The sequence below is a fragment of the Bradyrhizobium sp. CAR08 genome (assembly GCF_052871955.1).
This window is the reverse complement of record NZ_JBIXJX010000023.1, coordinates 1-54,892: the sequence shown is the minus strand read 5'-3', so window position 1 is coordinate 54,892 and position 54,892 is coordinate 1. Positions and strand designations below refer to the sequence as shown.

Annotated in this window: 53 protein-coding genes and 1 pseudogene (1 of these 54 cut by a window edge); 28 read left to right on the top strand and 26 right to left on the bottom strand. The window is 63.7% G+C overall.

What is annotated here, in order from left to right:
- The 6 genes from ACIPUD_RS33835 to ACIPUD_RS33810 all read left to right on the top strand — a co-directional run.
- Positions 1-214: the 3' end of a hypothetical protein gene (locus ACIPUD_RS33835; RefSeq protein WP_446482370.1), read on the top strand. The gene continues 236 nt to the left of window position 1, outside the view; only the last 214 of its 450 coding nucleotides appear in the window; its start codon lies beyond the left edge, outside the window; it ends in the stop codon at positions 212-214.
- A gap of 2 nt (positions 215-216) precedes the next feature.
- The gene (locus ACIPUD_RS33830; protein WP_446482369.1) at positions 217-945 is read left to right on the top strand and encodes an SOS response-associated peptidase; all 729 of its coding nucleotides are present in this window, start codon (positions 217-219) and stop codon (positions 943-945) included.
- Between the two features lie 127 nt (positions 946-1,072).
- Complete coding sequence (locus tag ACIPUD_RS33825; protein ID WP_446482368.1) at positions 1,073-1,336, top strand: hypothetical protein; 264 nt, start codon at positions 1,073-1,075, stop codon at positions 1,334-1,336.
- 249 nt (positions 1,337-1,585) lie between these two features.
- Complete coding sequence (locus tag ACIPUD_RS33820; protein WP_354207389.1) at positions 1,586-1,993, top strand: hypothetical protein; 408 nt, start codon at positions 1,586-1,588, stop codon at positions 1,991-1,993.
- Between the two features lie 49 nt (positions 1,994-2,042).
- Positions 2,043-2,447 carry a hypothetical protein gene (locus tag ACIPUD_RS33815; protein ID WP_446482367.1) on the top strand — a complete coding sequence of 135 codons (405 nt, stop codon included), beginning with the start codon at positions 2,043-2,045 and terminating at the stop codon, positions 2,445-2,447.
- A gap of 43 nt (positions 2,448-2,490) precedes the next feature.
- Positions 2,491-4,149 (top strand): recombinase family protein, encoded by a 1,659-nt coding sequence (locus ACIPUD_RS33810; protein WP_446482366.1) that lies wholly within the window; start codon positions 2,491-2,493, stop codon positions 4,147-4,149.
- Positions 4,150-4,512: 363 nt separating this feature from the next.
- Here ACIPUD_RS33810 and ACIPUD_RS33805 read toward each other — a convergent pair whose 3' ends face one another.
- Positions 4,513-5,250: an outer membrane protein gene (locus ACIPUD_RS33805; protein ID WP_446482365.1), complete on the bottom strand. Its 738-nt coding sequence runs from the start codon at positions 5,248-5,250 to the stop codon at positions 4,513-4,515.
- 698 nt (positions 5,251-5,948) lie between these two features.
- On the opposite strand from ACIPUD_RS33805, the gene ACIPUD_RS33800 reads away from it, so the two are divergent.
- The 5 genes from ACIPUD_RS33800 to recQ all read left to right on the top strand — a co-directional run bounded on the left by ACIPUD_RS33800 (position 5,949) and on the right by recQ (position 13,052).
- Entirely contained in the window at positions 5,949-7,523 is a 1,575-nt protein-coding gene (locus ACIPUD_RS33800) for an amidase family protein (protein ID WP_204512809.1), read from the top strand.
- 379 nt (positions 7,524-7,902) lie between these two features.
- The gene (locus ACIPUD_RS33795; RefSeq protein ID WP_085348411.1) at positions 7,903-9,204 is read left to right on the top strand and encodes an O-acetylhomoserine aminocarboxypropyltransferase/cysteine synthase family protein; all 1,302 of its coding nucleotides are present in this window, start codon (positions 7,903-7,905) and stop codon (positions 9,202-9,204) included.
- A gap of 12 nt (positions 9,205-9,216) precedes the next feature.
- Positions 9,217-10,218 (top strand): homoserine O-succinyltransferase MetA, encoded by a 1,002-nt coding sequence (gene metA / locus ACIPUD_RS33790; protein WP_018452864.1) that lies wholly within the window; start codon positions 9,217-9,219, stop codon positions 10,216-10,218.
- Positions 10,219-10,321: 103 nt separating this feature from the next.
- Positions 10,322-11,065 (top strand): polysaccharide deacetylase family protein, encoded by a 744-nt coding sequence (locus ACIPUD_RS33785; protein ID WP_026232410.1) that lies wholly within the window; start codon positions 10,322-10,324, stop codon positions 11,063-11,065.
- A gap of 121 nt (positions 11,066-11,186) precedes the next feature.
- Positions 11,187-13,052, top strand: coding sequence for a DNA helicase RecQ (recQ, locus tag ACIPUD_RS33780; RefSeq protein WP_446482364.1), 1,866 nt, complete (start codon positions 11,187-11,189; stop codon positions 13,050-13,052).
- Between the two features lie 202 nt (positions 13,053-13,254).
- On the opposite strand, the gene ACIPUD_RS33775 is transcribed toward recQ, so the two are convergent.
- Complete coding sequence (locus ACIPUD_RS33775) at positions 13,255-14,268, bottom strand: 1-aminocyclopropane-1-carboxylate deaminase (protein ID WP_085348408.1); 1,014 nt, start codon at positions 14,266-14,268, stop codon at positions 13,255-13,257.
- 163 nt (positions 14,269-14,431) lie between these two features.
- On the opposite strand from ACIPUD_RS33775, the gene ACIPUD_RS33770 reads away from it, so the two are divergent.
- From ACIPUD_RS33770 to ACIPUD_RS33755, 4 genes are all read left to right on the top strand, one after another.
- Positions 14,432-14,896, top strand: a complete 465-nt coding sequence (locus ACIPUD_RS33770) for an Lrp/AsnC family transcriptional regulator (RefSeq protein ID WP_446482363.1) — start codon at positions 14,432-14,434, stop codon at positions 14,894-14,896.
- A gap of 45 nt (positions 14,897-14,941) precedes the next feature.
- Positions 14,942-16,102 (top strand): PLP-dependent cysteine synthase family protein, encoded by a 1,161-nt coding sequence (locus ACIPUD_RS33765; protein ID WP_446482402.1) that lies wholly within the window; start codon positions 14,942-14,944, stop codon positions 16,100-16,102.
- Between the two features lie 111 nt (positions 16,103-16,213).
- Positions 16,214-16,774 carry a carboxymuconolactone decarboxylase family protein gene (locus ACIPUD_RS33760; protein WP_027568030.1) on the top strand — a complete coding sequence of 187 codons (561 nt, stop codon included), beginning with the start codon at positions 16,214-16,216 and terminating at the stop codon, positions 16,772-16,774.
- Between the two features lie 111 nt (positions 16,775-16,885).
- A complete protein-coding gene (locus ACIPUD_RS33755) occupies positions 16,886-17,131 on the top strand; it encodes a hypothetical protein (RefSeq protein WP_018452876.1) in 246 nt (81 codons plus the stop codon).
- A 48-nt stretch (positions 17,132-17,179) separates the two neighbouring features.
- Here the strand turns inward: ACIPUD_RS33755 and ACIPUD_RS33750 are convergent, their stop codons facing one another.
- Positions 17,180-18,115, bottom strand: coding sequence for an alpha/beta hydrolase (locus tag ACIPUD_RS33750; protein ID WP_085357847.1), 936 nt, complete (start codon positions 18,113-18,115; stop codon positions 17,180-17,182).
- A gap of 117 nt (positions 18,116-18,232) precedes the next feature.
- Here ACIPUD_RS33750 and ACIPUD_RS33745 point away from each other — a divergent pair.
- Positions 18,233-19,120 (top strand): annotated as a pseudogene (locus tag ACIPUD_RS33745) (branched-chain amino acid aminotransferase).
- A gap of 69 nt (positions 19,121-19,189) precedes the next feature.
- Here ACIPUD_RS33745 and phaR read toward each other — a convergent pair.
- Positions 19,190-19,786: a polyhydroxyalkanoate synthesis repressor PhaR gene (phaR, locus tag ACIPUD_RS33740; RefSeq protein ID WP_377828756.1), complete on the bottom strand. Its 597-nt coding sequence runs from the start codon at positions 19,784-19,786 to the stop codon at positions 19,190-19,192.
- Between the two features lie 303 nt (positions 19,787-20,089).
- Here phaR and ACIPUD_RS33735 point away from each other — a divergent pair, with 303 nt between their 5' ends.
- The 3 genes from ACIPUD_RS33735 (at position 20,090) to yddG (ending at position 23,231) form a co-directional block, all read left to right on the top strand.
- Complete coding sequence (locus ACIPUD_RS33735) at positions 20,090-21,268, top strand: acetyl-CoA C-acetyltransferase (protein WP_018452880.1); 1,179 nt, start codon at positions 20,090-20,092, stop codon at positions 21,266-21,268.
- 240 nt (positions 21,269-21,508) lie between these two features.
- Positions 21,509-22,234 carry an acetoacetyl-CoA reductase gene (gene phbB, locus ACIPUD_RS33730; RefSeq protein ID WP_085348404.1) on the top strand — a complete coding sequence of 242 codons (726 nt, stop codon included), beginning with the start codon at positions 21,509-21,511 and terminating at the stop codon, positions 22,232-22,234.
- Positions 22,235-22,361: 127 nt separating this feature from the next.
- A complete protein-coding gene (yddG, locus tag ACIPUD_RS33725) occupies positions 22,362-23,231 on the top strand; it encodes an aromatic amino acid exporter YddG (protein WP_018452882.1) in 870 nt (289 codons plus the stop codon).
- 34 nt (positions 23,232-23,265) lie between these two features.
- On the opposite strand, the gene ACIPUD_RS33720 is transcribed toward yddG, so the two are convergent.
- Positions 23,266-23,688: a cupin domain-containing protein gene (locus ACIPUD_RS33720; protein WP_018452883.1), complete on the bottom strand. Its 423-nt coding sequence runs from the start codon at positions 23,686-23,688 to the stop codon at positions 23,266-23,268.
- Positions 23,689-23,711: 23 nt separating this feature from the next.
- The gene (gene gloB / locus ACIPUD_RS33715; protein WP_247473702.1) at positions 23,712-24,479 is read right to left on the bottom strand and encodes a hydroxyacylglutathione hydrolase; all 768 of its coding nucleotides are present in this window, start codon (positions 24,477-24,479) and stop codon (positions 23,712-23,714) included.
- Positions 24,480-24,588: 109 nt separating this feature from the next.
- On the opposite strand from gloB, the gene ACIPUD_RS33710 reads away from it, so the two are divergent.
- Entirely contained in the window at positions 24,589-25,335 is a 747-nt protein-coding gene (locus ACIPUD_RS33710) for a class I SAM-dependent methyltransferase (protein ID WP_007599158.1), read from the top strand.
- Positions 25,336-25,406: 71 nt separating this feature from the next.
- Here ACIPUD_RS33710 and ACIPUD_RS33705 read toward each other — a convergent pair whose 3' ends face one another.
- Both ACIPUD_RS33705 and prmC read right to left on the bottom strand, forming a co-directional pair.
- A complete protein-coding gene (locus ACIPUD_RS33705; RefSeq protein ID WP_018452885.1) occupies positions 25,407-26,201 on the bottom strand; it encodes a DUF4167 domain-containing protein in 795 nt (264 codons plus the stop codon).
- Positions 26,202-26,663: 462 nt separating this feature from the next.
- Positions 26,664-27,560, bottom strand: a complete 897-nt coding sequence (gene prmC / locus ACIPUD_RS33700) for a peptide chain release factor N(5)-glutamine methyltransferase (protein ID WP_085348402.1) — start codon at positions 27,558-27,560, stop codon at positions 26,664-26,666.
- Positions 27,561-27,649: 89 nt separating this feature from the next.
- Between prmC and ACIPUD_RS33695 the strand changes: the two genes are divergently transcribed.
- The gene (locus ACIPUD_RS33695) at positions 27,650-28,069 is read left to right on the top strand and encodes an HIT family protein (protein ID WP_247407319.1); all 420 of its coding nucleotides are present in this window, start codon (positions 27,650-27,652) and stop codon (positions 28,067-28,069) included.
- Here ACIPUD_RS33695 and ACIPUD_RS33690 read toward each other — a convergent pair.
- The 4 genes from ACIPUD_RS33690 to ACIPUD_RS33675 all read right to left on the bottom strand — a co-directional run bounded on the left by ACIPUD_RS33690 (position 28,066) and on the right by ACIPUD_RS33675 (position 32,929).
- On the bottom strand, positions 28,066-28,764 hold the full coding sequence (locus tag ACIPUD_RS33690; protein ID WP_018452888.1) for an ABC transporter ATP-binding protein: 699 nt from the start codon (positions 28,762-28,764) through the stop codon (positions 28,066-28,068). The two genes, ACIPUD_RS33695 and ACIPUD_RS33690, sit on opposite strands and share 4 nt — an antisense overlap.
- Positions 28,761-30,608 (bottom strand): branched-chain amino acid ABC transporter ATP-binding protein/permease, encoded by a 1,848-nt coding sequence (locus tag ACIPUD_RS33685; RefSeq protein ID WP_446482362.1) that lies wholly within the window; start codon positions 30,606-30,608, stop codon positions 28,761-28,763. The genes ACIPUD_RS33690 and ACIPUD_RS33685 overlap by 4 nt, the downstream gene beginning before the upstream one ends.
- Before the next feature lie 11 nt (positions 30,609-30,619).
- Entirely contained in the window at positions 30,620-31,495 is an 876-nt protein-coding gene (locus tag ACIPUD_RS33680) for a branched-chain amino acid ABC transporter permease (protein ID WP_085348400.1), read from the bottom strand.
- A 99-nt stretch (positions 31,496-31,594) separates the two neighbouring features.
- Positions 31,595-32,929 carry a substrate-binding protein gene (locus ACIPUD_RS33675; protein WP_446482361.1) on the bottom strand — a complete coding sequence of 445 codons (1,335 nt, stop codon included), beginning with the start codon at positions 32,927-32,929 and terminating at the stop codon, positions 31,595-31,597.
- 251 nt (positions 32,930-33,180) lie between these two features.
- Here ACIPUD_RS33675 and ACIPUD_RS33670 point away from each other — a divergent pair, with 251 nt between their 5' ends.
- Together ACIPUD_RS33670 and ACIPUD_RS33665 are read left to right on the top strand one after the other, a co-directional pair.
- Positions 33,181-33,795 (top strand): hypothetical protein, encoded by a 615-nt coding sequence (locus tag ACIPUD_RS33670; protein WP_446482360.1) that lies wholly within the window; start codon positions 33,181-33,183, stop codon positions 33,793-33,795.
- Between the two features lie 112 nt (positions 33,796-33,907).
- Positions 33,908-34,378, top strand: coding sequence for a MarR family winged helix-turn-helix transcriptional regulator (locus ACIPUD_RS33665; RefSeq protein ID WP_026232413.1), 471 nt, complete (start codon positions 33,908-33,910; stop codon positions 34,376-34,378).
- Positions 34,379-34,411: 33 nt separating this feature from the next.
- Here ACIPUD_RS33665 and prfA read toward each other — a convergent pair whose 3' ends face one another.
- The 3 genes from prfA to ACIPUD_RS33650 form a co-directional block, all read right to left on the bottom strand.
- Positions 34,412-35,497, bottom strand: a complete 1,086-nt coding sequence (gene prfA / locus ACIPUD_RS33660) for a peptide chain release factor 1 (protein WP_085348398.1) — start codon at positions 35,495-35,497, stop codon at positions 34,412-34,414.
- A 56-nt stretch (positions 35,498-35,553) separates the two neighbouring features.
- On the bottom strand, positions 35,554-37,821 hold the full coding sequence (ptsP, locus tag ACIPUD_RS33655; RefSeq protein WP_026232414.1) for a phosphoenolpyruvate--protein phosphotransferase: 2,268 nt from the start codon (positions 37,819-37,821) through the stop codon (positions 35,554-35,556).
- A gap of 269 nt (positions 37,822-38,090) precedes the next feature.
- The gene (locus ACIPUD_RS33650) at positions 38,091-39,347 is read right to left on the bottom strand and encodes an aspartate kinase (RefSeq protein ID WP_204512797.1); all 1,257 of its coding nucleotides are present in this window, start codon (positions 39,345-39,347) and stop codon (positions 38,091-38,093) included.
- Positions 39,348-39,497: 150 nt separating this feature from the next.
- Between ACIPUD_RS33650 and ACIPUD_RS33645 the strand changes: the two genes are divergently transcribed.
- The 3 genes from ACIPUD_RS33645 to ACIPUD_RS33635 all read left to right on the top strand — a co-directional run bounded on the left by ACIPUD_RS33645 (position 39,498) and on the right by ACIPUD_RS33635 (position 41,905).
- Positions 39,498-39,965 carry a PH domain-containing protein gene (locus tag ACIPUD_RS33645; protein ID WP_018452897.1) on the top strand — a complete coding sequence of 156 codons (468 nt, stop codon included), beginning with the start codon at positions 39,498-39,500 and terminating at the stop codon, positions 39,963-39,965.
- 14 nt (positions 39,966-39,979) lie between these two features.
- A complete protein-coding gene (ubiG, locus tag ACIPUD_RS33640; protein WP_204512796.1) occupies positions 39,980-40,753 on the top strand; it encodes a bifunctional 2-polyprenyl-6-hydroxyphenol methylase/3-demethylubiquinol 3-O-methyltransferase UbiG in 774 nt (257 codons plus the stop codon).
- A 252-nt stretch (positions 40,754-41,005) separates the two neighbouring features.
- Positions 41,006-41,905: an EamA family transporter gene (locus tag ACIPUD_RS33635; protein ID WP_018452899.1), complete on the top strand. Its 900-nt coding sequence runs from the start codon at positions 41,006-41,008 to the stop codon at positions 41,903-41,905.
- Here the strand turns inward: ACIPUD_RS33635 and ACIPUD_RS33630 are convergent.
- The 5 genes from ACIPUD_RS33630 to ACIPUD_RS33610 form a co-directional block, all read right to left on the bottom strand.
- Complete coding sequence (locus ACIPUD_RS33630; protein ID WP_446482359.1) at positions 41,902-42,387, bottom strand: DUF1178 family protein; 486 nt, start codon at positions 42,385-42,387, stop codon at positions 41,902-41,904. The genes ACIPUD_RS33635 and ACIPUD_RS33630 overlap by 4 nt on opposite strands.
- Complete coding sequence (locus ACIPUD_RS33625) at positions 42,384-43,262, bottom strand: carbon-nitrogen hydrolase family protein (protein ID WP_446482358.1); 879 nt, start codon at positions 43,260-43,262, stop codon at positions 42,384-42,386. Before ACIPUD_RS33625 ends, ACIPUD_RS33630 begins: the two co-directional genes overlap by 4 nt.
- A complete protein-coding gene (gene grxC, locus ACIPUD_RS33620) occupies positions 43,259-43,534 on the bottom strand; it encodes a glutaredoxin 3 (protein ID WP_085348370.1) in 276 nt (91 codons plus the stop codon). The genes ACIPUD_RS33625 and grxC overlap by 4 nt, the downstream gene beginning before the upstream one ends.
- A 47-nt stretch (positions 43,535-43,581) precedes the next feature.
- A complete protein-coding gene (locus tag ACIPUD_RS33615) occupies positions 43,582-44,379 on the bottom strand; it encodes a ComF family protein (RefSeq protein ID WP_085357819.1) in 798 nt (265 codons plus the stop codon).
- A gap of 65 nt (positions 44,380-44,444) precedes the next feature.
- Positions 44,445-44,759 (bottom strand): NIPSNAP family protein, encoded by a 315-nt coding sequence (locus ACIPUD_RS33610; RefSeq protein ID WP_007599187.1) that lies wholly within the window; start codon positions 44,757-44,759, stop codon positions 44,445-44,447.
- Positions 44,760-44,874: 115 nt separating this feature from the next.
- On the opposite strand from ACIPUD_RS33610, the gene ACIPUD_RS33605 reads away from it, so the two are divergent.
- Entirely contained in the window at positions 44,875-45,744 is an 870-nt protein-coding gene (locus tag ACIPUD_RS33605) for a methyltransferase domain-containing protein (protein WP_085357817.1), read from the top strand.
- Between the two features lie 158 nt (positions 45,745-45,902).
- On the opposite strand, the gene ACIPUD_RS33600 is transcribed toward ACIPUD_RS33605, so the two are convergent.
- From ACIPUD_RS33600 to ACIPUD_RS33575, 6 genes are all read right to left on the bottom strand, one after another.
- Positions 45,903-46,313, bottom strand: a complete 411-nt coding sequence (locus tag ACIPUD_RS33600; RefSeq protein WP_446482357.1) for a (deoxy)nucleoside triphosphate pyrophosphohydrolase — start codon at positions 46,311-46,313, stop codon at positions 45,903-45,905.
- A gap of 56 nt (positions 46,314-46,369) precedes the next feature.
- A complete protein-coding gene (locus tag ACIPUD_RS33595) occupies positions 46,370-46,912 on the bottom strand; it encodes a TadE/TadG family type IV pilus assembly protein (RefSeq protein ID WP_245288361.1) in 543 nt (180 codons plus the stop codon).
- Between the two features lie 5 nt (positions 46,913-46,917).
- A complete protein-coding gene (locus ACIPUD_RS33590) occupies positions 46,918-47,478 on the bottom strand; it encodes a TadE/TadG family type IV pilus assembly protein (protein WP_018452907.1) in 561 nt (186 codons plus the stop codon).
- 11 nt (positions 47,479-47,489) lie between these two features.
- Positions 47,490-49,052 (bottom strand): TadE/TadG family type IV pilus assembly protein, encoded by a 1,563-nt coding sequence (locus ACIPUD_RS33585; RefSeq protein WP_245288362.1) that lies wholly within the window; start codon positions 49,050-49,052, stop codon positions 47,490-47,492.
- 296 nt (positions 49,053-49,348) lie between these two features.
- Complete coding sequence (argJ, locus tag ACIPUD_RS33580) at positions 49,349-50,590, bottom strand: bifunctional glutamate N-acetyltransferase/amino-acid acetyltransferase ArgJ (RefSeq protein ID WP_026232418.1); 1,242 nt, start codon at positions 50,588-50,590, stop codon at positions 49,349-49,351.
- Positions 50,591-50,692: 102 nt separating this feature from the next.
- The gene (locus tag ACIPUD_RS33575) at positions 50,693-51,625 is read right to left on the bottom strand and encodes a peptidylprolyl isomerase (RefSeq protein ID WP_018452911.1); all 933 of its coding nucleotides are present in this window, start codon (positions 51,623-51,625) and stop codon (positions 50,693-50,695) included.
- 361 nt (positions 51,626-51,986) lie between these two features.
- On the opposite strand from ACIPUD_RS33575, the gene secA reads away from it, so the two are divergent.
- On the top strand, positions 51,987-54,827 hold the full coding sequence (gene secA / locus ACIPUD_RS33570; RefSeq protein ID WP_085394759.1) for a preprotein translocase subunit SecA: 2,841 nt from the start codon (positions 51,987-51,989) through the stop codon (positions 54,825-54,827).
- Positions 54,828-54,892: the final 65 nt, after the last annotated feature.

The following is a 54,892-nucleotide window of genomic DNA, read 5'->3' as shown; positions in this document are numbered from 1 at the left end:
GAATGGCGGCTACTCATCGCTTGAGATCCAATGTTCGCGCTGCAAGACTAAGAGGGATGTCGACCTAGCCATGCTGCGGCATCCGCCAATCACATTGGTCCACGACCTCGCGAGCCGGCTTCGCTGCAGCAACTGTGCTAAGGCCGGCCGACGTCCGGCCGCCACCCTCCTGCAGCTGAGACCCGGTCCTCGCCAGGCACCTCCGGAGACCTGAACGTGTGCAATCTCTACTCGATGACGAAGAACGTGGACGCGATTCGTCACCTGTTCGGGGCGCTCAACAGCAGCGTCGGAAACTTGCCCAGCATGCCGGGCATCTTCCCGGACTACCCAGCCCCTATCGTCCGTAATGCTTCGGGTGGACGAGAGATCGTCATGGCTCGCTGGGGCATGCCATCGTCGCAGAAGGCACTCCTGGACGCGACGAAGAAGCGCGCTGAGAAACTGGAAGCCAAGGGCAAGACGGTGGATTTCAAGGACCTGCTCCGGATGGAGCCGGACAGCGGCACAACCAACATCCGGAACGCCACGAGCGCACATTGGAAGCGGTGGCTCGGGCCCCACAATCGCTGCTTAGTCCCTCTGACGTCGTTTTCCGAGTACGACACGATTGAGGGCAAGAAGGTGCCGGTGTGGTTCGCCCTGGACGAGTCTCGGCCCCTTATCGCTTTTGCGGGCATCTGGACGAACTGGACATCGGTGCGGAAGGTCAGGGAAGGCGAAGTAAACGCCGATGTTTTCGGTTTCCTGACCTGTGAGCCGAATGCCGAGGTGAAACGCGTCCATCCAAAAGCAATGCCCGTCATCCTGACAACTACTGAGGAATACGACGTCTGGCTCCGTGCCCCCTGGGACGAGGCTAAGGCGCTGCAGCGGCCGCTTCCGGACGGGGCGCTCAAGATCTTTGCCACCGGAGAAAAGGAAGACCCAGCGCCCAGCACGTAGTTTCTGCACAGGCCTGCGGAACAGGTTGGACAGGGCCGCGCCCTGATGATTCGGAATCCCTGCTACGTGCTAACCGCAGGGAACGTGGGCGGGACGGAGGGATTCGTCCGGGCAGGAGCGATCTCTTATGCTGATCACTAAGGAAAGACGTCCGGCGATCCGGACGCTGCGCGGCTGGGCAATCTTGCTGCTACAGGAGGCCGGCGCCATCCGTGAGTGCGAGGAGCATGGGTGGATGCAAGAACGTGCCGACCCACACGCTCGCGACCGAGCACTGGAAATGGGGAGAGAGGATCCGCCCACCGGCCTGTCTCCAGACCAAGCCGTGGCGCAGATCCGGGAAGTCCTGGACTCAATAGGTGACACCTGCCCGGATTGCCGGGCGACCTAGGCTGTCACGCCCGCGTCAGCTGCTCAAAATATCAGGTGATTGATCTCCCCCAGTCCAGATGGGCGCGTTTCGTGCGGCGGGCTATTCGTGAACTGCCAGGAAGCACCTCATTTACTCCCAGCCGTTGGGAGGGCGCGTTATCTCGGGCGCGAGACCCGAAAACCCTTGAAGGTCATTCTTGGAAACTAGCGCCAGCCCTTGATCTCGCGCGACAGTTGCGTTTGGATAGGCCGCTCGGGGGAGAAAGAAATGCGGTCGCTGGGAATTGCTTTGCTCTGTGTGGGACTCGGAGGATGTTACGCAACAGGCGCAGATGTTCGTGCCAAACTGGGCCAAGACTACGTGGGAAAAAACGTAGATGCTCTGGTCGTTCGTTGGGGGCCACCCGCCAGTACTTTCAAGATGAACAGCGGCGAAATCGCCCATAGCTGGCAGCTGGCGAGTGGGAGCTCATTTTCGGTCTCTCGTGACGGTCGAGACAGCGCATCGGGAAGTTCGCAGGGATACGCTTGCAAGGTCAACGTCGTTGCATCGCCGAGCGGCACGATCAAAAGTCTCGACACTGAAGACAAGGACAATAGTCTTTATTACGGACCCATTCCTACTGGCGTCCAGCTTGGCAGCGTTTGTGCAGAGCAACTTGGAATGAAGCAGTAGAGGCTGGTGTCTTCGCTGCCCTACTCGATGACAGGCTGATGGCCGCTGTATGCGTTCCACATCGCGGTTCGTTCTCATCGCTCTGTTTGCGCTCGTCACGCCAGCCACTGCGGCAATCGAGCATATGGCCGACTCCCTGCATGTGGGCCGTGCCTCCGGCGACCGTGATCAGTGGCAACGGATCGATTTCCGCTCCTCGGGACAGCCCCGGCCAAACGCAGCACAGATCAAAGTCGCCATCCGCACTAAGGGCCTTAGCATGCAGGGCCTGATCCGAATTCCGGGTGCCCCAGCATCGAACTTCGACACCGGCAACGGTTTGACCGTCGTTGACCTAATAAACGTCGGCCGCCCTAGCAGCGGCTATGCTGACATTGTCGCGCTCGAAATATTGTTCACCCAAACAACCCCGGGACAATTCTACGAGGTGTTTGCGGTCGGTGATGGCGACTAAGCCAAATAGATCTGCTAAAATGCAGGCCCGGGGACGCCCGCTGATGGCTAACTCGCTCGTCATACGCAAGGGAACAAACCTAGAGAAGCGCAGCCGAGCCCTTCGCGCGGCGCAATACCTGCGAATGTCGACCGAACTTCAACGCTATTCTCTGCAGAACCAGGCTGCTGCCATAGCCGCGTATGCCCAGCAACAAAACCTCACGATCGTTCGTGACTATATCGACGAAGGTCGTAGCGGCTTAAGAATCAAAGGCCGGGCGGGTCTTATCGAACTGATTAAGGACGTCGAATCTGGGGACGCGGATTTCGATCACGTCCTCGTTTACGACGTCAGCCGGTGGGGCCGTTTTCAGGATGTCGACGAAAGCGCGCACTACGAATTTGTCTGCAAGCAGAAAGGTGTCCAGATCGCCTATTGCGCCGAGCAATTTGACAACAACGGGAGCCTTCTGTCGAGCATTGTCAAAAACATAAAGCGAGTGATGGCGGCCGAGTACAGCCGAGAGCTCTCGGTCAAGGTTCATGCCGGGCTATGCAGGTTGACCAGCCTTGGATATCGCGCGGGGGCGCCTATCACTTACGGTCTTCGGAGAGAGCTGGTTGACGAAAGTCATCGATCGAAAGGGCGACTGGGCAAGGGAGAACACAAATCTCTCAAAACGGACCGGGTGCGCGTCCGAGCCGGGTCCGACGAAGAAGCCGAGATTATACGATTGATCTTTCGTCAGTTTGCGGTCGAAGGAAAGTCGGATGCGGCGATCGCCCGAGGCCTCAATCGTGCGCAGGTCGGCAACCAGCACGGGCGACCGTGGAGCTACCGGATGGTGCACACGATTCTCAAGAACGAGAATTACATCGGGAAAGTCGTATATAACCGCACCTCGAAGCAGCTCGGGCAGAAGCTCAAGCGAAACCCTCCCGACCAGTGGGTCCGCGGTGGCGCAACTATAAAGCCCATCGTTGATGAAGAACAGTTTGCGCGTGCCCAGCGCATCATGGCCGATCGCTACATTAGAATCTCCGAAGACGAGATGTTGAAACGGCTGCGCACGACACTTGCGCGCAAGGGACGGCTGACCACGCGGATTATCAACTCCGCGCCCGGGCTTCCTTGTTCAGACGCTTACGTCGATCACTTCGGTTCACTTCGGAAGGCCTACGCGCGCATCGGCTATTCTGCGTCCCGCGATTGCAACTGGATCGACTGCCATGATCTCTGGTCCGGAGTTCTGGAGCAACACAAGGCCCAGGCAATTGAGGCACTCAGAAGCGAGGACGGAATATGCATCAGCTCCGATGAGGCCGGGGTCGGACTGAAGATAAACGGTCTCAACCTGTCCTTTCTTGTTGCTCGACAGAGCACGAAGCCCAAGCTGGAGTACGTGGATCACTGGAGAGTCTACACCCGGCCGGTTCCTCTCGGATTGTTGGCGGTGCTGCGGTTGGACAGCGCCAATCGAGCCATTCGAGACTATGTGCTGCTTCCTCTCGCTAAAAAGTGCGACGGTCATTATCTCAGGGTCTCGGATATTGCTTTAGCCCGCCTCCACGCGCTCCAGTTCGAGAGGTTTGACGAGCTCATTGATTTCGTCAGAAAGAGGTTGGTAGCCAGCCGCGCCGCGTCAGCCACGACAAACCCGCCGAACAAACGAGTGAAATCAAGCCGGCCCAAAACCAAGAACGGCCGCGCGCGGCGTTGATGGACCGCAGATAGAGAAACGCTCCGAGGAGTGTTCCGTAGTTCCTTCTAAAGTCTCCGTTGAGCTTGGCGATCTTGGATAGCTCCGAAGACGTTTCATATCCGTCGGCCACGATGCTGGCTCCTATGTCAACTACCAGCACCTTATGAACCACTGTTTTGCCCGACGGAGCAAGTCAAATTTCTGTTTTTCGAAAAATGGGGGCTTCTGATTGGTTGAGGGGCGTTGCTCTTACGCCCGGGTAAAGCGGGCGTCAGTGGTCAACAGAAACGCAAAGAAGCCGGCGCAAGGCCGGCTTCTGCGTATTCTAGTGCTGAAAGAAAGCGAAGCTCAATACCTCGCGGCGGCCGGGCCACCGAAGCGTTAGTTGAGGCGCGCCGTGACCACGTCGACGTCTTGGCTGATGCGATCAATCCGGAGGAGGGTCCCCGCCGGAATGAGCAGACCTGTCGACGACATCGTTACATCGCGGTCACCCATGAACATGTGGTTGTACTCCACGCCGACCGACCAGTTCGGCGCGAAGCCGTACTCCAAACCAACGCCGACGGTGCCGCCCCACCGGGTTTCGGTAGCCGAATCGAAGGCCACGTCGCCGGGAATGGTTCGACCTGTGTACTTGTCGCGGGTGACGGCCGCGCCGCCCTTCACATAAAGCAGCGCATTGTTCCAAGAATAGCCGACTTGTCCGGTGAAGAGGCCGAAAGCGTCGATCTTGGATTGGTTCCGGGCGATGATGAAGGTGCTGGAGTTCGATCCGTTAAAGTCTGCCCAGTTTCCCTGTGCTTCGAGCCCGAAAACATAAGGTCCGGTCTGCCAACGGTAGCCGATTTGACCGCCGACTGTGCCGCCAGATGCATCGTGGCAGCCTTCAGCACCGCCGGGAACAACCGCAAATACACCGAACTGGGTCATATCCCAGCACTTGCGGCTCGTACCCCAACCGCCGTTTGCGCCAATGTAAAAGCCGCTCCAGTCATACATCGCAACCGCCATCGGAGGCGCCTTGGTGTACGGACGGGCCGCCAGATCGGCTGCGCTTGCCGGAGCTGACAAACCCAGAGCGAGTGTGCCGGCCGCAGCCACTAGAAGCCTTTTCATACGCGTGTCTCCCCAGGAAAATGAGTTCAATGAATCGGTGCGTTCGCCCACCTGCCGATTGCAAGCTACGGCATTCGCTCTTCGGTTGCTGTAGTTGGCTTGCGACACCGGCTTCCAAAAAGGGTCAGAAATCTTGTACTTGCCAGCAATTGCGGGAACCAATCCGCTTGGGTGCATACCGAGTGGTCTAGTGCAACGCCGCGTGTGACCCTAAACGGGCTCTGGATGTGCGCCTGGCGGTTCACGATCGGTTCTGAGGTTGCTCAATTCCTCTCATGCAAGCAGGGCGCTGGCCTGTTACCTCACCTCCGTGCGGGCTATCGGTCCAATGCTTGAAGCTCCTGGCCCATCGGCCAGTGCGACTAAGGTCGAAAGCAGCCGGTACCAGCAATACCAACGGGTGGAGAAGGTTCGAGCCCAGTTCCTCTCCCTCCGCCATCAGCCCCGTGTCCGCTCCAATTGCCGCTGTCCAAATGGCGGCGTCAAAACCCGGTCGCGATGCGGCAACCTGGCCGCAGTTTATTCCATCATTCAACAACCAGTACATGCGTCGTGGGAAAAGCCCCAAAGGTGCATGAGCGTCTCTCGCGCGCCTTCGGCCGCCACAACGCGTCGTGAAGTCGCGCCATGCAGAAACGCGCCTGTACACGGTGGCGTGACCTCCATAACTTCCGCGGCGCAATGTGAGGAGATGCGACGTGGCGAAGAAGACGGCGACCAGGAAGAAATCTGCTGCGAAGAAAGCAGCGAAGACCTCCAGCAAGACAAGCGCCGTTCGCAAGGGCAAGGTCGCGAAGGCTGCAACCAAGCCGGTCAAGAAGGCCGCCGCGCGAAAATTGTCCGCACCGCGCCGCCCCAAGGGCCCGGCCTGGCAATGGTCGGCGGTCGAGACCGCAGCCGCAATCCGCTCCGGCGCCATCTCGGCGGTCGAGACCGTCGAGGCGCATCTCGAGCGGATGCGGGCCGTCAATCCGCGACTGAACGCGGTTGTCGTCGATCTCTCTGAGGAGGCGCTGGCCGCGGCGCATGCGGCCGACAAGCGGCGCGCGAAGGGCGGCGAGCTCGGCCTTCTGCACGGCGTACCGATCACGATCAAGGAGAACGTCGACTACGAGGGCCGTCCGAACTTCAATGGCGTCCCCGCCAACAAGGACCTCATCGCGCCGTCGGATTCGCCGGTGGTGCGCAACCTGAAGAAGGCTGGCGCGATCATCATCGGCCTCACCAACACGCCGGAATTCTCCTTCCGCGGCTTCACCGACAATCCCCTGCACGGGCTGACGCTCAATCCCTGGGATCCCAATATCACCTGCGGCGGCTCCTCGGGCGGTGCGGGTTCGGCGGTCGCCGCCGGCATAGGCACCATCGCGCACGGCAACGACATCGGCGGCTCGCTGCGCTGGCCGGCGCATTGCAACGGCGTTGCGACCATCAAGCCGACGCAGGGACGTATTCCGGCCTTCAACGCAAGCGCAACCGCCGAGCGGCCGATGCTGGCGCATCTGATGTCGGCGCAGGGGCCGCTCGCCCGCCACGTCGCCGACGTCAGGCTCGCGCTGGAGGTGATGAGCCAGCGCGATCCGCGCGATCCCTGGTGGGTACCGGCGCCGCTGGTCGGGCCGAAGCCGAAGGGGCCGATCAAGGTCGCGCTCGCCAGGATTCCTGAAGACATGGACGTCGATCCGCACGTCGCGGCGGCGTTGCGTCAGGCCGCCGATCACCTGGAGCGTTCCGGCTATCGCGTCAGCGAGGTCGATGTGCCCGACATCGACGGCGTCTGGCAGACCTGGTGCGACATCATCACCAACGAGACGATGGTGATGCAGGAGGCCGGCATGCTGAAGGTGACGTCGGAAGACTTCCACAAGGCGTGGGGCGGCATGAAAGCCAAGGCCAACGTGCTCGACCTCAAGGCCTGGATGCAGGCGACCGCCGCGCGCAACGGCCACATTCGCGCCTGGCAATTGTTCTTCGAGGAGTATCCGGTGGTGCTGGCACCGACCACGGTGAAGCCGACGCCTAGCCCGCGCGAGGACACTGTCAGCCCCGAGCGCGTGCGCGAGATTTTCTGGGGCGAGATCCGCTTCATCTCCGCGATCAACGTGCTGGGCCTGCCGGGCGCCGTGGTGCCGGTGACGCTGCACGATGGCCAGCCGATCGGCGTGCAGCTCATTGCCGGGCGCTATCGCGAGGATCTCGCGCTCGATGCAGCGGCCGCGATCGAGAAGCGCGCCGGCGTGCTCGCCCATCGGCTGTGGGAACAGATGGACTGATAGGGCAGCGAAGTTGTTTCCCTCTCCCCTTGTGGGAGAGGGTGGCTCGCCGCGCAGCGGCGAGACGGGTGAGGGGTCTCTCTCCGCTAACGCAAGCTTGGCCGTATGGATAGAGACCCCTCATCCGGCGCTTCGCGCCACCTTCTCCCACAAGGGGAGAAGGGAGTGCAGCGTGTTCGCTGCCGCCAACCGCAAAACTTCATTAATCCAATTTGACTTGAATTTTAGCCAATTCCCCAACAACCGTTAGGGTTACTTCCTCGATCTCTAGACGAATTATTGTCCGCTTTACCACCCGCCTCTAACAGAGGGACGGCGGACAACGCACATGCCTCATACAGGCCAATAAGTGCGGCCCGCTCCACGCGGAGGTGGCACGATGCGCAACGAGACGATCGCTATTCACGCCGGCTACGAGCCCGAAGCCACCACGCACGCGGTTGCCGTGCCGATCTACCAGACCGCGGCCTACGCCTTCGACAGCGCCGATCACGGCGCGGCGCTCTTCAATCTCGAGACCGAAGGCTATCGCTACAGCCGCATCGCCAATCCGACCAGCGCGGTGCTGGAAAAGCGTATCGCGGAGCTCGAGGGCGGCGTCGGCGCGCTTGCGGTCGCGACCGGGCAGGCCGCGCTGCATTTCGCCTTCGTCAACGTCGCCGATCACGGCGGCAACATCGTTTCCGTGCCGCAGCTCTATGGCACCACGCATACGCTGCTCTCGCACATCCTGCCGCGGCAGGGCATCACCGGCCGCTTCGCCGAGAGCGACAAGCCCGAGGCAATCGAAAGGCTGATCGACGAGAACACCCGCGCCGTGTTCGCCGAAACCATCGGCAATCCCGCCGGCAATGTCTGCGACATCGAAGCACTGGCGAAGGTCGCCCACGCCCACGGCGTGCCGCTGATCGTCGACAATACCGTTGCAACGCCCATCCTGCTCAAGCCGTTCGATTACGGCGCCGACATCGCCGTGCATTCGCTGACCAAGTTTCTGGGCGGTCACGGCACCACGCTCGGCGGCGCCATCGTCGACTCCGGAAATTTCCCCTGGGCCAAGCACGCCGACCGCTTCCCCGGTTACAACAAGCCGGATGCCTCCTATCACGGCCTCGTCTATGCCGAGCGCTTCGGCCGCACAGCCTATATCGAGCGCGCGCGCAGCATCTATCAGCGCACCATGGGTTCGGTGCTGTCGCCGTTCAACGCCTTCCTGCTGCTCCAGGGCATCGAAACCGTCGCGCTGCGCATGGAGCGCCACTGCGAAAACGCCCGCAAGGTCGCCGAATTCCTGCGCAAGGATCCGCGCGTGGCCTGGGTCAACTACACCGGCTTCCCGGACAGTCCCTATTATCCGCTGGTGCAGAAATATCTCGACGGCAACGCCTCGTCGCTGTTCACCTTCGGCATCAAGGGCGGCATGGAAGCCGGCAAGTCCTTCTACGATGCGCTGAAGCTGATCACGCGCCTCGTCAATATCGGCGATGCCAAGTCGCTGGCCTGCCATCCGGCCTCGACCACGCACCGGCAGATGTCGGCGGAGCAGCAGCGGGTCGCCGGCGTTTTGCCGGAAACGATCCGCTTGTCGATCGGCATCGAGCATTGCCAGGACATCATCGAGGACCTCGATCAGGCACTGGAAAAGGCCTGCCCGTCCGCGCGCCTCCAGGCCGCGGAGTAGGCGGCTGCGCCGATGACGATCCTGATCGACAGGGATCAAGCTATATCGAGCCCGGCGCTGGTGCCGGGAGCGGGCGATCTGGCGCGCGAGCCCGGCGGCACCGAGCTCACGATCGGGTTGATCAACAACATGCCGGATCCGGCGCTGAAGGCGACCGAGCGGCAATTCATGAAGCTGCTGCAAGCCGCAGCAGGTCCGCGCCGCATCCGCTTTCACTGCTTCTCGCTGCCTTCGGTGAAGCGCTCGCCGGAAGCGAGATGGCATGTCGAGAGCGAATACTCGGAACTCACCGAGCTCAGACGCCACAGGTTCGACGGCCTGATCGTGACCGGCGCCGAGCCGATCGCGCCTGAGCTCGACCAGGAACCGTATTGGCGCGATCTCACCGAGCTGATCGACTGGGCCAAGGTCAACACGCGCTCGACGATCTGGTCGTGCCTCGCTGCGCATGCCGCGGTGCTGCATCTCGACCGCATCGAACGGCGGCCGCTGCCGGCCAAATGTCACGGCATTTTCGACTGCGAAGCCGTGACCAGGGATCCGCTGACGCGGGCCGCGCCCGCTCCCCTCAAGGTCTCGCATTCGCGTCTCAACGAGATCGCCGAGAGCGACCTCGTTGAGGCCGGCTACCAGGTGCTGACGCGTTCGGCAAAGGCCGGCGTCGATACCTTCGTCCGCCAATATGCCAGCCGATTCGTGTTCTTCCAGGGCCATCCGGAATATGACGCGCTGTCGCTTCAGCGTGAATATCTGCGCGACATCGGCCGTTATCTCGCGCGTGAGCGCGACAATTATCCGCATCTGCCCGTGAGCTATTTTGACGCTTCGACCGAAGAGAAGCTGGTCCGCTTCGAGAAACAGGCAAGGCACCAGCGCCACCCCGCGCTCAGCAACGAGCTGCCCGCGCTGAATTTGCGTGCCGATATTGCCGCGGGCAGCGCCGCGGCGGCATTGTTCCGGAACTGGCTGCAATATCTCGGCGCGGGGACCGACGCGTCGGTGCTTGCACGTTAGGTCGGGACGACGGCATCGACGTTAGGACTAACGAAGTGTGTAGCTTGCCTCGAGCGGCGCACGAATGCTTCAGTGACGGCGGGGCAGACAGGAAATGCGAGTCGTGTGGTCGGCACTCCAGGGACGCGTGAGCAATCGGCTGGCCCGGCACTTTCGTGCCGCGCCGCACCGTCTGCCCGCGCATGCGCCCATGGTGAGCTTCACCTTCGACGATGCCCCCGATAGCGCCGCAGGCGAGGGCGCCGAGCTTCTGGAGCAGCATGGCGGCCGCGGTACCTTCTATCTCGCGGGCAGCCTGGTCGATCGTCCCTCGGACCATTGGCACGGCCTGTCGAACGACGCGATCGTGCGGCTTCACCGGGCCGGGCACGAGATTGCGTGCCACACCTTCTCGCACCAGAGTGCGGTCAATCTCGACGAGACCGCCATGGCCCGCGAGATCGAGCGAAACCGCAGCCATTTTCGCGGCATCGATTCCTCGATCACGCTCGAAAATTTTGCTTACCCCTATGGCATCGCGTCGGTGTGGCGCAAGCCGCAGCTCGCCAAGACCTTCCGCTCGGCGCGCGGCATCCTTCCCGGCGTCAATCGCGACGTCATCGATCTCCAGTTCCTGCGGGCCTCGCCCCTGGTCGATCGCGAGATCAATACGACGGGTGTCGATGGCTATTTCGACGAGGCGGTCGAGAGCGGCGGATGGCTGATCTTCTACGGTCATGACGTCGCCAACGCGCCGAGCCCGTATGGCTGCACGCCGGACCTGATGCGCCATGCGCTGCAGGCCGCCGCGAGGCGCGACATGCCGATCGTGACGGTCGCGGAAGCGCTGCGGAGGATCGGGGCGTAAGAAAGTTTTCTTCCCACGAAGGGTGGAAGGCGGCGTCCTGCGGAGCAAACAGCCTTGCCACGCCTGCGCGGTCATGCGACTGGCCTTGTGACGAATCTCACGGCCTCACCCCGACATGCCCATGTCCTCTCCTTCCACCGCTCCGCTGCCTGCGCCGGCCCAGGGCCGCGATGTGCTGTCGGTGCTGCGTTCGGTGTTCGGCCTGCCCGGGTTCCGCGGCGCGCAGGGCGAGATCATCCGGCACGTCACCGGCGGCGGCAATTGCCTGGTGTTGATGCCGACCGGCGGCGGCAAGTCGCTGTGCTATCAATTGCCGGCGCTGCTGCGCGAAGGCTGCGGTGTCGTGGTGTCGCCCTTGATTGCGCTGATGCGCGACCAGGTCGCCGCCATGCTCGAAGCCGGGGTCAACGCGGCCGCGCTGAACTCGTCGCTGACCCCGCAGGAAGCCTCCGACATCGAGCGGCGCCTGATCGTGGGTGATCTCGACCTGCTCTATGTCGCGCCGGAACGGCTGCTGACGCCGCGCTGCCTGGCGCTGCTGGCGCGGGCGAAGGTGGCGCTGTTCGCGATCGACGAGGCGCATTGCGTCTCGCAATGGGGCCATGATTTCCGCCCCGAATATGTCGGCCTGTCGATCATCGCCGAGCGCTTTCCCGACGTGCCGCGCATCGCGCTGACCGCGACTGCCGACGAATTGACCCGCAAGGAGATCGTCGAGCGGCTTCAGCTTGCAGACAGTCCGCACTTCGTCTCCAGCTTCGACCGTCCCAACATCCGTTACGAGATCGTCGACAAGCGCAACGCGGTGTCGCAGCTCAAGGATTTCATCCGGGAGCGTCACGCAGGTGATGCGGGCGTCGTTTATTGTCTCTCCCGCAAACGGGTCGAGGAGGTCGCCGCGGCGCTCGACGACGCCGGCATTGCCGCATTGCCCTATCACGCCGGGCTCGACAGCAGCGTGCGCTCGCGCAACCAGGACCGCTTCCTCAACGAGGACGGCATCGTCATCGTCGCGACCATTGCCTTCGGCATGGGCATCGACAAGCCGGACGTGCGCTTCGTCGCGCATCTCGATCTACCCAAGAGCATCGAGGCCTATTACCAGGAGACAGGACGCGCCGGCCGCGACGGCAAGCCGTCGGCGGCCTGGATGGCCTACGGTCTCTCGGACATCGTGCAGCAGCGCCGCATGATCGACGAGTCGAGCGGCTCCGACGAATTCAAGCGGGTCTCGATTGGCAAGCTCGATGCGCTCGTTGGCCTCGCCGAAACGCCGCACTGCCGGCGCCGGCGGCTGCTCGCCTATTTCGGCGAGATCGTGATGGGCGAGGGCTGCGGCAATTGCGACAATTGCCTGACGCCGCCGAAAATGCGCGACGGCAGGGTGCTGGCGCAAAAACTGCTATCCTGTGCCTATCGCACCGGGCAGCGTTTCGGCGCGATGCACCTCATCGACGTGCTGATCGGACGCCTGACCGAGAAGGTGACGCAGTTCGGTCACGACAAGCTCACCGTTTTCGGCATCGGACGCGAGCTCAACGAGAAGCAGTGGCGTACGGTGCTGCGGCAGCTCGTGGCGATGGGACATTTGCTGAGTGACAGCGAATCGTTCGGCGCGCTGAAGCTGACGGATTCGTCGCGCGGCGTGCTGCGGGGCGAAACGGAAGTGTGGCTGCGCGAAGAGGCGCCCGGCGTCCGGATCCGTTCGAGCCGCGCCAAGTCCCGCCGCAGTGATCTGGCCCCGGCAGCCGACGCGCCGCAGGGCGATGTCGATCCTGAATTGCGCGCGCGGCTACGAGCGTGGCGCTCGGACATTGCCCGCGCACGTGGCGTGCCGGCCTACGTCGTGCTGCATGACGCCACCATCGACGGCATCGTTCGCGCATGGCCGACCACGCTGGACGAACTGCGCAATGTGCCCGGCATCGGAGACAAGAAGCTCGAGCATTACGGCAACGAGCTGCTGCAGATTGTCAGGACGCGGTAGGGCGCAGGCACACCTCCGCCGTCATCCCGGACAAGCGCAGCGAAGCGGAGCGCCGATCCGGGATCCATAGCCACGGGCCGTAGGAAAAGGCACGCTGACTGCCTCAGCGTGTTTCAACAATTGGCAGTCGGGGTAATCGGTCCTGGCTTTCGCCAGGACGACACTCGTCGGGAGGTGCGCGCCGCCTCACATCACCGACGCGCTAGCCGTTCCGGAACGCATATCCATAGCCGTTCAGCGCCGGCGCGCCGCCGAGATGGGCGTAGAGGATCTTTGCGCCCTTCTCGAAATAGCCCTTCTGCGTGAGATCGATCAGGCCCTGCATCGACTTGCCCTCGTAGACGGGGTCGGTGATCATGGCTTCGAGACGCGCGGTGAGGCGGATTGCCTCCTTGGTTTCTTCCGACGGCACGCCGTAGGCGGGATAAGCATAATCCTCGATCAGCACGACGTCGTCGGCGACGAGATCCTTGCCGAGCTCGACGAGCTTGGCCGTGTTCTGTGCGATCGAGAGCACCTGCGCCTTGGTCTGCGCCGGGGTGAAGGAGGCGTCGATGCCGATCACCTTTCGCGCGCGGCCATCGGCGGCGAAGCCGACCAGCATGCCGGCATGGGTCGAGCCGGTGACGGTGCAGACCACGATGTAGTCGAACTTGAAGCCGAGTTCGGCTTCCTGCTTGCGCACTTCCTCGGCGAAGCCGACATAGCCGAGGCCGCCGAATTTGTGCACGGAGGCGCCGGCGGGAATCGCATAGGGCTTGCCGCCCGCCGCCTTCACCTCCTCGATCGCGTCCTCCCAGCTCTTGCGGATGCCGATGTCGAAGCCGTCGTCGACCAGGCGCACGTCGGCGCCCATGATGCGCGACAGCATGATGTTGCCGACGCGGTCATAGACGGCGTCCTCGTGCGGCACCCAGGCCTCCTGCACCAGGCGGCACTTCATGCCGATCTTGGCCGCGACGGCCGCGATCATGCGGGTGTGGTTGGACTGCACGCCACCGATCGAGACCAGCGTGTCGGCGTTCGAGGCGATCGCGTCGGGGATGATGTATTCGAGCTTGCGCAGCTTGTTGCCGCCATAAGCGAGGCCGGAATTGCAGTCCTCGCGCTTGGCATAGACCTCGACATTGCCGCCGAGATGCTTTGACAGCCGCTCCAGCTTCTCGATGGGCGTCGGACCGAAGGTCAGCGGATAGCGCGCGAATTTTTCGAGCATCGTCAGGTCATCCCGATTGGCGTTAATGTCTGATAAAACGCTAGCATCGCTGCGTAAAAAGGTGCTTTCAAATACTGCGGCTCTGTTGCGCATGTTCTTGCAGAAAGTGCCATATAGCGTAGTCTTCCTTTCGCCGAAAACCCTAATTTCGGAAGCTTCTTCCATGACCGTTCGTCTTGACCGTATCGACCTTAAGATGTTGCGATTGCTGCAAAATAACGGCCGGCTCAGCAACGCCGAGCTGGCCGAAACCGTCGCCATCAGTCCCGCCACCTGTCATCGCCGCACCCAACGCCTGTTCGAGCACGGCTTCATCGCCGCCGTGCGCGCCATGGTTGCGCCGAAGAAGGTCGCAAAGGGCACGCTGGTGATGGTCGGGGTCGTGCTCGACCGTTCGACGCCGGAGAGCTTTGCGATCTTCGAGCAGGCGATCACCAGGCTGAAATTCGTGCTCGACTGTCACCTCGTCGCCGGCGACTTCGACTATTTCCTCAAGATCCGCGTCGGCGACATGGAGGACTTCAACCGTATCCACGGCGAGCAACTGATCGCGCTGCCCGGCGTGCGCCAGACCCGCACCTTCTTCGTGATGAAGGAAGTCGTCGACAACGCGCCGCTGGAGTTTTGAGCGGAAGCTATTGATGCGCGTTCCGCATCATGGGAGATTCAGATGATGCAGACATTCCCCTTCCGCCACCTCAATCCGGCGGGGCCGGCCTATCGGCGCGGCTGGGTCGACGAAGCCGTGGCCGCGATCGAGGCCGACCAGTGCCGCACGGCCGACACGCATCTGATCCGGCTGATCGTGCCGGCGCTCGCTGGCATCGACATCTATCTGAAAGATGAGTCGACGCATCCGACCGGCAGCCTGAAGCACCGGCTCGCGCGCTCGCTCTTCCTTTACGCGCTCTGCAACGGCCACATCCGCGAACGCACGCCTGTCGTCGAGGCCTCGTCGGGATCGACCGCAGTGTCGGAAGCCTATTTCGCGCAGATGATCGGTGTGCCCTTCTATGCCGTGATGCCGCGCACGACCTCGGCGGAGAAGATCGCCGCGATCGAGCATTACGGCGGTAACTGCCATCTGATCGACGACGGCCGCGCGCTGTATGCGGAGGCCGGCGCGCTGGCCGCACGGCTGGGCGGCCACTACATGGACCAGTTCACCTTCGCCGAGCGCGCCACCGACTGGCGCGGCAACAACAACATAGCCGAATCCATCTTCACGCAATTGCAGGGCGAGCCGCGCCCGCTGCTGGACTGGATTGTGATGGGCGCGGGCACCGGCGGCACCTCGGCTACCATTGGACGCTACTTGCGTTATCGCCAATATCCGACGCGGCTGTGCGTCGCCGATGTCGAGCATTCCGCTTTCTTCGACTGCTTCAGCTCGCAGGACCGCTCCCATGTTTGCGACCGCCCCTCGCTGATCGAAGGTGTCGGGCGGCCGCGCTGCGAGCCGTCCTTCGTGCCGGGCGTGGTCGACCGCATGATGAAGATCCCGGATGCGGCGACGATCGCGGCGATGAACGTGCTGTCGCGCCGGCTGCGCCGCGCGGTGGGGGGCTCTACGGGCACCAATTTCCTGGCGCTGTGCCGGCTCGCCTCGGACATGCGAAAGGTGAATCAGACGGGGTCGCTGGTGACGCTGATCTGCGATTCCGGCGAGCGCTACCGGCAGACCTATTATGAGCCCGCCTGGCTGAAAGCGCGCGGACTCGATCCAGCGCCGTTCGAGGCGGCCTTGTCGTCCTTCCTCGATACAGCGCACCCACTGGCACTTGAGTTCGAAGACGTAACGAATCCGCAGAACTTGCTAAATCCTGAGGCCTGATAGCTGGCGCTTCCCTGCCATTTGCAAGATTGCACGGCCGTCACGGCAACTTCACTTGCCTTGCGCGTGCGTGCGGGCGAGCTTCGCGGCTTCTTAACGAGGAGACCTGCCGTGCGCCTTCCCATTCTCGATCCGAAAGACCTGAGTGCCGAACAGAAGCCGCTCTATGACGACATGCGAGCGGGCATCAAGGACCACTTCAAGGGCTTTGTGAACATGCGCGACGACGGCGCGCTGCTCGGGCCCTGGAATCCATGGATCCGCGAGCCGCGCTTCGGCAAGCCTGTGTGGGAGCTGGTCAAGGCGATCGCGGCGAACCCGCTGCTGCCGGCTCCGGTGCGTGAGGTCGCGATCCTCGTCACCGGTTCGCATTTCCGCTCCGGCTACGAGCTCTATGCGCATGTGCTGGTCGCCGAGCAGCGCGGCCTCTCCGACGAGAAGCTCGCGACCATCGTCGCCGGACAGCGGCCGGTCGATCTCACCAAGCAGGAAGCCGTCGCCTACGACGTGGCGTCCGCATTGGTCAGCGGCGGCGTGCTGCCGGAACTGACTTATCGGGCCGCGGTCAAGGAATTCGGCGAGCACGGTGCGGCCGAACTGTCCTATCTCGTCGGCGTTTACTGCATGGTGTCGGTCACGCTGAACACGTTCGACGTGCCGGTGCCGGACTGACCACACTGCCCCAGCTGCTGGACTGGACGGAAGCGTCACGGTACCCTGCCGCCGCCATGGCGATGCATTCGCCGGTCACGATCGAAGTGCAATGAAGAGGGAACGACAGCCATGGACACGTCACGCCGCATCCTGCTCGCCGGACTGGCGGGACTCGCCGTTGCGCCGACCGCCGCTGGAGCCGCGCCCTCGACCGCGGCCGATGATGTGACGGTCGCCGAAGAGCGCTTTGCGCGCATGATCGCAGCTGCGCATGCGCCCGAAATCACCTGCGCGCGACAGGCCGAGCGTTATGCGGATGCGCATTGGCCAAACTACGTCGCGGCGGCGCGTTCCGTCATCGGGGCAAGAGCGTGAGGCATTCTCTTTCCTCTCCCGTTGCGGGAGACGGCAAGACGAGGTGCTTCACGTCCCCACCGCCCGCCTGACCTGCTCACCGATCTGCGACAGCACGAGCTGCGCCTGCGGCAGAATTGCGCCCATGGCTTGGAAATTGTGGACCATGCCCTCGTGGCAGACGTGCTCGACCGTGACGCCCGCAGCGAGCAGCTTGCGCGCATAGGCATTGCCCTCGTCGCGCATCGGGTCGTACTCGGCGGTGTGGATGATGGCGGTCGGCAGGCCCGCAAGCCGTGTCGCGCGCAAGGGCGAGATGCGGGGATCGGCAGTATCCAGGGCCTCGGGCAGATAGTCGGCGAGATCGGCTTCGATCGTGACGCGGTCGATCAGGTGGCCTTCGGCGAACGCCTTGCGCGAAGGCGAGGCCTCCTCGAAATCCAGCACCGGGCAGATCAGGCATTGCGCGACGATGGAAAGACCAGCTGTCTGCGCCGCCTCCTGACACACGATCGCAGCGAGCGTTGCACCGGCGGAATCGCCGCCGAGCACCAGACGCCCGGCGTCGATGCCGAGCGATGCGGCCTCGCGCGCCACCCATTCGGTGGCAGCAATCGCATCGTCCACGGCGGCGGGGAATTTGTGCTCTGGCGCCAGCCGGTAATCGACCGAGACGAGGCGGCAACCGGTCGCATGTGCCAACGCCGCCGCGATGCGGTCATGCGTGGCGATGCTGCCGGCAACGAGCCCGCCGCCGTGAAAGAACACGAAGCCGGGCGCGCGATCATCGGCGCCTGCGGGTGAATAGAGACGATAGGGCAGCGCGCCGCCGGGACCAGGCAGCACGCCGTCGGACGTCGTCACGTCAGGCGCATCGGCGCGCGCAAACTGCATCAGCTTTGCCAATGATTGCCGCCGTGCTTCCACGCTCGGCCGGCTCCGTGCCTGCGGCGCAGCCGCAGCCATCATGGTCAACAAGCGCTTTGCGAGCGGATCGAGCGGCATGGTGCTTCCTTTCCCCTCACGGGAGGGTAACTCACCATTTTCCCGCAGGGAATCATTTAGAAATTGCGCCCAATAGTGGCGCTATAATGCGGCACCACGCCAAGGGAGAGGCCGGTCATGGCCGAGATCAAAAAGCCCATCGAATATTCGCCGAGCTGGACCTTCTTCGAGGGCAAATGGCACGACGGCAATGTGCCGATCATGGGTCCGCGCACGCATGCGGCCTGGCTCGGCTCGGTCGTGTTTGACGGCGCGCGGGCGTTCGAAGGCGTCGCGCCTGATCTCGACCGCCACGTCGCCCGCGCCAATCAATCCGCGATCAACTTTGGCCTGAAGCCGCTGGTCGATACCGGAACCTGGATGACACTCGCAAACGAGGGCATCGCACGCTTCGCGCCGGATGCCGAGCTCTACGTCCGTCCGATGTACTGGGCGCGGAACGGCTCGGGCGGCGGCGTGCTGTTCGATCCCGAGACCACCGATTGGTGCCTGTGCATCTACGAGGCGCCGATGCCAAAGCCGGTCGGCAACGCGATCACGCTGTCGCCGTTCCGCAGGCCCACCGCCGAATGCGCCCCGGTCGAGGCCAAGGCCGCCTGTCTCTATCCGAACAATTCGCGCGCGCTTGCCGAGGCCGCCTCGCGCGGCTTCTAGAACGCGCTGATGCTCGACATGCTCGGCAACGTCGCGGAGTTCGGCAATTCCAACGTGTTCATGGCCAAGGACGGCGTGGTCTACACGCCGGTGCCGAACGGCACCTTTCTCAATGGTATCACCCGGCAGCGCGTCGTCAGCCTGCTTCGCGCCGACGGCGTCACCGTGGTCGAGAAGACGCTGCGTTACGCCGACTTCCTCGCCGCCGACGAGATCTTTTCGACCGGCAATTTCGCAAAAGTCGCGCCGGTGATCCGCATCGACGATCGCGAGCTGCAGCCGGGCCCGCTCTACACGCGCGCGCGCAAGCTCTATTGGGACTTTGCCCACGCAGTGAAGCTGGCGGCGTAGCTTCCCCACCTTCGCCGGTACGACGGCGGAGTTGTGGCAGCAAGGCGCGTTAGCGCGTGGCAGGAACCCCTACTCGTCCTTCTTCGACATCCGCTCGAGGCGTTCCTGCATGTCCTTCATCTGCTGGCGCAGATCGTCGATATTGCTGTCCTTTGGGGCTTCGGCGGTCGGCTCGGGCGCCGGCTCCGCAGAGCCCGCGGGGCGGGCTGCGCCGGGCGCGAAAGGCTTGAACATCGAGAAGGTTTGCTGGAACAACTCCATGTTGCGGCGGACCTGTTCCTCCAGCGGCGCAAACGGGGTTCCGGACAGCGAGGTGGCGATCTGCTTGCGGAACTTCTCCTGCTCCTGAGTGAGCGAGGCGATGGCCTGCTCCAGATATTTCGGCACCACCATCTGCATGCTGTCGCCGTAGAAGCGGATCAGCTGGCGCAGGAAGGTGGTCGGGAGCAGGTTCTGGCCGGCCTTGTTCTCCTGCTCGAAGATGATCTGGGCAAGCACGGAGCGGGTGATGTCGTCGCCAGTCTTGGCGTCGTAAACCAGGAAATCTTCGCCATCCTTGACCATGGCGGCGAGGTCTTCCAGCGTCACGTAAGTGCTCGTCCCGGTGTTATAGAGCCGGCGGTTCGCGTATTTCTTGATCGTGGTGGGTTGGTCTGATTTCGCCATGGGCTCTCACTTGCAAGCGCGGAGAACGGGAACCTGACGGGCTATGCCGCAGGGCGGGAAGAGTACGCAACGCAACAAAATAAGCATTTTCAAAGGGGTCACGCTACCGTTTTGTGCGCCACGGTTAATCGGGCAGCAAAAACGTGCTTGCGAAAGCGCCAAGAACGCTATTTTGAATGCGCTGCGGGATGAATTCGGCCACCGGCCGATTGACATGCCTCAACGACGTTAACAGGATGCCGTCCGAGACTGGCGAGCCGTTTCCCCAGCCCCGTCTGCCCCCATTCAACCCAGGAGATGCCCATGTCAGACGATGTCGTCATCGTCAGCGCCGCCCGCACCCCGGTCGGAAGCTTCAACGGAGCGTTCGCAACCCTTCCCGCCCATGATCTTGGCGCCATTGCCATCAAGGCCGCGCTGGAGCGCGGCGGCATCGAGCCCGGCCGGGTCTCCGAAGTCATCATGGGCCAGATCCTGACCGCCGCCCAGGGCCAGAACCCCGCCCGCCAGGCTTCGATCAATGCCGGCATTCCGGTCGAGAGCCCGGCCTGGGGCGTCAACCAGCTCTGCGGCTCGGGCCTGCGCACCGTTGCGCTCGGCTATCAGGCGCTGCTCAACGGCGATTCCGAGATCGTAGTCGCCGGCGGCCAGGAATCCATGAGCATGGCTCCGCACGCCCAGTATCTGCGCGGCGGCGTCAAGATGGGGGCAGTCGAATTCATCGACACCATGATCAAGGACGGCCTGTGGGACGCCTTCAACGGTTATCACATGGGCAACACCGCCGAGAACGTCGCGCGGCAGTGGCAGATCACCCGCGCCCAGCAGGACGAGTTTGCGGTGGCCTCGCAGCAGAAGGCCGAGGCCGCGCAGAAGGCCGGTAAATTCAACGACGAAATCGTTCCCGTCACCATCAAGGGACGCAAGGGCGATGTCGTCGTCAGCGCCGACGAATATCCGCGCCATGGCGCAACGGTCGACGCGATGGCGAAGCTTCGTCCCGCCTTCGAGAAGGACGGCACGGTCACCGCGGGCTCGGCGTCCGGCATCAACGACGGCGCTGCTGCCGTGGTGCTGATGACCGCCAAGCAGGCCGCCAAGGAAGGCAAGAAGCCGCTCGCGCGCATCGTGTCCTGGGCGCAGGCGGGCGTCGATCCGAAGATCATGGGCTCGGGCCCGATCCCGGCCTCGCGTGCCGCGCTGAAGAAGGCCGGCTGGAATGTCGGCGATCTCGACCTGATCGAGGCCAACGAAGCCTTCGCGGCGCAGGCCTGTGCCGTCAACAAGGATCTCGGCTGGGATACTTCCAAGGTCAACGTCAACGGCGGTGCGATCGCGATCGGCCATCCGGTCGGTGCCTCCGGCGCCCGCGTGCTGGTGACGCTGCTCCACGAGATGCAGAAGCGCGATTCGAAGAAGGGCCTCGCCACGCTGTGCATCGGTGGCGGCATGGGTATCGCGATGTGTGTGGCGCGCGACTGAGATAGTTGACGCGTCATTTGCGCGTGCGCTGCACACGTGACTGAGTGCGTTGCACGCGATTAAAAAGGCAGCGGTTGCAAATCAAATATTCTTCGCAACCGTACAAGCCTCGACTAAAGAGAAACGCCCGGCTCGACGCCGGGCGTTTTGTTCTTGATGTCCGTCAAACGTCCCCCATAATCCGCACTTAAAAACGATCACTCAGAAACGTCCGAAGAGTCCAAGGGAAGGAAATACGATATGGCACGTGTTGCATTGGTGACGGGTGGTACGCGGGGCATCGGAGCTGCGATCAGCAAAGCGCTGAAGGCGGCCGGCTACAAGGTTGCGGCGAGTTATGCCGGCAACGACGCGGCGGCGGAGAAGTTCAAGGCCGAGACCGGCATCGCCGTCTACAAATGGGACGTCAGCAGTTTCGATGCCTGCGCCGAGGGTGTGAAGAAGGTCGAGGCCGAGGTCGGCCCGATCGACGTGCTCGTCAACAATGCCGGCATCACCCGCGACACCGCCTTCCACAAGATGACGCTCGATCAGTGGAACGCCGTCATCAATACCAATCTCGGTTCGCTGTTCAACATGACGCGTCCCATCATTGAAGGCATGCGTGCGCGCAAGTTCGGCCGCATCATTTCGATCTCGTCGATCAACGGTCAAAAGGGACAGTTTGGCCAGGTCAACTATTCCGCGGCGAAGGCCGGTGACATCGGCTTCACCAAGGCACTCGCGCTCGAGAACGCCAAGGGCGGCATCACCGTCAACGCGATCTGCCCCGGCTACATCAACACCGAAATGGTGCAGGCAGTGCCAAAGGACGTCCTGGAAAAGAACGTGATCCCGCAGATCCCGGTTAACCGGCTCGGCGAACCGGAAGAGATCGCACGTGCGGTCGTGTTCCTGGCGGCGGACGAGGCCGGCTTCATGACCGGCTCGACGCTGACCATCAATGGCGGCCAATATCAGGCCTGATGGCGCCCATTCTCTTGGCGCAACGTCGCTGAGGCAAAATATGTAGCTTCAGTCGCGACAAGGCGATAGTGAAGACGAAAATGCCCGGCCTTGTGCCGGGCATAAACGTCCTCAGAGCCTTTGATCGATGACTCCCCGCACCGCAACGCTGATCGGATTGACCGCGATCCTGATGTGGTCGCTGCTGTCAGTGATGACGGTGGCGACCGGAAAGATCCCGGCATTCCAGCTGGCCGCGATGACGTTCGCGATCGGCGGGCTCGTCGGCCTGCTCACCTGGATCGGCCGCGGCGCAGCGGCCAAAAGCCTGCGTCAGCCGCTGGTCGTGTGGATCGTCGGTGTCGGCGGACTGTTCGGCTATCACGCGCTGTATTTCCTCGCGCTGCGCTTTGCGCCACCGGCTGAAGCCGGCCTGCTGAATTATCTGTGGCCGCTCCTGATCGTGCTGTTCTCGTCGTTTCTGCCGGGCGAGCGGCTTGCCGTGCATCACGTCGTTGGCGCCCTGCTCGGCCTCGTCGGCACCGTGCTGCTGTTCGCCGGTAACACCTCGGGCTTCACGCAGGGACAATTGCCGGGTTTGGCCGCGGCCTTCATCGCAGCGTTCGTGTGGGCGATCTATTCGGTGTTGTCGCGGCGACTGAAGGCGGTGCCGACCGATGCGGTCGCGGGATTCTGTCTCGCCACCGCGGTGCTCGCCGCGCTGATGCATGGACTGCTTGAAACCACGGTGTGGCCGGACACGACGCTGCAATGGCTCTCCGTCATCGCGCTCGGCATCGGTCCCGTCGGTGCTGCGTTCTACGCCTGGGACATCGGCATGAAGCGTGGCGACATCCGCGTGCTCGGCGCCGCCTCCTATGCGACGCCGCTGCTCTCGACCGGCTTCCTCATCGCCGCTGGCTTTGCCAATGCCAGCGCCAACATCACCATCGCCGCGATCCTGATCGCCGGTGGCGGCCTGATTGCGGCGAAGGACATGTTGCTGCGGAAGCGGTAGCATCATTGCCGGCGCAAGCCGAAGCGACAGGGCCTTAGGGCTCCCAGCCCTTCGGCGCGAGCTCGAACTTCGCGAACTCGAAGGCGGGCGCCACGGTGCAGCCGACCAGGGTCCACTCGCCGGTGGTCTCTGCCGTCTGCCACGCATCGGCCGGCACGATCGCCTGTGGCCGCTCGCCGTTCAACAGGTCCGTACCGAGCCGTACCTCGTGCTGGGAGCAGCCTTCGTGCGCTATCCGCAGGGTCAGTGGGCTGCCGGCGTAATAGTGCCAGCTCTCGACAGCATCGATGCGATGCCAGTGCGAACGCTCGCCGCGCGCCAGCAGAAAATAGATCAGGGTCGAGCGCGCGCGGCCGTTGGCGTCGGTGGTCTGGTCGCGAAACGTCTCTCGGTAATGCCCGCCTTCGGGATGCGGGCGGAGTTCGAGGCGCGCGATGATCTCGGCTGCGGTCGGCATCGATTCCCGTCAGGATCTGTTCTTCAAGACTTGTTCTTGCGCTCGCGCAGCTCGCCGAACACCGCGGTGGCATCCGCGCCCTTCATGTGCAGCCTGGCTGCGATCGAGGGTTCGTCGGCGCGCAGGAACACGTTTGTCCGCTTCTCGTCACCAAGCAGCGCGGGAATGGTCGGCTTGTTCTCGGCCCGCAGCCTCGCCACCTCCGCCGCGCGCGCCTGCAGCGCCGCATTGTCGGGGTCGACGGTCAGCGCGAACTTGACGTTGGAGGCCGTGTATTCATGGCCGCAATAGAGCTTGAAGTCGTCGGGCAGGGCACGCAGCTTCAGAAGCGAATCCCACATCATCGGATAGGTGCCCTCGAACACGCGGCCGCAGCCGATCGAGAACAGCGTGTCGGCGGCGAACAGCGCTTTGTCGGTGTCGAACACATAGGAGATGTGGTCGAGCGTGTGGCCGGGCGTCTCCAGTACGCGCCCCAGCAAGCTGCCGACCCTGACGATTTCGGCATTGGCGACGCGCAGGTCGACGTCTGCGATCTCCGTCGTCTTGTCATGCGGCGCGACGACGCGGCAATTGTATTTCTGCTTGAGTTCGGCGACCCCGCCGACATGATCGCCATGATGATGGGTGATCAGAATGTCGGTGAGCTGCCACCCCTCGCGCTCGAGCGCCCTCACGATGGGGCCGGCCTCCGGCGCGTCGATCGACGCCGTCGCCTTGGTTTCCACATCGTGGATGAGGTAACCGAAATTGTCGTTTAAACAGGTGAAAGTACGAATTTCGGCGGCCATGTCATCTCCGATCGCGCTCAGCTCCGTCAGACAAATATGGCGTTAACGTTGCGCAGGCAATGCAATATTCCGCGCGCGGGGGCCGCCTCGTGCATGTTACATTGCGATCATGACCATTGATGTCGTCGACCTCCGCGAGTTCTACTCCCGTCGCCTCGGGATTGTGGCGCGGCAAATGATCAATCGCGGCATTCGGGAGCGCTGGCCGCGCGTCGATGGCCAGCGGGTGCTCGGCTTCGGCTATCCCACGCCCTATCTCGGGTTGTTCCGCGAGGACGCGGAGCGCTGCATCGCCTTCATGCCCTCGGCCCAGGGCGTCCTGAAATGGCCCACCGGACGGCCGGCGCTTGCCTCGCTGGTGGACGAGTTCTCGCTGCCGCTTCCCGACGCCGCGGTCGATCGCATCCTGCTGGTCCACGCACTGGAAATGTCGGACGATCCGGCCGCGCTGCTGCGCGAGGCATGGCGCGTGCTGTCGCCGTCCGGTCGCGTGATTGCGGTCATCCCGAACCGGCGCGGGGTGTGGACCCGCACCGACAGCACGCCGTTCGGTCACGGCCGGCCCTATTCGCGTTCGCAGATCACGGACCTGTTGCGCCAGACCTGGTTCACCCCGACCGCCTGGGGCGAGGCGCTGTTCATGCCGCCCTATGCCGGGGGCTGGGTGCTGAAATCCGCACAGATGTGGGAGCGGGCCGGCGCGGCGCTGTCGCTGCCCTTCGCCGGCGTGCACATCGTCGAGGCGACCAAGCAGGTCTACCGCGCGATCCCCGCCAAGCGCGAGCGGGCGCGGCTCATTCCATCACTGGCGAAGCCGGTGCTGGTACCATCCTCGACGACGGCGACGCGCGGCTAAAAACAAATCGTCCCGGACATGCCGGGACGATTCGGGTCAGGACATCTGGCGCAAGATGTCCGGCGAAAGGCTTACTCGCCGGGAGCCACTTCGTCGCTTGAGGCGGCCGGAGCGGCTTCGCGCTCGGGGCGCGGGCCATTCGGGCGGCGGCGCCGCCGCGGAAAGCGCTCGCCACCACCACCTTCGAAGCCGGCCTGGCCGGGCGCGCCACCGCTCACCTGCGGCTGCGGGCCGGTGATGAAGGAAGGCAAACGATCGACGCTGACGGCGTCGGCGACGACGGGCTGAGGCTGGTTCAGCGGTAGCGGTTGCGGCTGGGGCTGATATTGCGGCTGCGGACGATGGTCGCGTTCGCGATGCTCGCGCGGCTGCTGGTTGTCGCGCTGATAAGCATGGTTGTCGCGGGGCTGATGATCGCGCGGCTGATGATCGCGCGGGCCGTCGCGGTCGCGGGTGAAGGGCGGCGGTGGCGGCTGTGGGACAAAACCCGGTTCCTGGCCGAAATTCGAGAAATTCTCGCCGTCGTCCTCGCCGTCGTCACCGCTGTTGTTGCTGATGGGCTCGTCGCCGCGCGGTTGCTGGTTCTGCCGGAACTGTTCCTGAGCCGTCGCGATCAGACGAAAATAATGCTCGGCATGCTGGTAGTAGTTCTCGGCCGCAACGGGGTCTCCGGAGGAGCGCGCGTCGCGCGCGAGCTGGAGATACTTTTCAGCAATATGCGAAGCCGTGCCGCGGATCTTGATGTCAGGTCCGTTGGACTCGTAGACCCGGGTCATCGGGTTCTGGCCGCGCCGGTTATTATTGTTGTTATTGTTATTATTATTGTTGCGGTTGCGCATCCGCTGCTTGTTCTGACCGTTTCTCATGTCCTGCCTTTAATTCCAGCCCTAAAGGTTGCACGCATTACTGATTGCCGAGAGTGACCTGATGACAGCGGTTCACATCGCTTGCGCGCAACCGCACGCAAGAGCGGATTGATCCCTGCCGATGTTCGTCGACCGTCGCGTTCAACAAAAGACGCGTTCCCCACCGCCAGCATCCATCGCCAGCGAACCCATTCATATCGCCTGCCGAAACAAGCCCTGCTTTGTTGCGTAAGTCTTCAAGCGCAATATCAGGCTTTCGTTCACGTTGCGGTCGGTAAGCAGCGCAGCTCAAATGGCCATCGCGCTCAACAGGACCTGCGGCTTGGAACCATTATCAGTAAGCTCTCGCCCGAGAGCCCGGCTTTCACCCGTAGGTCTACGGGGCCGGCACCGATGTGTTGATAGGAAGGTAGTCGTTCCCAAGGGATATTCCAAGAGGTTTTTTGCAGCCCAATCCGGCTTTTATGGGGGCATTTTCCGGGCCGAAACCGCCCGTGGGATGCCCGCCAGATCGGCCTTGGGCGGCCTGTCCACGACCAACGCGGCAGCCGTCATCAAGGTTTCAATATTGCGGGCCTGGCCCTGTCCGGCCTCGACGATCAGTGCTCCGCCGGGAGCGAGACGTTCAGTCGCCTGCGGGATCAGGGCGCGATAGGCGTCGTAACCGTCATTGCCGCCGTCGAGCGCCAGGTGCGGATCGTGCTCGCGCACCTCGATGCTCAATTTCGGAATTTCGGCCGACGGGATATAGGGCGGATTCGACACGACGAGGTCGAACGGGCCGCGGAGCGCCGCTGCGTAGGAGCAGCCGACGAAGCTGGCGCGGTCGGCGAGGCCAAGAGCCGCGGCGTTGTCTCTGGCGGTCTTGAGCGCGGTCAGACTGAGATCGGTGCCGACGCCGACGGCGCCGGGAATTTCGTGCAGCAGCGCGAGCAGGATGGCGCCGGATCCGGTGCCGATATCGGCGATGCACGGGCGCCGTCCCGAATTCGTAAGCCCATGAAAGATCTCGAGCGCCAGTTCGACCACGGTCTCGGTATCCGGCCGCGGGACCAGCGTCGCCTCGGATAGCTGGAACGGCAGGCCCCAGAATTCCCGAGCGCCGAGAATGCGGGCGACGGGCTCATGCGCGAGCCGGCGCTGCGCATACGCTTCCAGCCGCGCAGCCTCTTCAGGCGCGAGTTGTCGGCCCGCCTGCGTCACCATGCCGGTCAGATCAAGCCTCAGCGCAGCTCCGACGAGCAGGCGCGCATCGAGGGCGGGCTGCTCGATGCCGGCCGATTGCAGCCGTGCCGCAAGCACGCGCCGCGCACTCTCGATGCTGTGTCCGGGATCGAAATCTGTCGCCAATGGAACCATCCTGCCTAGCATCGTGGATAGATCGGCTGGCTTGCTTGCGTCAATGAAAAGGAGCGCGTCAGATCGCGCCTCGCAACCAAGGAGGGTCCATGACGCCCTACGACGATCAGAACGTCTTCGCAAAGATCCTGCGTGGCGAGATCCCCTGTTTCGAGGTTTTCAGGGACGACCGTAGCCTCGCCTTCCTCGACATCATGCCGCGTTCGCCCGGGCACACGCTGGTCGTTCCCCGGGCGCCGGCACGCGGCATCCTCGACATCGCGGATGACGACCTCGCCGCGGTCGCCCGAACCGCCAAGCGGATCGCGATTGCCGCGATGAAGGCGTTCGACACCGAGGGCATCATCCTTCAGCAGTTCAGCGAGCCGGCCAGCGGCCAGGTGGTCTTTCACCTGCACATGCACGTCATGCCGGTCAGGGCCGGAATCGAGCTGCTGCCGGCGCAGACGCGCAAGGAGGACACGGCGGTGCTCGCCGCTCACGCCAGGCGAATGATCGCCGCTCTCTAGACGCCGAGATAGCGCTGGAGCAGCTCCGGCTGGGCCTTGAGCTCCCGCGCCGGCCCTTCGTGCACGATATGTCCGTTGTTGATGATGTAGATCCGTGTCGCCAGCGCCAGCGTCGCCGCCAGGTTCTGCTCGACCAGCACGATGGTCTGGCCGGCGGCGGCGAGCTCGCGGCAGGCCTTGACCAGATCGTGGACGATGACGGGCGCGAGTCCCTCGAACGGCTCGTCCAGCAGCACGATCTTGGGATCACGCACGAGCGCCCGTGCGATCGCGAGCATCTGCTGTTCGCCCCCGGATAGCTCGGTGCCGCGGTTGTTGCGCCGCTGCTTCAGCCGCGGAAACATCTCGTAGATGCGATCGAGCGGCCAGCGTTTCGGCGCGGTGATGCCGGCGAGGACGATGTTTTCCTCCACCGACAGGCTGCCGAAAATGCGGCGTTCCTCGTGCACGAGCTGCATGCCGGCCTGCGCGATTCTGTGGCTCTTGCGCCCGGCGATATCGATGCCGTCGAATTTCACGCTGCCGCTACGCGGCGTCACGACGCCCATAAGGCTCTTCAGCGTGGTGCTCTTGCCGGCGCCGTTGCGTCCGAGCAGCGCCACCACCTCGTGACGCTCGACATGCATGGCGACGTCGAACAGGATGTGGGAGTCCCCGTAATAGCTGTTCAGGCCGTTGACCTCGATCAGGCTCATGCCGCGATCTCTCCGTGCACGCCACCGAGATAGGCTTCCTGGACGGCGGCGTTGGCCTTGATTTCCTCCGGCGTGCCGGAGACCAGCACCCGGCCTTCCTGGAGCACGGTGACGCGCTCGACCAACTCAAACAGCGAATCCATGTCGTGGTCGATGATGATCATGGTACGGCCGCGCGCGATCGACTTGAGCAGCTTGACGGTCTCGAGACGCTCTCGCGGGCTCATGCCGGCGAGCGGCTCGTCAAGCAGCAACAGGCGCGGCGACGTGGCGAGCGCAAGCCCGATTTCCAGCCTGCGCTTCTCGCCATAGGCGAGCTCGGACACGGGCGTGTCGGCACGACGGGTCAGGTTCACCAAAGCGAGCGTGTGCGCCACCTGCTCCGTCAGGCCCTTGACGCCGCCGAGCGTGCGGAACAGGTCGAGCCGGAATTTTCCGCGCAGTTCGGCAAGGGCTGCGATCGTCAGGTTCTCCCGCACCGTCAACCCGGTGAAGAGCTGGTTGACCTGGTAGCTTTTGGTCAGTCCGAGCTGGCAAACCTCGGTGACCTTCAATCCCGTGATGTCGCGGCTCTCGAACACGATCTGGCCGGAGCTCGGCGCGATCTCGCAGGTCAGCATCTTGAAAAAGGTTGATTTGCCGGCGCCGTTGGGGCCGATGATCCCGCGCAGCTCGCCCCGATTGACGCTGAAATCGATGTCGCTGTTGGCAACGAGGCCGCCATAGCGCTTGGTCAGGCCGGTGGCTTTCAGGATCGGCCCGGAATAGGCGGGGTGCTCGACCTCCTTGGCCTGCATCGGCGCCGGTGGAGGTTGCAGCCTGGCCTCGGTGTCAGCGGCGTCCTGCTCCATCTCCGCATCCGCCTGCTTTCGCTTTCCCAAGACGAGGCGGTAGAGATCGGCAAGGCCGCCGATGATGCCGCCGCGCAGGAAGCAGACCAGCAGCACGAACACGACACCCAGCACCAACTTCCAGGCTGCGCCGAGGCCCAGTGCGGACTGCAGGAAGTCCTGAAGGAACAGCCAAACGGTTGCGCCGACCAGCGGTCCGAACAGCGTGCCCCTGCCGCCGATGGCCGTCTGCATCACGAGCTGGCCCGAGGTGTCGAAGGTGAAGGCGTCGGGCGGCATGAAGGCCTGGAGCACGCCGAGCAGTCCGCCGGCGAAGCCCGCGTAAGCGGCTGCGATCACGAAGGCGGTCAGCTTGTAGCCATGGATGTTGTGGCCGACCGCCGTGGCGCGCAGCGGATTGTCGCGGATCGCACTCAGAACCGCGCCGACCGGCGAGCGCACGATCCTGAGGGCGATGACGACGCCGACGAAATAGCACAGCGCGATGAACTGATAGAGCGACCAGCCATTGGTGAAGTGGATGGAGGTGAAGCCGAGATTGAAGCTCGGCGTCGGCACGCCGGGCAGGCCGTTTTCGCCGCCGGTGAAATCGGAAAGTGGATTGAATTCGACGAAGAAGAACACTTCCGCGATTGCCACGGTGATCATCGCGAAATAGATGCCGGTGCGGCGCAATGCGATCAGGCCGATCAGGTAGCCGGTCGCTGCGGCCGCGATCATGCCGATGATCAGCGCGCCCAGCACGTTGCCGAAGCCCGCGCGGGTCAGCAGGTAGGCGGCGACGAAGCCGCCGGTGCCGTAGAAGGCGGACTGGCCGAACGAGAGCAGGCCGGTGAAGCCGAACAGGATGTCGAAGCCGAGCCCGAACAGGCCCCAGACTAGGATCCTGTTCACGGTGTTCGGCGCGAAGCCGAGATGAGGCAGCACGAAGGGGGCTGCGATCAAGCCGATCGCAGTCAGGGCTTCGATCAGGAAGGGGCGTTGCTTGAGCATCAGGTGATCGCTTACTCGCGGCCCTGGACGCCGAGCAGGCCATGCGGTCGTACCACGAGTACGAGCGTCATCGCCGCAAACAGCATCACATAGGCATAGCCGGGGTTGAACATGGAGGTGACGCTGATGATCTCGCCGGCGATCAGGCCGCCGAGAATTGCGCCGGGGAACGAACCGACGCCGCCGATCACCACCACCACGAAAGTCTGGACCAGGATGTCGTCACCGATGCCCGGTGTCAGCGACACCACCGGCGCGTTGACGATGCCGGCAAAGCCGGCGGCCATTGCGCCGATGCCGAAGACCACCATGAAGACGCGATAGACATTGATGCCAAGCGAATCCACCATCACCGAATCCTCGATGCCGGCGCGCACAATCATGCCCAGCCGGGTCCGGTAGAGCACGATGAACAATGCGCCGAGGGCGATCGCGACGATGCCGACGACGGCGAGGCGGTAGGTCGGATAGAACATGAAGCCGAGATTGGTGATGCCCTGGAATAGCGCCGGCGGCGGCACCAGCTGCGACTGGCTCGAGAAGATCAGGCGCACGAGCTCGACGAAACAGATGCCGAGCCCGAAGGTCACGAGCAGCTGATCCTCGTGCGGACGATGATAGAAATGACGGATGATGACGCGTTCCATGAGAACGCCGAGCAGCATCACGAACAGGGAGCCCGCGATCACCGCAAGGATGAACGACTCCGTGTACTGGTAGGCGACGAAGCCGGCATAGCCGCCGATCATGAACATCGCGCCGTGTGCGAGGTTGAGCACGCCGAGCGTGCCGTAGATGATGGTCAGGCCGGAGCTGATCAGCGCGAGCAGGGCGCCGAGCGCGAGCCCGTTGAAAAGCTGTGAAACGAGGTTGGGCCAACTTATCATGGGACAATCGCTGTTGTGGCGCGCGCTGTTGCGCGTCAGAAAAAGGCGACGCCGCGGGACCGGAGTGCAGTCCGCGGCGTCACAGGGGTTGGCGAGGTCTCAGCTGTAGTCGCCGAGATGGCAGCCGAAGGCGTCGGGCTTCTGCATCAGGCCCTCACCCGGGACGATCTCGACGACGTCGTACCAGTCTTCCTTGTTCTTCATGTCCTTCTGATGCTTGCCCTTGACGATGATCACCGGGCGGACGCATTGGTGATCCTCCGGGCGGTAATGGACGTCGCCGACCAGGGAGGGGATCGTCTCGCCCTTCTCGTAGGTCTTGATCACGTCAGGCGGACTGAAGCTGCCGGCCTGCTCGCACATGTGCGCCCAATGCGCGAAGCTGACATAGGCGTTCTCGGCGCCCCATTCGGGCTTGTAGCCGTACTTCTTCTCGAACGGTTCGTTGAACATTTTCGCCAGCGGGAACTTGTCCTCGATGGTCCACCAATAGTCGGTGGCGGCGTAGACGCCCTGCATCAGGCCCCCGGTCTCGCGCGCGATGAAAGGCACCTGGTACGGCACGACCAGCTTCATCTTGTCGAGCACGCCAAACTGCTTGGCCTGTTGTGTCGACAGTACCGCGTCGTGGCCCCAATTGACGTTGATCAGCACGTCGGCGCCGGAGTTGGCGACGTTCAGCAGGTATGAGGAATAGTCGGGGGCGCCGAGCGGGGCGACCTGGTTGGTCACGGTGGTCCAGCCGGCGGTCGCCAGGAAGTCCTGCATCGATTTGGTAACGGTGTGGCCGTAGGTGTAGTCGGGAGTCAGATACGCCGCCTTCTTGCCCTTGCCGAACTCACGTACCATCACCGGGCCGATCGCTGCGGCCGCAGTCTGGCCGTAGAAGTTCTGGCGAAAGCCGTAGCGGACGCAATCCTTGCCAGTGGTATCGTTCGAGCCGGAAATGCCGCACACGAAAATCACATGTTCGCGCTGGGCGAGCTTGTTCAGCGCCACCGCAACGGCGCTCGACGTGCCGCCGGTGATCATGATCGCCTTGTTCTCGCTGATGAAGCGCTGCTGCGCCTGCACCGCCTCGTTCGGCTTGGCCGCGGAATCGGCGACGCCGAACTTCAGCTCCTTGCCGAGCACGCCCTTGCTGGTCTTGGGCGAGATCTTCTTGATCAGCTCGTGGCCTTCATTGATGTGCTCGATCGCGAGCTGGTAGCCCTTGAGCTCGTCTTCACCCTGCACGGCATAGGTGCCGGTGCGCGGCACCGAGATGCCGATGAAGGCGGTGGAGCCCGAGACCCCTGCGGGGTAGGAGCCGATCGCCGGCTTGTCCTCGGCAAACGCCGGCATCCCCGGCAGAACCGCGCCACCGATGAGGCCCGCGGTGGTCTGAAGCAGGCCACGGCGCGAAAGGCCGCGGCGGATGAGATTGTCAGTCATGATCGTTTCCTCCGAACGTCGTTCTTGTTTGCAGGCAAAGCACGACCTGTCCGACGGCAGCCGGCCTCGAAGGCCTGTCCGCGCCGGGCACGTCACATCCGCGTGTAGCTCTTGGGCGCAAGCATTGCTTGTGAACGCCTTCTGTCAATTTCGTCTTTGGTCGAACGCCGAAAATTATCTCGTGAAAACATATCGCATCACGATATATATTAGCCTTTGTGAGTACGAGGCTGGCGGGTTCGGCGAGAGAAATGGCGCGGCAGACGACAGTGGCGGGTACCCGAAAGCGACGGTCGTGGCCGCAAGATGCGGAGCGGCAGGAGGCGGCGTGGCCGGAAGAGGTGAGCGGGCAGCGGGCGACACCGCAGTCCGGCGATGCCTCGCGCATGCCCGATCCGCGCAACTGGCCGGCCGGCCGGCGCGGGCCCGCCGTCGGCCCCGTTCAGGCGAAGCGCGCGCCCGGTCCGATGCAGAAGCTGAGCGTGCGCGCCCAGAACGTCCTCAAGGAACTCGCGGTCGAGCTCACTGCCGAGCAACCGCCGAAGGGGAATTGGTCGCCCTCGCGCGAATTGCTGCTTGCGCTGACGGCCGAACGCCTCGCGACCGCGCGCAATTGCGGTCCTCACACGATGAGGGAAATCATCGACTTGGCGCAGGGCTGTGGCGTGACGATCAAGCCGGTGATCCCGCCCGGCGGCTCGCTGTCGCAGATGTGGGCCGAGTTGATTAGCAATGCATCCGCGGGTGCCTTGACCAGCGCCGAGATTGCCGGCGCGCTGCAGCGCTCGATCCGGCGAAAGAGCGTCCGTATCCCGATCGCGTTCCAGGTCATCCTGGTGAAGATCCTGCTGTCCAGCTTCGAATAGGTGGCGATATTTGTGTGTCCGGGGCGCCGGTCGGTTGGTTCGGCTTGGCCTTCCTTGCTAGTCTCGGTGAGGCCGCCCGTTGCACCGGCTGGCTCGACGTCGCAGGCAGGGAATGGCCCCATCGAAGCGGAAGACGACACGCCCGGCGCGTGCTGTGCCCACAAAGGGTGGCGCGATGCGCGAGGCCGACTACGGGGCGCTTGCGCAGTTTCGCTATCAGCTCCGAACCTTCCTGGCCTTCAGCGAAGCCGCGGCCCAGAGCGCCGGCTTGACGCCGCAGCAGCACCAGGCGCTGCTGGCGATCAAGGGATTGGCTGCCCCTGACGGCGCCAGCGTCGGCGACATCGCGCGCTTCCTGCTGATCCGGCACCACACCGCGGTGGAGCTGGTGGATCGCATGGCGAAACTGAAGCTGATTGGCCGGGAAGCCGACCCGGATGATGCGCGGCGCGTCCTGGTCAAGCTGACAGCGAAGGGCGAGCGGAAGCTGCGATCCCTCTCGCGCATCCATCTGGACGAGCTCAGCGCCGCCGCGCCCGGTTTGGGCAAGATCCTGCGAGCGTTTCGAGCCAAGAGACGCTGAGGACACGCTGAAGAAAGCGCGAAGCCGCGAGCTCTACGCCGCCGCGCCCTGAGCGGCGAGCTGCGCGGCCTGGTGCTCGGTGGTCAGCGCGTCGGTCAGTTCGCCCAGCGCTTCGCCCGCCATCACCTGCGGCAGCTTATAGAGCGTCAAATTGATGCGGTGATCGGTGACGCGTCCTTGCGGGAAATTATAAGTGCGGATGCGCTCGCTGCGGTCGCCGGAGCCGACCTTCTCCTTGCGCTCGGCCGAGCGCGCCGCGTCGAGGCGTTGCTGCTCGGCGTCGTAGATGCGCGAGCGCAGGATGTTCATGGCGGAAGCGCGATTCTTGTGCTGCGAGCGGCTATCCTGCATCATCACCACGATGCCGGTCGGGATGTGGGTGATGCGGATCGCTGATTCGGTCTTGTTGACGTGCTGGCCGCCGGCGCCTCCGGCGCGCATCGTCTCGATACGCAAATCATCGTTCCGGATCTCGACGTCGACCTCCTCCACCTCGGGCATCACGGCGACGGTGGCGGCAGATGTGTGGATGCGCCCCTGCGTCTCGGTGTCCGGCACGCGCTGCACCCGGTGCACGCCGGACTCGAACTTCAGCTTCGAGAACGCGCCGCGGCCCTGCACCTCGGCGATGATTTCCTTGTAGCCGCCGACGCTGCCTTCGCTGGCCGAGATCACCTCGACCTTCCAGCCCTGCAGGGCCGCGAAGCGCTCGTACATCCGGAACAGGTCGCCGGCAAACAGCGAAGCCTCGTCGCCGCCGGTGCCGGCGCGGATTTCGAGCACCACGTTGCGATCGTCCATGGCGTCCTTCGGCAGCAGCGCCACGCGGATCTTCTGGACCAACTCCTCGATCTTCGGCGTCAGCTCGCCGCGCTCGGCTTCCGCCATGGCGCGCATCTCGGCATCGGTCGCGGGATCGGCGATCAGCGCCTCGGTGTCGGCGAGCTCCTTGAGGGCCGAACGATAGGTCTTGACCGCTTCGATCAATGGCGTGAGCTCGGCGAGCTCACGCGTGATCTGCACATAGCGTTCGGAGGCGAGCTGACCGAGCGATTCGGCCTCGAGTGAGGCGTGATGCGCGAGCAGGACGTCCAGTTTGGCTTCGGGGAGTGACGACATCGGTTCGGTCTCAAATGCGGAAAAGGGCGAGGCGGCAGGAGGGGGCGACAGGCCCGCTACAAGGCCAGGCCTTCGGCCTCGGCAAATTCCGTCAGCTTCTGCCGGATCGAGACGCTGCCGGCGGGCGCGTCCAGCAACGGCCCGAGCATCGCCTCGGCCTTCTTGGCGTCGAGATCGAGCACCATGGCCTTGACCGGGCCGAGCGCGGTGGCCGAGAGCGACAGCGAGCGATAGCCCATCCCGATCAGCGCCAGCGCGCCGATCGGTTTCGACGCCATCTCGCCGCAGAGCGACAGCGATTTGTTCGCGGCTTGCGTCTTGCGTGCGATGTCGCGAAGCGCGCGCAGGATCGGCGCCGACATGGTGTCGAAGCGCTCCGAGACTTTCGCGTTGCCGCGGTCGACCGCGAACAGGAACTGGAACAGATCGTTGGAGCCGACCGAGATGAAGTCGACCTTCTTCAGGAGCTCGTCGAGCTGATAAAGCAGCGCCGGCACCTCGACCATGGTGCCGATGTCGATCCGCTCCGGCAGCGTGTGGCCGTGCTGGCGCAGATAGGTCAGTTCGCGTTCGACCAGCGCCTTCGCAGAATCGAATTCACCCACCTCCGAGATCATCGGGAACATGATGCGCAGCGCGCGGCCGCCGCCGGCGCGCAGCAGTGCGCGGATCTGCCCGCGCAACAGGCCGGGACGGTCGAGCCCGAGCCGGATCGCGCGCCATCCGAGCGCGGGGTTCTCCTCGATTACCGCCTCCATATAAGGCAGCGCCTTGTCGCCGCCGATGTCGAGGGTGCGGAAGGTGACGGGCTTGGTGCCGGCGGCATCCAGCACGGTGCGATAGAGCGCGAGCTGGTCGCTGGTGCGCGGCAGGCTCTGGCCGACCATGAATTGCAGCTCGGTGCGGAACAGGCCGATGCCGGCGCTGCCGGTGTCTTCGATGTGCGGCAAGTCGATCGCTAGACCCGCATTGATCATCAGCTCGACCTTCTGGCCGTCCTTGGTGACGCAGGGCCGGTCGCGCAGCGCCAGATACTGCGCCTGGCGGCGGGCCCGGAAGCGCACGCGCTCGGCGAAGGCCGCTTCGACCTCCTGCGATGGGCGCACATAGATCATGCCGGAGGTGCCGTCGACGATGACGGCGTCGCCGGGATCGGCGATACCAGGCGCGTTCGGGACTTCGCCGACCGCGGGAATGCCGAGCGCGCGCGCCACGATCGAGACGTGGGAATTGGCGGTGCCTTCCTCCAATATGATGCCGCGCAGGCGCTTGCGGTCATAGTCGAGCAGCGCCGCCGGGCCCATCGCGCGCGCGATGACGATGGCGTTGTCGGGCAATTGTTCGCGTGACGGCGCGTGATCCTGGCCGACCAGCTGTCGCATCAGGCGATAGCCGAGATCCTCGAGATCATGCAGCCGGTCGCGCAAATAGGGATCTGTCGAGCGCAGCATGCGCGCGCGGGTGTCGGATTGCACACGCTCGACGGCGGCTTCCGCCGTGAGGCCGGTGGCGACCGCCTCGTGCAGCTTGTGCGACCAGCCCTGGTCGTTGGCGAACATGCGGTAGGCTTCCAGCACCTCGCGATGCTCGCCGCCCTCGGCGACGTCGCCGCGCTCCAGCATGCGGTCGAGATCGGCGCGCAGCTTGGCGAGCGCGGTGTCGAGCCGCTTGATCTCCTTTGGCAGGTCCTCGGCGATGTAGTCCTTGATAACCACGCGCGGCTCGTGCAGCACGACATGGCCGAGTGCGATGCCTTCCGACAGGATGGCGCCGACCTTCTGCGCCGAATGGCGCGCCGCGGGCTCATGGCCTGGCTGGGCCAGCGCAGACAGCTCGCCGGAGGCGATCAGCTCCGCCAGCACCATCGCGGTGGTCTGAAGCGCCTCGAGCTCCTCCTCGACATAGTTGCGCTTGGCGCGATTCTGCACCACCAGCACGCCGAGCGTGTTGCCGGCGCGCAGGATCGGCACGCCGAGGAAGGAGTGGTAGATCTCTTCGCCGGTCTCCGGGCGGAACGAGAAGGCCGGATGGCTCTGCGCATCGCTCAGGTTGAGAGGCGTTGCCTCGCTCGCGACCAGGCCGACAAGGCCCTCATGGGCGCTGAGCACGGTGTGGTGCACCGCCTCGCGGTTGAGGCCTTCGGTGGCATAGAGCTCGAGCGTGTTGTCGACGCGCAGCACATAGACCGAGCACACCTCGGCCACCATGTTGGCGGCGATCAGCACCACGATCTTGTCCAGCCGCTCCTGGGCCGAGACCTGCTCCGCCATGGTTTCGCGGAGCCGTCTCAACAAGACGCGGGGACCTCCCGACGCGCTCCGCATGAACCGTCAATCTCCTCCGTCTGCCGGGGCCGAAAGGACCCGCGGCGGCTCGCCCAGAAATCCAGAAAAACAACAAATTTGCTCGTCCGGCGCCAGCCCCGGCGGTTGCCTGGGCCGAATCAGCACCGCCTCAACTGGGGCACAGTTTCTGGCAGCCCACCCAGTTCGCCGTATAGCGAATTGGGGCTTGTTTTGCCAAGCAAAACGCCTGCCAAACGCGAAAGTGTGGACACCTTCGCGTTTGCTGCGACCGCTAAGAGAAAATTAGCCTAAGCCTGATCGAGACCGTAGAGCGTGTGCAGGGTGCGCACCGCAAGCTCGGTATAGGCGGTGTCGATCAGAACCGAGAATTTGATCTCGGAGGTTGTAATGGCCCGGATGTTGATATTCCGTCCTGCGAGGGCCGAGAACGCCTGGGCGGCAACGCCGGCATGGCTGCGCATGCCGCTGCCGATCACCGAGATCTTGGCGACATCGGTAGCCGTGTCGAGCCGGGCATAATTGATCTGGCCCTTGGCCGCGGTAATCGTCTCCTTGGCCCTGGTGTAGTCGGCGGCCGGGACCGTGAAGGTGAGGTCGGTGGTCTTCCCGTCCTCGGAGACGTTCTGCACGATCATGTCGACGTTGATGTTGGCATTGGCGAGCGGGCCGAAGATCGACGCCGCCACGCCGGGCTTGTCCTCGATCTGGCGTACCGAGATCTGGGCCTCGTCCTTCGAAAAGGCGATGCCGGTGACGACGTGGCTTTCCATGATCTCCTCCTCGCTGCAGATCAGCGTGCCGGGCGGCTGGTTGGCATGCGGGTCGATATCCTCGGGCTTTTCGAAGCTCGAGCGGACGAAAATTGGCATGTTGTGGACCATGCCGAGTTCCACCGAGCGGACCTGGAGCACCTTGGCGCCCTGGGAGGCCAGCTCCAGCATGTCTTCAAATGCGATCTTGTCGAGCCGGCGCGCCTTCGGCACGATTCGCGGATCGGTGGTGTAGACACCGTCGACGTCGGTGTAGATGTCGCAGCGGTCCGCCTTCACGGCGGCGGCGATCGCCACGGCCGAGGTATCGGAGCCGCCGCGGCCGAGCGTGGTGATGCGGTTAGTCTCGGGGTTGATGCCCTGGAAGCCGGCGATCACGGCGACTTCCTTGCGCTCCCTGAAGCGCTTGATGATCTCGCTGCCGTCGATGCCCTCGATCCGGGCCGAAGCATGGGCGTCGCTGGTCGTGATCGGGATCTGCCAGCCCTGCCAGGAGCGGGCCTGGATACCCATGCCCTGAAGCACGATGGCAAGCAGGCCGGACGTCACCTGTTCGCCCGAGGCGACCACGGCGTCGTATTCGCGCGCGTCGTGCATCGGCGAGGCCTCGGTGCACCAGGCCACCAGCTCGTTGGTTTTACCGGACATCGCCGAGACGACCACGGCCACTTCATGGCCGGCGTCGACCTCACGCTTCACATGGCGTGCGACGTTGCGGATACGTTCGATGTTGGCGACGGACGTGCCGCCGAATTTCATCACGAGGCGGCTCATGACGACGCGTGCATTCCTTCATAAGGATCAGTATGGTGGCCCGCACTGGACGGGCCTCGCGGACACCGACCGCGCGTATACATAGCGGCGGGGCCGGGGGCAAGCGGGTTCCTGCGGGGCAGGGTGCGGGGTAGTGGGTTAACCGAGATCATGGCGCGCTATATCGACGAGATCCTGCAGCCTGGCGAGAAGGTGCTGTATTCGACCAATGCGCACTGGATCTTCTATTTTCCGGCGATCCTGGCCTGGATCGTGGCGCTGGTCCTGTTCGTCCTGTCCCGGCAAACCACCGTCGAGGGGCTCGTCATGCTCTGTCTGGTTGCGGCCGGCCTGGTCGCTCTGGCGGCGCTGTACTGGACTGTGAAGGGCTGGTTCCATCGCTTTACCACCGAGACCGACGTGACCAATTTGCGGGTCGTGCACAAGACCGGCTTCATCAAGCGCCGCACCTTCGAGATGGCGCTGGACAAGGTCGAGAGCGTCGATGTCGATCAGACCATTCTTGGACGAATTCTCAACTACGGCGACGTGACGATTCGCGGCGTCGGCGAGGGGATCGAGACGATCAAGACCATCGCCTCGCCGCTCGCCTTCCGTAGTTCGATCACCACGCGGTAGGACCGCGCGTAACCATGAGCATGCAGCAAGATACTCCCGTAACCGCAAGCACCTCGCCGGGCTCGACCGTCGATGCCGCCGAGATCGCGAAATTCTCAAAGCTCTCGGTCGAGTGGTGGGATCCCAACGGCAAGATGGCACCGCTGCACCGGATCAACCCGCTGCGGCTCGGCTATATCCGCGATGCCGCCTGCCGCAAGTTCGAGCGCAACGCGCGCAGCCTCAACTGCCTCGGCGGTCTGCGCGTGCTCGACATCGGCTGTGGCGCCGGCCTGCTCTGCGAGCCGTTGTCGCGCCTGGGTGCGCAGGTCATCGGCGTCGATCCGTCGGTCAGCAACATCGCGGCCGCCAAGCTGCATGCCGACAAGGCGCACCTCGCGATCGACTATCGCTGCACCACGGTTGAGGAGATCGACCCGCGCGAGCGCTTCGACATCGTTCTGGCGATGGAGGTGGTCGAGCACGTCGTCGACGTCGGCGTTTTCCTGAAGCGCTGCGCCGCGATGCTGAAGCCGAACGGCCTGATGGTGGTCTCGACGCTGAACAGGAACTGGAAGAGCTTTGCGCTTGCCATCGTCGGCGCTGAATATGTCCTGCGCTGGCTGCCGCGCGGCACCCACGAGTGGAACAAATTCGTCACCCCCGACGAGCTGACGAAATACCTGCTCGACAACCGCCTGGTCATCACCGAGCAGACCGGCGTCGTCTACAGCCCCTTCGCCGACAAATGGACCCTCTCGTCAGACATGGACGTGAACTACATGGTGGTGGCGGAAGGCATGGTGTGAGGCGTTGCCGCTTCCAAACATTCGGCGTCGTCCTGGCGAAAGCCAGGGTTTAGTTAGGCGAAAACTGATAATTACGAGTCTTCGCCAAACCACTCCCTGGGGTAATGGGTCCTGGATCTGCGCTTCGCTTGTCCAGGACGACACCGAATTCGTCAGGCAAGCATCGCACCCATGACATCCGCGTGATTGACCTGCTTGAGCGCGAGCGGCACGTTGACTCAACGTCCTCTCGCTCCCAGCGCAGTCCCACCCATGTTGACCATCGCCAGCCTCTGGATTCCCTTCACCGTCATTGCCGCGCTCGGCCAGGTCGCGCGCAATGCGATGCAGCGGTCGCTGACGAAGCCGCTGGGGACCTGGGGCGCAACCAATATCCGCTTCCTGTTCGGCTTTCCGTTCTCGCTGCTTTTCCTGGCGGTGGTGCTGGTCGCCACCGGCGATCATCTCGATATGCCGCCCGGTGTGTTCTGGCCGTGGCTCCTGCTCGGCGCGCTCAGCCAGATCGTCGCGACCGGCCTGATGCTGCTCGCCATGAACGACCGCTCCTTCGTGGTGACGACGGCCTATTTGAAAACCGAGGCGATCCAGACCGCCATCTTCGGCTTCGTCTTCCTCGGCGATCATCTGACATGGCTGAAGGTGCTTGCGATCGTGATCGCGACAATCGGCGTCGTCATCACCGCGCTGCGGCCCGGCGGCGAGAAGAGCTTTGCCGAATTGAAGCCGACCATCACCGGCCTCGTCGCGGCCGCGGCCTTCGCGCTCTCTGCGGTCGGCTTCCGCGGCGCCATCATCAACGTGCCTGATGTCTCGTTCGTGACTGCGGCATCGTTCACGCTGGTGCTCGGCCTGTTCGTGCAGACGCTGATCCTGACGGTCTATCTGCTCTGGCGGGCGCCAAAAGTGCTTCAGTCGATCCTGAGGCTTTGGAAGCCATCGCTGCTCGCCGGCTTCATGGGCGCCTTCGCCTCGCAGTTCTGGTTCCTAGCGTTCGCGCTGACGGCCGCCGCCAATGTCCGCACCCTCGCTTTGATCGAGGTGCTGTTCGCGCAAGGCGTGGCGTACTATTCGTTCAAGCAGCCGATCGCGCCGCGCGAGATTATTGGCATCGTGCTGATCGTGGTCGGCGTGGCGGTGTTGGTGGGAGTCTAATTCCGATCTTCCGGCAGCGTCGGCAGCGGCGACACCTCGATGCCTTCGTCGATCAGCGACTTGGCCTCGTCGGGCGAGGCCTCGCCATAGATCGGACGGTGCTCCTTGTCGCCGTAATGCATCGCGCGGGCTTCGGTGGCGAATCGCTCGCCGACATTGTCGGCGTTCTTCACGATGTGATCGCGCAGCTCCTTGAGCTTGGCGCGCAGCTCGCGCTCCTGCGCCATCAACAGCGAGGTCGGTGCGGATTGCGCATCCTGAGGCGCGGTCGCCGTGGCGGTGGGCTCAGGCGGCGGCGTGGCGCGTCCGCGGCCCTTCTTGCCGACGATGCGCGGCGCCATGATCGCCTTGTCGACCTTGGCCGAGCCGCAGATCGGACAGGTCACGAGCTTGCGCTTCACCTGCTGGTCGTACGCGGCCGAGCTCTGGAACCAACTCTCGAAGTCGTGGCTCCGGTCGCAGCGGAGCGCGTAGCGGATCATGCCGATCCCCGCACCAGGTGCAGATGATCCGGCCCCGCCTTGGGGTCGGCGACGCCGAAGCGGCGGCCGTGCTGGAGTGAGGGGATCGCGCGGCGCGCGGTCTCGACCTTGGCCGGATCGATTTTTGCCATGATGATGCCGGGCTCGACATCGCCTTCGGCGAGGATCTCGCCCCAGGGATCGATGATCAGCGAATGGCCATAAGTCTCGCGCTTGTTCTCGTGCAGGCCTGCCTGTGCCGCGGCGAAGATGAAGCAACCGGTCTCGATCGCGCGCGCACGCAACAGCACGTGCCAATGCGCCTCGCCGGTCTTGCGGGTAAAGGCCGAGGGCACCGTGATGAAGTACGCGCCGCTTTCGGCCAGCGCGCGGTAGAGCGCGGGGAAGCGCACGTCATAACAGATCGTCAGGCCGACGCGGCCCCAGGGCAGGTCGGAGATCACGGCCGTCTCGCCCGGCTGGTAATTGGCGGATTCGCGATAGCTCTCGCCGTCAGGCAGCTCGATATCGAACATGTGGATCTTGTCGTAGCTCGCGAGCACATTGCCCTCGGGCCCGATCAGGAACGAGCGGTTGACCGCTTTCTCGTCCGAAAAGCGCAGCGCCAGCGAGCCGACATGGATGTGGATCTTCAGTTCCGCCGCGAGCGCCCGGTACGCCCTCAGCGAGCTGTCATCGTCTTGGCTCTGGAGGTGCTCGAACAGGGCCTTGCGGTTGAGCTGCATCATGTTGCTGACTTCGGGCGTCTGCACGTAGTCGGCGCCATTGGCTGCAGCCTGGCGGATCAGCCTGGTGGCCTGCGCGAGGCTGGGCTCGGGCATCAGGCCGGTGCGCATCTGCACCATCGCCGCCGTGAAAGTCCTGTTGTCGGTCATGACTCCGCCTTGACGCTCTCGAGCATGGCGTCGAGCTTGCCTTCGCGATCGAGCGCGTAGAGCTCGTCGCAGCCGCCGACATGGTTCCCGCCGATCCAGATCTGCGGGAAGGTCGAGCCCTCGCCGGCGCGATCGTACATCTCTTGGCGCCAGGACGGGTTCTTGGCGATATCGAACTCCGTGAACGTCGCCTTCTTGCGGGTCAGCAGCGACTTGGCGGCGGAACAATAGCCGCAGCCCGGCCTCGTGTAGATCTCGACAGCAGCGGTCATCTTGTCTGGCGCTCTCATGTCATGAATTCATTGAATTATATGGGACTTCACCGGCTCTCGACAACCCGGGCAAACACCAGCACGTCCACTTGCGCCGCTTTGGCCCGGAGCAGGGCCCGCGCACAGGCATCCAGCGTCGCGCCCGACGTCAGGACGTCGTCGATGAGGACAATGCGCCGACCCTGGACGTCCGCCTGGCGGTCGGGGGATACCTGGAATGCGCCCTGCACATTGGTGGCGCGCTGGGCCCGCGACAGGCCGATCTGCTGCTCGGTCGCGCGTACCCGGCGCAGCACCTCAGCCTTCGCCTTCACTCCGCTCTGCCGCTCGATGATCCGCGCCAGCGCCCCGGACTGGTTGTAGCGGCGGCGCCACGCCCTTCGCCAATGCAGGGGAACGGGCACCAGCATGTCGGCTTCGGCGAGCAGTTCGCCGCCCGCGCGCGCCATCCAGCGGCCCATGGCGGGCGCCAAATCCGTCCGGTCCTGGTATTTCAGCGCATGCACCAGGGTGCGCGCGACGTCGTCATAACGCACCGCGGCGCGCGCCCGCTGGTAGGCCGGCGGGCTCGCGATCGCCTCCATCGACAGCATGTCGGGCCCGGGATCGTACACAAAGGGAATGCCGAGCCGCGGGCAGTAGGGCCGTTCGATGAACGACAGCCGCGCCCAGCACGCCGCGCACACGCCCTCGCCGTCGACCGGCTCGCGGCAGGACACGCACAGTGTCGGCAGCGCAACGTCGAGCGCAAGCCTTGGCAGATGCGCCATCACACTGCGGCAGGCCTGAAGCGCGCCGCGCAAATGGCTGGAAATGGAGCGTGGTGGTGATGCCTCGGCGTCCATTGGGCAAGGCTAGCGCCGTCCTGCGCCACGCTCAAGTCAATGGGCTGTTCTCGTCCGCGCCCGGCCTACGGCTCTTTCGGCAGCACGGGCCGGAAAAACGATCGCTCATAACGGCGAAAGCAGCGCGTTTGCCTTGCGAACTCGATCGCTTTCTGGACGTCCGGATCTTCGGCGCTGTCCTTCCGATATTGTTCGTACGCCGCGAAGCTCGGGAAGCTGAACATCGCGAGGGCGACGTCGCTGGCGCCTTCCGATGGCAGGAAGTACCCGTGGTGGATGCCGCCGAATCTTGGCACTAGTTCCAGCCACATCCTGCCATAGGCTTCGAATTCGGCGAGCTTGTCCGGGGGGATCTCGTATCGCAGATAACAGGTGATCATCGTTTGACGCTCCGGCGCCGCGGGCCTGGTGCGGATTGCTAGTTTGGAACACGGGGCCGGTGTCGGCTCCATGAGGCAAGGCTAGCGCCGCGCGCAGTGGATTGCCAGAACCAGCATGATCGGCGTAACCAGCGGCATGGCTCAAGACCCGCAAACCCCGCCCGCTTTGTTCGATCGTGCCTTGCTGCGCGCGCGACAGCGCCGCGCGCAGGCGCAAGGTGCCGCGAGCTTCCTGCTGGATCGGGTCGCCGAGGACATCTCCGACCGGCTGGCCGCGGTGATGCGAGAGTTTCACACAGCGGCCGATCTCTGGACGCCCGGCGAGGGTCTCGCGGTGCTGCGCGCGCGACTGCCCTCGATCGAGCGCATTGAGCTCGATGCGTCGGGTGCGGAGAAGCTGCCCTTTGTACCGGAGAGCCTCGATCTCGTGGTCTCGGCGCTGGCGCTGCAATTCGCCAACGATCTGCCGGGTGTGCTCGCGCAGATCCGTCGCGCGCTGAGGCCGGACGGGCTGCTGCTGGCGGCGATGATCGGCGGCGACAGCCTGACCGAGCTGCGCCAGGCCTTTGCCGCCGCGGAGGCCGAATGCGAGGGCGGCGTATCGCCGCGAGTCGCACCGTTCGCCGATCTGCGCGACGTTGGCGCGCTGTTGCAGCGGGCGGGGTTTGCGCTGCCGGTCACCGATGTCGACCGCGTCGTGGTGCGCTACGCCAACGCGTTCGCGCTGATGCAGGATATCAGGCGCATGGGCGCCGCCAATGTGCTGATCGAGCGGCGACGCACGCCGAGCCGGCGATCGACGCTGCTGCGGATGGCTGAAATCTACGCGGAACGCTTTGCCGACGCCGACGGCCGCATCCGTGCGACATTCGACATCATCTGGCTTTCCGGCTGGGCGCCGCATGCGAGCCAGCAGCAGCCGCTCAAGCCTGGATCAGCGAAGGCGAGCCTGGCGGAAGCGGTGAAGAAGGCCGGAGGGACGTAAGCTCTCTCCGCCGTCATGGCCGGCATGCCGTCCGAAGGACGGCGTCGCTTCCGCTCGCCTATGTCCCGGCCATCCACGCCTCTCGGTTCAGCACGAAGATCGTGGATGCCCGGGACAAGCCCGGGCATGACGCCGAGAGTGTGGTGCCCGCTTCGAATTCACATCAACAAATCAATCAAATGCGGGATCAGCGGAATGTCCGCGGGCGGCATGGGATAGTCGCGCAGCTTGTTGGCGCGAACCCAGGCCAGGGCCTGGCCTTCGCGCGGCGTGACCTGTCCCTCCCAGCGCCGGCAAATGAAGAGCGGCATCAGGAGGTGGAAGGTCTCGTAGCCGTAGCTCGCGAACGTCAGCGGCGCCAGACAGGGTTCGGCGACGGTGATGCCGAGCTCCTCGTGGAGTTCGCGGATCAGGCTCTGTTCCGGCCGCTCGCCGGGCTCGCACTTGCCGCCGGGAAATTCCCAAAGGCCGGCCAGCGTCTTGCCCTCGGGGCGCTGCGCGATCAGGACGCGCTTGTCGGCGTCGACGAGGGCGCACGCAACGACAAGGATCAGCTTGAGATCGGCCATGCCGCTTTCATTAGCCGCAATCGCCGTGCGGTTCTACCGGCTCGGCCGGCGATATTTCAGCTGCATGGATACTGTACGGCGGAGGAAACGCGTGGAAACAGGTAATAGTTCTCGCCGATCGGGATAGTCCCGGTGATCGCATAGCCAAGGTTGGGCGTGTATTGATACGTCACCTCGCCGAGTATCAACGATGTGTTGGAAGGTGAGGGCGTGCCGAGGGCCGCTGGCAAAATCACCTGCTGAGCTACTGGCCGCGCGGTGCCGTTGAGTGCTTTGCTCCAGGTCACCGTCGCTTTGCCGCTGGCGTCCGTGGATACTTCCGACACGACTACCGTCGTATTCGCTGAGGCATAGGGAGCGATCGTCACCGCCGATGCTCCAAGCATGGTGCTTAGCGATGCATCGGTGACGCACGCGTTTCGTGACACCAGGTCCGCGACCGTGTGGGCGGTTTCGCTGACCTTGACGCTGATGGCGAGCCCGTTCCCGAGTTCGACGCCGCCCACATAGAGCAGCAGCATGAACGGCACCACAATCGCGAATTCCACCGCGGCCACCGCGCGCGTGTCGGCCCACAAGTTTCGCACGTAATGAAGCATCCGGCTCATGAGTTGACAAAGGCCTCGTTCATGAAAGCCGTGGATGACATGATCAGGCGTTTGCCATTCGACTGGTTCGCCAGATTGAAGCCGAGCGGACCTAGGAAAACCGGCCATTGATACATCACCCGCACGACGACGATGTCGCCCTGATTGCCGGGGTTGAATTTCCAGACGTTCGTCACGTTGCCGCTGCCGTCAAACGTCAGGGCTGGCGCGCCAGTGTTCGCCGAAGACCATGATCCGGCTACTTGGACGTCGATCATCATCTTGCTGCAGTCGAACAAGATCACAACGTTGGAGCAGACTGCAGTGGCAAACTGGGCTTGGGTCATGCTCGCGGCCTGCGCCTGCCCCGTCAGGATCGCCCGGCTCGATTGGTTCACCACTTGCTCCAGGAGCTGCTGGGCAAAGAAAACAAGGAAGGTCTGGATGATTCCGAGCAACAAAGCGATGAATGCCGGACCGATCAGCGCGAACTCGACCGCGGTTGCGCCGTTCCGGTCGGCAAGGAACGCGCGCCAGCGGCGGCGTTTGGTTGTGGGCACGGCGTGCGCGGCGGTCATGACTGCTTTCTCTACTGGGTCAGGCGCGGATCGGACGCGACCTTCAGGAACAGGCTCTGGAGCGCGGACGTAATGTCGTCGTCGGTCGCCACCTTTTTGTACAAATCGGGCGACGAGGCGCAGGCTTGCAGATTTGTCTCGATCTGGCTGGTCGAGCCGGTGGACGTGCTGTTGAAGGGGTAGATCCATGAATCGTACCAGCCGTTGGATGTATGTAGCGCCGAGTCGTCGTATTCGGTGTAGATCACCGCGATACGGATCTTCCTGTTCTTGATGGTGGTGCAGATCGCGGGGTCGAGCGGTTGCTGGCAGCGCTTACCAGTGAGTTTCTTATTGCAGGAGTTCGTGTACGGGTCGGTCGTGATGTTCACGTCCTCAAGGCCGTCGGTAACGAGGAAGACGACTTCCTGTGGCGTATCGTTGGCGACATTGGTGCCGTTCCCCGGAGTCGGCATGATCTTGTTGAGAGCGCTTAATCCGCCCGCAATGCTGGTGTCGGCGTCGCTATTATTGTTCGACGATGTCAGCCAGTTGTTCTTGTAGACCGGCAGGACCTGAATGTTGTCGGCCTTGCTCTGGATGGTCGCTACCGTGTAGCTGGTCGTTGTGGCAGGCGTCGTGGGAGTTCGCACCACCCCAGGTTTTCCGGAAGGTGCGAAGACCGCCGAACTGCTGCCGCTTGTCGGAGAATTGTTTAGAGCAGTATCGAAGGTATAGATCGCAACCCCATACGTATTTCTGTTGATGCTCGATATCTGATAGGCCGTATTCATCAGCGATTTGACCGCTTGCGTTACCCGATCGATCCGTAACGTGAGGCCAAGATTGCGAGCAAGTTGGTAGTTATCAATCCCGCCTGGATTGCCCAGATTGTCCGCGGCAGGATTAGTCTGGTGGCATGCGAATCCGCATCCTTTCGTCCCGGTCGATGAATCGACCTGCTTTTGCGTGTTCGCGATCAGCGTTTTGATGTCGCTCGAGGTCGCGCCGATCGCCATGGAAGGCGAGGCGTCCAGCAAGAGATAGAAATCGATGTTGGGCGCGCCCTGGTTGCGTGTCGCTGCCTGGCCTGCGAACGGCCAACTCACCTGCTTGAGCACGCTCGGGAAGGCGTTGTTTGCGGCCGCAGTGTAGCAAACCTGGACGTTGCGAACGACTTGGTTGTTTGAGTTGACAGGGTCAGCAAAGACAGAGTCCAGGCCGGGGCAGGGAGCGTAGGTACAGTAGCCCGTTGTGGAGTCGGGTTTGCTGCAATTGACGGTGACCGTGAGAGTTGGCGGTGCGGCCAGGTTGTTGTTGCTGACCAGGCCATTCGCGGTAATGTTGAAAACGTTCTTCGCTGTGGTTTGGGCGACCTGCGGGCTCTTCTGCATCATCGTCGAGGTGACGGCGGCGACGGCGGCAGCATCGACGGCAGAGTCGAGATCAACCTTCATGTGCTGCGTATGCGTATAGTCCAGCGCCATCCCGAGCAGAAAGATTGTCGGAACCATCACAATTGCAAACATCACGGCGACGTTGGCCTTGCGATTTCTGGCAAAACGATACAACCAAGCCCGAAGCATGATCTTCATCCTAATCGCCGTGGGTCCCGGCAGAGGCAATTTCTCTGGCCGATCGGGGATCGAGGACCGGGAGCGCAACCGGGCGGCCTCTGACGACCTCTCGGCAGAGCGGAACTTTGAAGATGGGCTGTTAAGTAAAGCTTACGCCGATGTCGCGAACATGGGTGGCCGAAAATCCGACGCTGCCGGATCGAGCGGCATCATTAACGAAAGCTAAAGGCAGCCAGGAAATTGAAGCGAGCTCCTCGCCCGGCTGCATGCTGGACCTCGTTCTCCGGTGGAGAACCAAGAGAGGGACATCAGATTCACGACCTGTAATCCCCGTTGATCGCGACATACTCCTTGGTGAGGTCGCAGGTCAGCACGCGGTCGCGGCCCTTGCCGAGGCCGAGCGAGACCTTGATCGCGATCTCCGGCGCCTTCATCGCTTCCGACACCTGCGCCTCGTCATAGGACGGATCGCGCGCGCCGCTCCTGGCGACGCGGATGCCGTTGAACGAGATCGAGAGCTTGTCGCGGTCCGCCGGCTCGCCGGCCTTGCCGACCGCCATCACCACGCGGCCCCAATTGGCGTCCTCGCCGGCGATCGCGGTCTTCACCAGCGGCGAGTTCGCGATCGACATCGCGATCTTGCGCGCCGAGGCCTTGGTCTTGGCACCCTCGACGGTGATCTCGACCAGCTTGCGGGCGCCTTCGCCGTCGCGGGCCACCTGCTCGGAAAGATTGGCGAGCACCTGGTTGAAGGCCTTGACGAAGGCTTTCAGGCGCGGGTCGGTGGCGCGACTGATCTTCGGCGCGCCGTGTTCCGCAGCAGCACCGGTGGCAAAGGCCAGCAGCGTGTCCGAGGTCGAGGTGTCGCCGTCGATCGTGACCGCGTTGAAGGTGTCCTCGACGCCGCTTTTGAGCAGCGCCTGCAGCGCGGCAGGCGCGATCGGTGCGTCGGTGAAGATGAAGGACAGCATCGTCGCCATATCGGGCGCGATCATGCCGGCACCCTTGGCCATGCCGTTGATGGTGACCTTGGCTTTGCCGAGCTTCACGGTCGCGGTCGCGACCTTCGGGAAGGTGTCGGTGGTCATGATCGCCTTGGCGGCGGCGAGATAATCGCCGGCCTCGGCGGTTTCCGCGAGCCTCCCGAGCACGCCGTCGAACTTGGTCGCATCCAGCGGCTCGCCGATCACGCCGGTCGAGGCCAGGAAGATCTCACCCTCGGTGCATCCGACGGCCTTGGCCGCGATCTTCGCGGTCAGTGCCGTGGAGCTGCGGCCGGTCTTGCCGGTGAAGGCATTGGCGTTGCCGGAATTGACCACCAACGCGCGGGCCTTGCCGCCTTTCAGCTTGGCGCGGCACCATTCCACCGGCGCGGAGGGACATTTCGACTTGGTGAAGACGCCTGCGACCGCGGTGCCCTTGTCCATCACCGCCAGCAGCACGTCGGTGCGGTTCTTGTAGCGAATGCCGGCTTCGGCCGTCGCGAGACGGACCCCCGCGATCACGGGCATGTCGGGAACGTGTTTCGGGGCGAGGGGGGAAACGGAGGAGGACATCGGGGCGCCTTGGTGGGATCTGGACATGCAGATGCCCGGCGCGGGGGCCGGGCATCACAAAGGCTTAGATACTCTTCACGTCACCGAAGTGACAGCGAATTCTTACTTCTTCGCCGGGGGCGCCATCTTGCTGTCGGACGGCTTGGCGTCAGCCGGCTTGGCCGCATCGGCCGGCTTGGCGTCCTTTGCCGCATCCGCCGGCTGGTCCAGCCGCTCGACCTTGGCTTCCGCGCGCAGCTTGGCGACGTAATCGGCCTGGGCCTTGCGGGTGACATACTGCTCGATCTGCGCCTTGACCTGCTCGAAGTCCGGCGCCTTGCGGCTGCGCTTTTCCTCGACCTTGATGACGTGCCAGCCGAACTGCGACTTCACGGGGTCGGAGATCTTGCCCGGCTCGAGCGCGAAGGCGACCGCCGAGAATTCCGGCACCATCTGCTCCTTGGTGAAGAAGCCGAGGTCGCCGCCGTCGGCCGAGCCCGGATCCTTGGACTTCTTCTTGGCGAGTTCGGCGAAATCGGCGCCCTTGTCGAGTTCGGCCTTCACCGCCTTGGCCTCGTCCTCGGTCTCGACCAAGATGTGGCGGGCGTGCACTTCCTGCTCCCCGGTGATCTGCTTGGAGGCCTCCTCATAGACCTTCTTCATGGCATCCGGGGTGGTGGCGGCCTTGCCCTCGCCGGCGAGCAGGCTGTCCATCAGCAGGCGGTTGCGGGCAAACGCGAGCCGCTTCTTGAACTCCTCGCCCTCGGCGAGCTTCTTGTCTTCGGCGGCCTTGCCGACGATCTTCATGTCGATCAGGAAGGACAGGACGTTCTCGTCCTTGGTCGCCGGGTCCATCTGGGCGAGGCTCGGCCCGAGTTCCTCTTCGGCCATGGCGACGTCGCTCTTCTTGATTTCCGCGCCATTGACCTTCGCCAGCACCGGATCGTCGGCAGCCCGGCCGGGACCCGCGATCAGCGCCAGCGCAAGGCAGCCCACGAGGGCGGTGGCGAGGCCGAAGCGCAGGCCGGTTCTGGTTACCGGGAACGAGGTGGTCATGGAAAATCCTTTTGTTGAAGCAGGGGGCTGCTCGAGCGGGGCGGACACTCGCCCAATTCAGGGGGCCTTGGCAACGCGAAAAGTCTGTCAAAATGATGAATTAGCCGCAATGCACCCGCCGTTGACAAGGCCCTGACCGGGCCATATCTCTGCCCGGTCGCGTCCATGCGATGGCGTTTATTTTGCTGCGTTTTTGGCCGTTGAACCCAGACTTGCCCAACTCCCACCCATATGGCGGATGGACCCCCCGCAGACGGGGCTCTGGCGCCTAGCAGGCGTCACGGTGAGTTGATAGGCAGGCGGGTGACAACCTCTTGGCTGCAACGCGAACGCGGTTGAATCGCGAACACAGGAACTAAGCATGATCGGCGCGCTCGCCCGCAAGTTTTTCGGCTCCGCCAACGACCGGCGGGTGAAGGGATATCAGTCCCGCGTCAACGCGATCAACGCGCTGGAGCCCGAGGTCTCGAAACTCTCCGACGAGGCCCTCAAGGCCCGCACCGTCGAGTTCAGGAAGCAGCTCGCCGAGGGCAAGACCCTTGACGACCTGCTGGTCCCCGCTTTCGCCACGGTCCGTGAAGCCGCCAAGCGGACGCTCGGCCAGCGCCATTTCGATGTCCAGCTGATCGGCGGCATGGTGCTGCACGAGGGCGACATCGCCGAGATGAAGACCGGCGAAGGCAAGACCCTGGTCGCAACGCTCGCGGTCTACCTCAACGCGCTCGCTGGCAAGGGCGTCCACGTCGTCACGGTCAACGACTACCTCGCCCGCCGCGACTCCGCCTGGATGGGCCAGATCTACGGCTTCCTCGGCCTGACCACCGGCGTGATCGTGCACGGCCTCGACGATTCCGAGCGCAAGATGGCCTATGCCTGCGACATCACCTACGGCACCAACAACGAATACGGCTTCGACTATCTGCGCGACAACATGAAGTACCGGCTCGAGGACATGGTCCAGCGGCCGCACTTCTACGCGATCGTCGACGAAGTCGACTCCATCCTGATCGACGAAGCGCGCACGCCGCTGATCATCTCCGGCCCGCTCGACGACCGCTCCGACTTCTACAACACCATCGACGGCTTCCTGCCCAAGCTCGACAAGTCCGACTACGACGTCGACGAGAAGCAGCGCACGGTGACGCTGACCGAAGCCGGCATGGAGAAGATCGAGACGCTGCTGCGCGATGCCGGCCAGCTCAAGGGTGAATCGCTCTACGACGTCGAGAACGTTTCCGTCGTGCACCACATCAATCAGGCGCTGCGCGCCCACACGCTGTTCACGCGCGACAAGGACTACATCGTCCGCGACGACGAGGTCGTCATCATCGACGAGTTCACCGGTCGCATGATGCAGGGCCGCCGCTATTCGGAAGGCCTGCATCAGGCCCTGGAAGCCAAGGAGCACGTGCAGGTCCAGCCGGAAAACCAGACGCTGGCCTCGATCACCTTCCAGAACTATTTCCGGATGTACGAAAAGCTCGCGGGCATGACCGGCACGGCGCTGACCGAAGCCGACGAATTGTTCGACATCTACAAGCTCGAGGTCGTGGAGATCCCGACCAATTTGCCGGTCGCCCGTCTCGACGAAGACGACGAGGTCTATCGCACCCAGAACGAGAAATACGCCGCGATTCTGGCCGAGATCGAGCGCGCCAATGCGCGGCTGCAGCCGGTGCTGGTCGGCACCGCCTCGATCGAAAAATCGGAAGTGATCGCCGAATATCTCAAGAAGCACGGCTATCGGCAGATCGATTTCGGTAACGAAAATTCGATGCAGAAGCTGTACGCGGCGGCCCGCGCCGGCAAACCGGCAAAGCTGTTCGCGGTGCTCAACGCGCGCTTCCACGAGCAGGAAGCCTACATCGTCGCGGAAGCCGGCGTCCCCGGCGCGATCACGATCGCGACCAACATGGCCGGCCGCGGCACCGACATCAAGCTCGGCGGCTCGCTGGAAATGCGCATCCAGCAGGAGGCCGCTTCGATCGAGGACGAAGCCGAGAAGGCCTTGAAGATCGAGCAGATCAAGGCCGACATCGAGCACTTCCGCGACATCGTGCTGAAGGCCGAGGAAGAGGTCGAGATCGAGCCCGCGAAGGGCTCGAAGCCCGCCAAGACCGTGAAGAAGCCCGGCGGCCTCTACATCATGGGCTCCGAGCGCCACGAATCCCGCCGCATCGACAACCAGCTCCGCGGCCGCTCCGGCCGTCAGGGCGATCCCGGCCGCTCGAAATTCTTCCTGTCGCTGGAAGACGATCTGATGCGCATCTTCGGCTCGGATCGCCTCGACAGCATGTTGCAGCGTCTCGGCCTGCAGGAGGGCGAGGCCATCATCCATCCCTGGATCAACAAGGCGCTCGAAAAGGCGCAGCAGAAGGTCGAGGCGCGCAACTTCGATATCCGCAAGAATTTGCTCAAGTTCGACAACGTCCAGAACGACCAGCGCAAGGTGATCTTCGACCAGCGCGTCGACCTGATGAAGGACGACAGCGTCGCCGAGACCGTCGCCGACATGCGCCACGCCTTCATCGACGACCTCGTCGCCAAGCACGTGCCCGAGCATGCCTATGCCGAGCAGTGGGACGTCGCGGGCCTGAAGGAAGAGCTCAAGCGCGTGCTCGATCTCGACCTGCCGGTCGAGGACTGGGCCAAGGAAGAGGGCATCGCCGACGAGGAGCTGCTCACGCGCATCGAGACCCGCGCCGACGAGCACATGGCCGCAAAGGTCGCGCAATGGGGTCCCGACGTGATGCGTTACGTCGAGAAGACCATCCTGCTGCAGACGCTCGACCATCTCTGGCGCGAGCATCTGATCATGCTCGACCATCTGCGCCAGGTCATCGGCCTGCGCGGCTACGGCCAGCGCGATCCGCTGCAGGAGTACAAGACCGAGGCGTTCAACCTCTTCCAGGAGATGAGCGCGCATCTGCGCGAGGCCGTCACGGCGCAGCTGATGCGGGTCGAGATCGTGCCGCCGGAGCAGGAAGCCCCGGTGCTGCCGCCGATGGAAGCGCACAAGTTCGACCCGAACACCGGCGAGGACGAAATGGCGCTCGCGAGCGTCACGCTCGGAGCGCAGGCCACCGACGCGGCGTTGCGCGATCCCAAGAACCCGGCAAGCTGGGGCAAGATCGGCCGCAACGAGGATTGCCCCTGCGGCTCAGGCAAGAAGTACAAGCACTGCCACGGGCGGTACGCTTAGCGAGGCAAATCAATGGGTTAGACGGGCGAATCACCCGCTGTAAATTTTCAGCCGTCTAACTCTTG

What these genes read in the sequence shown, in the direction of transcription:
- argJ (WP_026232418.1), bottom strand. Translation starts at nt 50,590, where the DNA reads ATGTCCTCCTCCGTTTCCCCCCTCGCCCCGAAACACGTTCCCGACATG.
- ACIPUD_RS33575 (WP_018452911.1), bottom strand. Translation starts at nt 51,625, where the DNA reads ATGACCACCTCGTTCCCGGTAACCAGAACCGGCCTGCGCTTCGGCCTC.
- ACIPUD_RS33585 (WP_245288362.1), bottom strand. Translation starts at nt 49,052, where the DNA reads ATGAAGATCATGCTTCGGGCTTGGTTGTATCGTTTTGCCAGAAATCGC.
- ACIPUD_RS33805 (WP_446482365.1), bottom strand. Translation starts at nt 5,250, where the DNA reads ATGAAAAGGCTTCTAGTGGCTGCGGCCGGCACACTCGCTCTGGGTTTG.
- metA (WP_018452864.1), top strand. Translation starts at nt 9,217, where the DNA reads ATGACGATCCTGATCGACAGGGATCAAGCTATATCGAGCCCGGCGCTG.
- ACIPUD_RS33615 (WP_085357819.1), bottom strand. Translation starts at nt 44,379, where the DNA reads ATGGACGCCGAGGCATCACCACCACGCTCCATTTCCAGCCATTTGCGC.
- ptsP (WP_026232414.1), bottom strand. Translation starts at nt 37,821, where the DNA reads ATGCGGAGCGCGTCGGGAGGTCCCCGCGTCTTGTTGAGACGGCTCCGC.
- ACIPUD_RS33765 (WP_446482402.1), top strand. Translation starts at nt 14,942, where the DNA reads ATGCAGACATTCCCCTTCCGCCACCTCAATCCGGCGGGGCCGGCCTAT.
- gloB (WP_247473702.1), bottom strand. Translation starts at nt 24,479, where the DNA reads ATGGCCGCCGAAATTCGTACTTTCACCTGTTTAAACGACAATTTCGGT.
- secA (WP_085394759.1), top strand. Translation starts at nt 51,987, where the DNA reads ATGATCGGCGCGCTCGCCCGCAAGTTTTTCGGCTCCGCCAACGACCGG.
- ACIPUD_RS33775 (WP_085348408.1), bottom strand. Translation starts at nt 14,268, where the DNA reads ATGCTCGAAAAATTCGCGCGCTATCCGCTGACCTTCGGTCCGACGCCC.
- ACIPUD_RS33695 (WP_247407319.1), top strand. Translation starts at nt 27,650, where the DNA reads ATGACGCCCTACGACGATCAGAACGTCTTCGCAAAGATCCTGCGTGGC.
- ACIPUD_RS33705 (WP_018452885.1), bottom strand. Translation starts at nt 26,201, where the DNA reads ATGAGAAACGGTCAGAACAAGCAGCGGATGCGCAACCGCAACAATAAT.
- ACIPUD_RS33600 (WP_446482357.1), bottom strand. Translation starts at nt 46,313, where the DNA reads ATGGCCGATCTCAAGCTGATCCTTGTCGTTGCGTGCGCCCTCGTCGAC.
- ACIPUD_RS33825 (WP_446482368.1), top strand. Translation starts at nt 1,073, where the DNA reads ATGCTGATCACTAAGGAAAGACGTCCGGCGATCCGGACGCTGCGCGGC.
- ACIPUD_RS33665 (WP_026232413.1), top strand. Translation starts at nt 33,908, where the DNA reads ATGGCCCCATCGAAGCGGAAGACGACACGCCCGGCGCGTGCTGTGCCC.
- prmC (WP_085348402.1), bottom strand. Translation starts at nt 27,560, where the DNA reads ATGGTTCCATTGGCGACAGATTTCGATCCCGGACACAGCATCGAGAGT.
- yddG (WP_018452882.1), top strand. Translation starts at nt 22,362, where the DNA reads ATGACTCCCCGCACCGCAACGCTGATCGGATTGACCGCGATCCTGATG.
- ACIPUD_RS33815 (WP_446482367.1), top strand. Translation starts at nt 2,043, where the DNA reads ATGCGTTCCACATCGCGGTTCGTTCTCATCGCTCTGTTTGCGCTCGTC.
- ACIPUD_RS33720 (WP_018452883.1), bottom strand. Translation starts at nt 23,688, where the DNA reads ATGCCGACCGCAGCCGAGATCATCGCGCGCCTCGAACTCCGCCCGCAT.
- ACIPUD_RS33795 (WP_085348411.1), top strand. Translation starts at nt 7,903, where the DNA reads ATGCGCAACGAGACGATCGCTATTCACGCCGGCTACGAGCCCGAAGCC.
- ACIPUD_RS33625 (WP_446482358.1), bottom strand. Translation starts at nt 43,262, where the DNA reads ATGACCGACAACAGGACTTTCACGGCGGCGATGGTGCAGATGCGCACC.
- ACIPUD_RS33680 (WP_085348400.1), bottom strand. Translation starts at nt 31,495, where the DNA reads ATGATAAGTTGGCCCAACCTCGTTTCACAGCTTTTCAACGGGCTCGCG.
- ACIPUD_RS33670 (WP_446482360.1), top strand. Translation starts at nt 33,181, where the DNA reads ATGGCGCGGCAGACGACAGTGGCGGGTACCCGAAAGCGACGGTCGTGG.
- ACIPUD_RS33645 (WP_018452897.1), top strand. Translation starts at nt 39,498, where the DNA reads ATGGCGCGCTATATCGACGAGATCCTGCAGCCTGGCGAGAAGGTGCTG.
- phaR (WP_377828756.1), bottom strand. Translation starts at nt 19,786, where the DNA reads ATGGCGAAATCAGACCAACCCACCACGATCAAGAAATACGCGAACCGC.
- ubiG (WP_204512796.1), top strand. Translation starts at nt 39,980, where the DNA reads ATGAGCATGCAGCAAGATACTCCCGTAACCGCAAGCACCTCGCCGGGC.
- ACIPUD_RS33755 (WP_018452876.1), top strand. Translation starts at nt 16,886, where the DNA reads ATGGACACGTCACGCCGCATCCTGCTCGCCGGACTGGCGGGACTCGCC.
- ACIPUD_RS33635 (WP_018452899.1), top strand. Translation starts at nt 41,006, where the DNA reads ATGTTGACCATCGCCAGCCTCTGGATTCCCTTCACCGTCATTGCCGCG.
- ACIPUD_RS33610 (WP_007599187.1), bottom strand. Translation starts at nt 44,759, where the DNA reads ATGATCACCTGTTATCTGCGATACGAGATCCCCCCGGACAAGCTCGCC.
- ACIPUD_RS33590 (WP_018452907.1), bottom strand. Translation starts at nt 47,478, where the DNA reads ATGACCGCCGCGCACGCCGTGCCCACAACCAAACGCCGCCGCTGGCGC.
- ACIPUD_RS33735 (WP_018452880.1), top strand. Translation starts at nt 20,090, where the DNA reads ATGTCAGACGATGTCGTCATCGTCAGCGCCGCCCGCACCCCGGTCGGA.
- ACIPUD_RS33605 (WP_085357817.1), top strand. Translation starts at nt 44,875, where the DNA reads ATGATCGGCGTAACCAGCGGCATGGCTCAAGACCCGCAAACCCCGCCC.
- ACIPUD_RS33690 (WP_018452888.1), bottom strand. Translation starts at nt 28,764, where the DNA reads ATGAGCCTGATCGAGGTCAACGGCCTGAACAGCTATTACGGGGACTCC.
- ACIPUD_RS33630 (WP_446482359.1), bottom strand. Translation starts at nt 42,387, where the DNA reads ATGATCCGCTACGCGCTCCGCTGCGACCGGAGCCACGACTTCGAGAGT.
- phbB (WP_085348404.1), top strand. Translation starts at nt 21,509, where the DNA reads ATGGCACGTGTTGCATTGGTGACGGGTGGTACGCGGGGCATCGGAGCT.
- ACIPUD_RS33675 (WP_446482361.1), bottom strand. Translation starts at nt 32,929, where the DNA reads ATGACTGACAATCTCATCCGCCGCGGCCTTTCGCGCCGTGGCCTGCTT.
- prfA (WP_085348398.1), bottom strand. Translation starts at nt 35,497, where the DNA reads ATGTCGTCACTCCCCGAAGCCAAACTGGACGTCCTGCTCGCGCATCAC.
- recQ (WP_446482364.1), top strand. Translation starts at nt 11,187, where the DNA reads ATGTCCTCTCCTTCCACCGCTCCGCTGCCTGCGCCGGCCCAGGGCCGC.
- ACIPUD_RS33595 (WP_245288361.1), bottom strand. Translation starts at nt 46,912, where the DNA reads ATGCTTCATTACGTGCGAAACTTGTGGGCCGACACGCGCGCGGTGGCC.
- ACIPUD_RS33710 (WP_007599158.1), top strand. Translation starts at nt 24,589, where the DNA reads ATGACCATTGATGTCGTCGACCTCCGCGAGTTCTACTCCCGTCGCCTC.
- grxC (WP_085348370.1), bottom strand. Translation starts at nt 43,534, where the DNA reads ATGACCGCTGCTGTCGAGATCTACACGAGGCCGGGCTGCGGCTATTGT.
- ACIPUD_RS33685 (WP_446482362.1), bottom strand. Translation starts at nt 30,608, where the DNA reads ATGCTCAAGCAACGCCCCTTCCTGATCGAAGCCCTGACTGCGATCGGC.
- ACIPUD_RS33810 (WP_446482366.1), top strand. Translation starts at nt 2,491, where the DNA reads ATGGCTAACTCGCTCGTCATACGCAAGGGAACAAACCTAGAGAAGCGC.
- ACIPUD_RS33650 (WP_204512797.1), bottom strand. Translation starts at nt 39,347, where the DNA reads ATGAGCCGCCTCGTGATGAAATTCGGCGGCACGTCCGTCGCCAACATC.
- ACIPUD_RS33820 (WP_354207389.1), top strand. Translation starts at nt 1,586, where the DNA reads ATGCGGTCGCTGGGAATTGCTTTGCTCTGTGTGGGACTCGGAGGATGT.
- ACIPUD_RS33750 (WP_085357847.1), bottom strand. Translation starts at nt 18,115, where the DNA reads ATGCCGCTCGATCCGCTCGCAAAGCGCTTGTTGACCATGATGGCTGCG.
- ACIPUD_RS33770 (WP_446482363.1), top strand. Translation starts at nt 14,432, where the DNA reads ATGACCGTTCGTCTTGACCGTATCGACCTTAAGATGTTGCGATTGCTG.